Annotated in this window: 56 protein-coding genes (2 of these 56 cut by a window edge); 32 read left to right on the top strand and 24 right to left on the bottom strand. The window is 44.1% G+C overall.

All coding sequences use genetic code 11. The annotated features are described in order from the left end of the window. The 9 genes from D104_RS34860 to D104_RS34820 form a co-directional block, all read left to right on the top strand. Nucleotides 1-136: the end of a bifunctional diguanylate cyclase/phosphodiesterase gene (locus tag D104_RS34860; RefSeq protein WP_024025310.1), read on the top strand. It extends 2279 nt beyond the left edge of the window; 136 of the gene's 2415 nt are visible here — the last part of the coding sequence; its start codon lies off the left edge, out of view; the stop codon is at nucleotides 134-136. A gap of 46 nt (nucleotides 137-182) precedes the next feature. After that, complete coding sequence (locus tag D104_RS34855; protein ID WP_024025309.1) at nucleotides 183-1745, top strand: FMN-binding glutamate synthase family protein; 1563 nt, start codon at nucleotides 183-185, stop codon at nucleotides 1743-1745. Between the two features lie 156 nt (nucleotides 1746-1901). Then, nucleotides 1902-2315 carry a VOC family protein gene (locus tag D104_RS34850; protein WP_024025308.1) on the top strand — a complete coding sequence of 138 codons (414 nt, stop codon included), beginning with the start codon at nucleotides 1902-1904 and terminating at the stop codon, nucleotides 2313-2315. After that, the gene (locus D104_RS34845; RefSeq protein ID WP_024025307.1) at nucleotides 2312-3247 is read left to right on the top strand and encodes a 2-hydroxyacid dehydrogenase; all 936 of its coding nucleotides are present in this window, start codon (nucleotides 2312-2314) and stop codon (nucleotides 3245-3247) included. The genes D104_RS34850 and D104_RS34845 overlap by 4 nt, the downstream gene beginning before the upstream one ends. Nucleotides 3248-3306: 59 nt before the next feature. Next, nucleotides 3307-3657 carry a 5-carboxymethyl-2-hydroxymuconate Delta-isomerase gene (locus tag D104_RS34840; RefSeq protein ID WP_024025306.1) on the top strand — a complete coding sequence of 117 codons (351 nt, stop codon included), beginning with the start codon at nucleotides 3307-3309 and terminating at the stop codon, nucleotides 3655-3657. A gap of 33 nt (nucleotides 3658-3690) precedes the next feature. Then, complete coding sequence (locus tag D104_RS34835; RefSeq protein WP_235075961.1) at nucleotides 3691-4716, top strand: phospholipase A; 1026 nt, start codon at nucleotides 3691-3693, stop codon at nucleotides 4714-4716. A gap of 108 nt (nucleotides 4717-4824) precedes the next feature. Continuing rightward, nucleotides 4825-5397: a hypothetical protein gene (locus D104_RS34830; protein WP_024025304.1), complete on the top strand. Its 573-nt coding sequence runs from the start codon at nucleotides 4825-4827 to the stop codon at nucleotides 5395-5397. A gap of 163 nt (nucleotides 5398-5560) precedes the next feature. Continuing rightward, the gene (locus D104_RS34825; RefSeq protein ID WP_024025303.1) at nucleotides 5561-6076 is read left to right on the top strand and encodes a phosphatase PAP2 family protein; all 516 of its coding nucleotides are present in this window, start codon (nucleotides 5561-5563) and stop codon (nucleotides 6074-6076) included. Further along, nucleotides 6073-7164, top strand: a complete 1092-nt coding sequence (locus D104_RS34820; RefSeq protein ID WP_024025302.1) for an MJ1255/VC2487 family glycosyltransferase — start codon at nucleotides 6073-6075, stop codon at nucleotides 7162-7164. The genes D104_RS34825 and D104_RS34820 overlap by 4 nt, the downstream gene beginning before the upstream one ends. A 38-nt stretch (nucleotides 7165-7202) precedes the next feature. Here D104_RS34820 and D104_RS34815 read toward each other — a convergent pair whose 3' ends face one another. Continuing rightward, a complete protein-coding gene (locus D104_RS34815) occupies nucleotides 7203-8126 on the bottom strand; it encodes a dienelactone hydrolase family protein (protein WP_024025301.1) in 924 nt (307 codons plus the stop codon). Between the two features lie 228 nt (nucleotides 8127-8354). On the opposite strand from D104_RS34815, the gene folM reads away from it, so the two are divergent. The 4 genes from folM to D104_RS34795 all read left to right on the top strand — a co-directional run bounded on the left by folM (nucleotide 8355) and on the right by D104_RS34795 (nucleotide 11471). Then, nucleotides 8355-9077 carry a dihydromonapterin reductase gene (gene folM / locus D104_RS34810; RefSeq protein ID WP_024025300.1) on the top strand — a complete coding sequence of 241 codons (723 nt, stop codon included), beginning with the start codon at nucleotides 8355-8357 and terminating at the stop codon, nucleotides 9075-9077. Nucleotides 9078-9104: 27 nt separating this feature from the next. Further along, the gene (gene folE / locus D104_RS34805) at nucleotides 9105-9788 is read left to right on the top strand and encodes a GTP cyclohydrolase I FolE (protein ID WP_024025299.1); all 684 of its coding nucleotides are present in this window, start codon (nucleotides 9105-9107) and stop codon (nucleotides 9786-9788) included. Nucleotides 9789-9932: 144 nt separating this feature from the next. Then, the gene (locus D104_RS34800) at nucleotides 9933-10208 is read left to right on the top strand and encodes a hypothetical protein (RefSeq protein WP_024025298.1); all 276 of its coding nucleotides are present in this window, start codon (nucleotides 9933-9935) and stop codon (nucleotides 10206-10208) included. Nucleotides 10209-10295: 87 nt separating this feature from the next. Next, complete coding sequence (locus tag D104_RS34795) at nucleotides 10296-11471, top strand: MFS transporter (RefSeq protein ID WP_051997777.1); 1176 nt, start codon at nucleotides 10296-10298, stop codon at nucleotides 11469-11471. Nucleotides 11472-11504: 33 nt separating this feature from the next. On the opposite strand, the gene D104_RS34790 is transcribed toward D104_RS34795, so the two are convergent. Beyond that, nucleotides 11505-12716, bottom strand: coding sequence for an MFS transporter (locus D104_RS34790; protein WP_024025296.1), 1212 nt, complete (start codon nucleotides 12714-12716; stop codon nucleotides 11505-11507). A 335-nt stretch (nucleotides 12717-13051) separates the two neighbouring features. Between D104_RS34790 and D104_RS34785 the strand changes: the two genes are divergently transcribed. Beyond that, entirely contained in the window at nucleotides 13052-14269 is a 1218-nt protein-coding gene (locus D104_RS34785; protein WP_024025295.1) for an MFS transporter, read from the top strand. Nucleotides 14270-14280: 11 nt separating this feature from the next. Here D104_RS34785 and D104_RS34780 read toward each other — a convergent pair whose 3' ends face one another. Beyond that, on the bottom strand, nucleotides 14281-15204 hold the full coding sequence (locus tag D104_RS34780; protein WP_024025294.1) for a helix-turn-helix domain-containing protein: 924 nt from the start codon (nucleotides 15202-15204) through the stop codon (nucleotides 14281-14283). A 241-nt stretch (nucleotides 15205-15445) separates the two neighbouring features. Here D104_RS34780 and exaC point away from each other — a divergent pair, with 241 nt between their 5' ends. Beyond that, complete coding sequence (exaC, locus tag D104_RS34775; RefSeq protein ID WP_024025293.1) at nucleotides 15446-16963, top strand: acetaldehyde dehydrogenase ExaC; 1518 nt, start codon at nucleotides 15446-15448, stop codon at nucleotides 16961-16963. A 140-nt stretch (nucleotides 16964-17103) separates the two neighbouring features. Here exaC and D104_RS34770 read toward each other — a convergent pair whose 3' ends face one another. Beyond that, a complete protein-coding gene (locus D104_RS34770; protein ID WP_024025292.1) occupies nucleotides 17104-18660 on the bottom strand; it encodes an alanine/glycine:cation symporter family protein in 1557 nt (518 codons plus the stop codon). Between the two features lie 11 nt (nucleotides 18661-18671). Beyond that, nucleotides 18672-19112, bottom strand: a complete 441-nt coding sequence (locus D104_RS34765) for a universal stress protein (RefSeq protein ID WP_024025291.1) — start codon at nucleotides 19110-19112, stop codon at nucleotides 18672-18674. A 306-nt stretch (nucleotides 19113-19418) separates the two neighbouring features. Here D104_RS34765 and D104_RS34760 point away from each other — a divergent pair, with 306 nt between their 5' ends. The 5 genes from D104_RS34760 to D104_RS34740 all read left to right on the top strand — a co-directional run bounded on the left by D104_RS34760 (nucleotide 19419) and on the right by D104_RS34740 (nucleotide 25177). Further along, nucleotides 19419-20801, top strand: coding sequence for an L-serine ammonia-lyase (locus tag D104_RS34760; protein WP_024025290.1), 1383 nt, complete (start codon nucleotides 19419-19421; stop codon nucleotides 20799-20801). 360 nt (nucleotides 20802-21161) lie between these two features. Then, a complete protein-coding gene (locus D104_RS34755; protein WP_024025289.1) occupies nucleotides 21162-22736 on the top strand; it encodes an inorganic phosphate transporter in 1575 nt (524 codons plus the stop codon). A 241-nt stretch (nucleotides 22737-22977) separates the two neighbouring features. Further along, nucleotides 22978-23568 (top strand): hypothetical protein, encoded by a 591-nt coding sequence (locus tag D104_RS34750; RefSeq protein ID WP_152531176.1) that lies wholly within the window; start codon nucleotides 22978-22980, stop codon nucleotides 23566-23568. An 84-nt stretch (nucleotides 23569-23652) separates the two neighbouring features. Next, on the top strand, nucleotides 23653-24435 hold the full coding sequence (locus tag D104_RS34745) for a hypothetical protein (RefSeq protein ID WP_024025287.1): 783 nt from the start codon (nucleotides 23653-23655) through the stop codon (nucleotides 24433-24435). Between the two features lie 121 nt (nucleotides 24436-24556). Further along, on the top strand, nucleotides 24557-25177 hold the full coding sequence (locus D104_RS34740; protein ID WP_024025286.1) for a LysE family translocator: 621 nt from the start codon (nucleotides 24557-24559) through the stop codon (nucleotides 25175-25177). A 40-nt stretch (nucleotides 25178-25217) separates the two neighbouring features. On the opposite strand, the gene D104_RS34735 is transcribed toward D104_RS34740, so the two are convergent. Both D104_RS34735 and D104_RS34730 read right to left on the bottom strand, forming a co-directional pair. Next, a complete protein-coding gene (locus D104_RS34735) occupies nucleotides 25218-27212 on the bottom strand; it encodes a DNA topoisomerase III (RefSeq protein WP_024025285.1) in 1995 nt (664 codons plus the stop codon). Nucleotides 27213-27280: 68 nt separating this feature from the next. Further along, a complete protein-coding gene (locus D104_RS34730) occupies nucleotides 27281-27763 on the bottom strand; it encodes a universal stress protein (RefSeq protein ID WP_024025284.1) in 483 nt (160 codons plus the stop codon). Between the two features lie 439 nt (nucleotides 27764-28202). Here D104_RS34730 and D104_RS34720 point away from each other — a divergent pair, with 439 nt between their 5' ends. Continuing rightward, nucleotides 28203-28823, top strand: coding sequence for an FKBP-type peptidyl-prolyl cis-trans isomerase (locus D104_RS34720; protein WP_024025282.1), 621 nt, complete (start codon nucleotides 28203-28205; stop codon nucleotides 28821-28823). Between the two features lie 135 nt (nucleotides 28824-28958). Here D104_RS34720 and D104_RS34715 read toward each other — a convergent pair whose 3' ends face one another. Continuing rightward, the gene (locus D104_RS34715) at nucleotides 28959-30377 is read right to left on the bottom strand and encodes a coniferyl aldehyde dehydrogenase (protein WP_024025281.1); all 1419 of its coding nucleotides are present in this window, start codon (nucleotides 30375-30377) and stop codon (nucleotides 28959-28961) included. 166 nt (nucleotides 30378-30543) lie between these two features. Between D104_RS34715 and D104_RS34710 the strand changes: the two genes are divergently transcribed. Then, nucleotides 30544-31443: a LysR family transcriptional regulator gene (locus tag D104_RS34710; protein ID WP_024025280.1), complete on the top strand. Its 900-nt coding sequence runs from the start codon at nucleotides 30544-30546 to the stop codon at nucleotides 31441-31443. A 29-nt stretch (nucleotides 31444-31472) separates the two neighbouring features. Here D104_RS34710 and D104_RS34705 read toward each other — a convergent pair whose 3' ends face one another. The 3 genes from D104_RS34705 to purB all read right to left on the bottom strand — a co-directional run bounded on the left by D104_RS34705 (nucleotide 31473) and on the right by purB (nucleotide 34604). Then, on the bottom strand, nucleotides 31473-31889 hold the full coding sequence (locus D104_RS34705) for a GNAT family N-acetyltransferase (protein WP_024025279.1): 417 nt from the start codon (nucleotides 31887-31889) through the stop codon (nucleotides 31473-31475). A 9-nt stretch (nucleotides 31890-31898) separates the two neighbouring features. Further along, nucleotides 31899-33092 (bottom strand): cupin domain-containing protein, encoded by a 1194-nt coding sequence (locus tag D104_RS34700; protein WP_024025278.1) that lies wholly within the window; start codon nucleotides 33090-33092, stop codon nucleotides 31899-31901. 138 nt (nucleotides 33093-33230) lie between these two features. Beyond that, on the bottom strand, nucleotides 33231-34604 hold the full coding sequence (gene purB / locus D104_RS34695; RefSeq protein ID WP_024025277.1) for an adenylosuccinate lyase: 1374 nt from the start codon (nucleotides 34602-34604) through the stop codon (nucleotides 33231-33233). 272 nt (nucleotides 34605-34876) lie between these two features. Between purB and D104_RS0119120 the strand changes: the two genes are divergently transcribed. Further along, nucleotides 34877-36478, top strand: a complete 1602-nt coding sequence (locus tag D104_RS0119120; protein ID WP_024025276.1) for a methyl-accepting chemotaxis protein — start codon at nucleotides 34877-34879, stop codon at nucleotides 36476-36478. A gap of 155 nt (nucleotides 36479-36633) precedes the next feature. On the opposite strand, the gene D104_RS34690 is transcribed toward D104_RS0119120, so the two are convergent. The 6 genes from D104_RS34690 to D104_RS34670 all read right to left on the bottom strand — a co-directional run bounded on the left by D104_RS34690 (nucleotide 36634) and on the right by D104_RS34670 (nucleotide 42441). Continuing rightward, nucleotides 36634-38853: an NADP-dependent isocitrate dehydrogenase gene (locus D104_RS34690; protein ID WP_024025275.1), complete on the bottom strand. Its 2220-nt coding sequence runs from the start codon at nucleotides 38851-38853 to the stop codon at nucleotides 36634-36636. A gap of 279 nt (nucleotides 38854-39132) precedes the next feature. Continuing rightward, entirely contained in the window at nucleotides 39133-39762 is a 630-nt protein-coding gene (hflD, locus tag D104_RS34685; RefSeq protein ID WP_024025274.1) for a high frequency lysogenization protein HflD, read from the bottom strand. A gap of 45 nt (nucleotides 39763-39807) precedes the next feature. Next, nucleotides 39808-40929 (bottom strand): tRNA 2-thiouridine(34) synthase MnmA, encoded by a 1122-nt coding sequence (gene mnmA / locus D104_RS34680; protein ID WP_036201431.1) that lies wholly within the window; start codon nucleotides 40927-40929, stop codon nucleotides 39808-39810. Between the two features lie 69 nt (nucleotides 40930-40998). Further along, on the bottom strand, nucleotides 40999-41409 hold the full coding sequence (locus D104_RS0119115) for an NUDIX domain-containing protein (protein ID WP_031215312.1): 411 nt from the start codon (nucleotides 41407-41409) through the stop codon (nucleotides 40999-41001). After that, on the bottom strand, nucleotides 41345-42055 hold the full coding sequence (locus D104_RS34675; protein ID WP_024025271.1) for a pseudouridine synthase: 711 nt from the start codon (nucleotides 42053-42055) through the stop codon (nucleotides 41345-41347). Before D104_RS34675 ends, D104_RS0119115 begins: the two co-directional genes overlap by 65 nt. A gap of 128 nt (nucleotides 42056-42183) precedes the next feature. Next, complete coding sequence (locus D104_RS34670; RefSeq protein ID WP_024025270.1) at nucleotides 42184-42441, bottom strand: cold-shock protein; 258 nt, start codon at nucleotides 42439-42441, stop codon at nucleotides 42184-42186. A 316-nt stretch (nucleotides 42442-42757) separates the two neighbouring features. Between D104_RS34670 and clpS the strand changes: the two genes are divergently transcribed. Next, nucleotides 42758-43108 (top strand): ATP-dependent Clp protease adapter ClpS, encoded by a 351-nt coding sequence (gene clpS / locus D104_RS34665; RefSeq protein WP_024025269.1) that lies wholly within the window; start codon nucleotides 42758-42760, stop codon nucleotides 43106-43108. A gap of 20 nt (nucleotides 43109-43128) precedes the next feature. Then, nucleotides 43129-45384, top strand: coding sequence for an ATP-dependent Clp protease ATP-binding subunit ClpA (gene clpA, locus D104_RS34660; protein WP_024025268.1), 2256 nt, complete (start codon nucleotides 43129-43131; stop codon nucleotides 45382-45384). An 86-nt stretch (nucleotides 45385-45470) separates the two neighbouring features. Here the strand turns inward: clpA and infA are convergent, their stop codons facing one another. Together infA and aat are read right to left on the bottom strand one after the other, a co-directional pair. Continuing rightward, nucleotides 45471-45689: a translation initiation factor IF-1 gene (gene infA / locus D104_RS34655; RefSeq protein WP_012070936.1), complete on the bottom strand. Its 219-nt coding sequence runs from the start codon at nucleotides 45687-45689 to the stop codon at nucleotides 45471-45473. A 224-nt stretch (nucleotides 45690-45913) separates the two neighbouring features. After that, complete coding sequence (aat, locus tag D104_RS34650) at nucleotides 45914-46657, bottom strand: leucyl/phenylalanyl-tRNA--protein transferase (protein ID WP_024025267.1); 744 nt, start codon at nucleotides 46655-46657, stop codon at nucleotides 45914-45916. A 543-nt stretch (nucleotides 46658-47200) separates the two neighbouring features. On the opposite strand from aat, the gene D104_RS34645 reads away from it, so the two are divergent. The 7 genes from D104_RS34645 (at nucleotide 47201) to cobA (ending at nucleotide 55599) form a co-directional block, all read left to right on the top strand. Then, entirely contained in the window at nucleotides 47201-48085 is an 885-nt protein-coding gene (locus D104_RS34645; RefSeq protein WP_024025266.1) for a hypothetical protein, read from the top strand. 148 nt (nucleotides 48086-48233) lie between these two features. Further along, nucleotides 48234-50966, top strand: coding sequence for a DNA translocase FtsK (locus tag D104_RS34640; protein WP_024025265.1), 2733 nt, complete (start codon nucleotides 48234-48236; stop codon nucleotides 50964-50966). 51 nt (nucleotides 50967-51017) lie between these two features. Next, nucleotides 51018-51650: an outer membrane lipoprotein chaperone LolA gene (gene lolA, locus D104_RS34635; RefSeq protein ID WP_024025264.1), complete on the top strand. Its 633-nt coding sequence runs from the start codon at nucleotides 51018-51020 to the stop codon at nucleotides 51648-51650. Next, a complete protein-coding gene (locus D104_RS34630) occupies nucleotides 51650-52999 on the top strand; it encodes a replication-associated recombination protein A (RefSeq protein WP_024025263.1) in 1350 nt (449 codons plus the stop codon). Before lolA ends, D104_RS34630 begins: the two co-directional genes overlap by 1 nt. Before the next feature lie 50 nt (nucleotides 53000-53049). Then, nucleotides 53050-53421, top strand: a complete 372-nt coding sequence (gene crcB / locus D104_RS34625) for a fluoride efflux transporter CrcB (protein ID WP_024025262.1) — start codon at nucleotides 53050-53052, stop codon at nucleotides 53419-53421. Between the two features lie 67 nt (nucleotides 53422-53488). Next, entirely contained in the window at nucleotides 53489-54790 is a 1302-nt protein-coding gene (gene serS, locus D104_RS34620) for a serine--tRNA ligase (protein WP_024025261.1), read from the top strand. A 65-nt stretch (nucleotides 54791-54855) separates the two neighbouring features. After that, nucleotides 54856-55599: a uroporphyrinogen-III C-methyltransferase gene (gene cobA / locus D104_RS34615; RefSeq protein WP_031215311.1), complete on the top strand. Its 744-nt coding sequence runs from the start codon at nucleotides 54856-54858 to the stop codon at nucleotides 55597-55599. 88 nt (nucleotides 55600-55687) lie between these two features. Here the strand turns inward: cobA and D104_RS34610 are convergent, their stop codons facing one another. From D104_RS34610 to D104_RS34590, 5 genes are all read right to left on the bottom strand, one after another. Further along, nucleotides 55688-56008, bottom strand: coding sequence for a TusE/DsrC/DsvC family sulfur relay protein (locus D104_RS34610; RefSeq protein WP_024025259.1), 321 nt, complete (start codon nucleotides 56006-56008; stop codon nucleotides 55688-55690). Nucleotides 56009-56013: 5 nt separating this feature from the next. Continuing rightward, nucleotides 56014-56301 (bottom strand): DsrH/TusB family sulfur metabolism protein, encoded by a 288-nt coding sequence (locus D104_RS34605; protein WP_024025258.1) that lies wholly within the window; start codon nucleotides 56299-56301, stop codon nucleotides 56014-56016. Between the two features lie 2 nt (nucleotides 56302-56303). Continuing rightward, entirely contained in the window at nucleotides 56304-56651 is a 348-nt protein-coding gene (locus tag D104_RS34600) for a DsrE family protein (RefSeq protein ID WP_024025257.1), read from the bottom strand. Between the two features lie 4 nt (nucleotides 56652-56655). Continuing rightward, entirely contained in the window at nucleotides 56656-57048 is a 393-nt protein-coding gene (gene tusD, locus D104_RS34595; protein ID WP_024025256.1) for a sulfurtransferase complex subunit TusD, read from the bottom strand. 101 nt (nucleotides 57049-57149) lie between these two features. Further along, nucleotides 57150-57671, bottom strand: partial view of a Bax inhibitor-1/YccA family protein gene (locus D104_RS34590; protein WP_024025255.1) — the 3' portion only. 138 nt of this gene lie beyond the right edge of the window; 522 of the gene's 660 nt are visible here — the last part of the coding sequence; the start codon falls outside the window, past its right edge; its stop codon occupies nucleotides 57150-57152.

Here is a 57671-nt window from a genome sequence, read left to right as displayed (position 1 = left end):
GTTACTGCATTACGACCGGCTGCGTGAGATAAATTGTTTTTATTATCAGGGCTACTATTTTGGACATCCTTTGCCGCCCAATGAATTTATTGCTGCATTTGTCCATGGTTCCGCCACGTTGAAACCTTCTTTGTAGCGTAGTATTAAAGTTACAACTTTCATTTTTATTGTAAGGGCACAGGATGGATTTTCTATCTTCATTGGCAACACTGACTATTCATTGGGCGGCGTTGCTGTTCGTATTTATACTGTTTGTTGCTTTAATTTCGGTTGTCGTCATGTACTGGGTCGATACACACCAGACGACGCACACCATAAGACGAAACTACCCAGTCGTTGGGCGCTTTCGCTATCTTTTCGAACACCTAGGCGAGTTTTTCCGCCAGTACTTTTTTGCCATGGATCGAGAAGAGCTACCATTCAATCGAGCGGAGCGTTCATGGGCTTATCGTGCCGCCAAAAAAGTGGACACGACCATTGCTTTTGGCTCGACACGGTCCCTTGAAACACCGGGCGATATCTTCTTTTTAAACTGCGCATTTCCAACCTTAGACGAAGACGCGGCTCAGCCGAAAGAAGTGTGCATTGGCGAATACACAGCCAAAATTCCTTATCGAACGCAGTCTGTTGTGAATATTTCGGGCATGAGTTTTGGTGCATTGTCTAAACCTGCGGTTCAAGCCTTATCTAAAGGCGCGCGCAAAGCGGGTATTTGGATGAACACTGGCGAGGGCGGATTGTCGCCTTACCATCTTGAAGGTGGTTGTGATCTTGTGTTTCAGATCGGCACAGCAAAATATGGTGTGCGTAATCATGAAGGGCATTTGGACGATGCAAAATTAGTTAGCCTTGCTGAACATCAAAATGTGCGCATGTTTGAAATCAAAATGAGCCAAGGTGCGAAACCTGGAAAAGGCGGCATGCTACCAGGTGCAAAAGTCACCGAAGAGATCGCTCATACTCGAGGCATCCCTGTAGGCCAAGACTCTAATAGTCCCAATGGGCATACTGATATTAAATCCATCGATGATCTATTAAACATGGTTCACCATGTTCGTAAGGTCACGTCGAAGCCTGTTGGCTTTAAAATGGTGGTGGGTGACTTGATGTTTTTCGAAAAAATGTGTGAATTAATACACAAAAAAGGCATCGATTATTGCCCTGACTTTATTACCATTGACAGTTCAGATGGCGGAACCGGTGCAGCACCGCAGCCTTTGATGGATTACGTCGGTATGCATTTACGGGAAAGTTTACCCGCTGTCGTGAATGTTGTGACGGCTTATGGGCTACGTCGCTATATTAAAATTATTGCCTCAGGAAAATTGATTGTACCGGGTAAAGCTGCGTGGGCATTGAGTGCCGGTGCTGACTTTGTTGTTTCCGCGCGAGGCTTTCTGTTTTCCCTTGGCTGCATCCAAGCGTTGCAATGCAATAAAAACACTTGTCCTACCGGGATTACAACGCACAACCCTGATTTACAAAGAGGTTTGGTCGCGGCTGAGAAATCTGAGCGAGTGGCCAATTACGCAGAAGAACTGCTGCACGGGATTGGCATGATTGCACACTCTTGTGGTGTGAAAGAACCCAGAGAGTTAAACCGATCACACGTGCGTATTATTGAAAATCAAAGCCGCTCTCAACTGTTTTCTGATGTGAATCCAATGCCAAACATACGTCCAGAATACATAGACACGGTTGCTTTCCAAGACAGCGCCGTGTCTTTGGAAGATCGCATACAGTAAGCCGTCAATACGATAACAATAGAAATGGCTAGCGTGTATTTTCTATTGTTATTCTTTTTCCTAATACTAAGTATATTCGTCATCCGAATGACGAAGTATTTACTTTTTGGCGGTGTACTGTATTTTCTAGCCTCATAATCCTTGCTAGGAGTCTTTATGTCTGCTCTATTTCATTACGCCTTTCATGTGACCTCGTTAGAAGAAACTCGTGCTTTTTATACAAATATTTTGGGTTGTATTGAGGGGAGGAGTACGGAAACTTGGGTTGATTTTGACTTTTATGGGCATCAGTTGTCATTGCATTTGGGTGTGCCGAGTCCAACAACCAAAACCGGTAAAGTGGGAGACCATCTGGTTTCTATGCCGCATTTCGGGTTGATTTTGCCGCTGAACGAGTGGAATAAAGTAGCTCAACGTCTTACTGAGGCCAATGTTGTTTTTGAATTGCCGCCCAGCGTGCGCTTTGAAGACGAGCCAGGCGAACAATGGACCATGTTTTTTAAAGACCCAAGTGGCAATGCGATTGAATTAAAAGGGTTCAACAGTTTGTCTCAGGTGTATGAAAAATGATTCCTTTTGTGAGCCGAAGCGGTTCGTTTGAACAGGACGTTTGGATTAAAACGCTTTCCGATGTCATGCCGGGTGAAGACATTGTTCCGTTTGCTACGCTAACACAAGAACAGAAGCAGCAATGCGATGTCGCCATTGTTGCGAACCCGAACCCTCAGGATTTATTGGCGTTGCCTTCTTTAAAATGGGTTCACAGTCTTTGGGCGGGTGTTGAACGTATGATGAACGAGTTGTCTTCGCCGCCTTTTTCTATTGTAAGGTTAGTGGATCCTGATTTGGCCAGTACCATGTCAGAAGCGGTGTTATCGTGGACGCTGTTTTTGCATCGAGATATGCCAGTGTATGCGCAGCAACAAGCTCAACAAATATGGTCTCAGCGCCCAATGGTACGTGCTCAGGATCGCCGAATCGGTATTCTAGGCCTAGGTGCGTTAGGGCGTGTCAGTGCTCAGCGTTTGGCAAACAATGGTTTTTGTGTGGCGGGTTGGAGCCGCAATGCCAAAGAAATACAAGGCATTGAATGCTTTCATGGTGAGGATGGACTGACTTCATTGCTCATGCAAAGTGATATACTGGTTTGTTTATTGCCCTTAACGAAAGAGACAACAGGGTTACTTAATGCTCAAGCTTTGTCGCTTTTACCCGTTGGTGCCAGTCTGATCAACTTTGCTCGTGGCGCCGTTATTGATGAAGACGCCTTGCTTGAAAAGCTCGAACAAGAACACATTTCTCATGCCGTATTGGATGTTTTCACGCAGGAGCCATTGCCCATTCATCATGCGTTTTGGAAGCATGAATCCATTACGGTGTTACCGCATATATCAGCGCCCACTCATCCGATTAGTGCAAGTAAAATAGTGGCAGAAAATATTAAAATATTTCGATTAACAGGGACTATACCGCCATCCGTTGACCCAATTCGGGGTTATTGATTCAAAGAATAGATCCACTGTAATTTGTGTCTCATAAATCTAAAAAAAAGGAGCCCGCGATGCCTCATTGCATTCTTGAATACAGTCAAAATTTAGAACAAGAAGTGCCGCCAGCCGATCTATTGGAAGCCATAAAAAGCGCGTGTGTCGCGTCGGCTATTTTTTCACTGGACGATATTAAACTTCGTAGTTTTCCGTACAAAAGTTTTTTAACTGGCGGGCAAGAAGATGCGTTTATGCATGTGACCATCAGAATGCTGTCCGGCCGTACACAGGAGCAAAAAAAGCAATTATCTCATTTGATCTTGGAGGCATTAACACAATTTTCATTAACGGATGTTAGTCTCTCGGTTGAAATGTGCGATATGGACCGTGAGACCTACGCGAAAAAAGTGGTTCTTTCTCAATAATAATGACGATGTGTATCGTCAAAAAGGTTTTAAATGATGAAAGCCATTGCGTGCTTAATGTTACTGCTTCCGAGTTTGCTTTGGGCGCAGGACGAATCGGTTGAATTGAAAAATACCCCAGCAACCGATTCTGAAACAGTCCCCGTTGTTGACAGTAAGATTGAGGGGCAAGCTGATGGCACGGTTGAGGAAGTGAGTGAACCTTATTCTCCTGAAGAGCCAGAGGTACCGGAATCCATTGCTAAGCGCGCCAAAGAAGCAAATGGCTTGTTTCAACAAAGAGAAGACCGAGAAAAAGCGACGGCAAATAATCCATTTGTGATGACGCCACACAGACCCAATTATTTTTTGCCCATTGCTTATACGTCAAATCCGAATGATCGTGCTTTTTTAGGCGATGACAGTGATTCAGAAAGTTTGCAAAGTGTCGAATTCAAATTCCAGCTGAGCGTCAAATTCCCCGTTGCCTATGAGATTGTTGGGCGAAACAGCAGTTTATGGTTTGCCTATACTCAGCAGGCCTTCTGGCAAGCTTATAATAGCAATATCTCGGCGCCGTTTCGCGATACCAATCATGAACCGGAAGCGTTTATTGTGACCAAGCCCAAACACGGCTTTTTGGGCATAAAACCGAAATACGTGTCCTACGGATTTAATCATCAATCCAATGGTCAATCCGGGGATTTATCGCGTTCGTGGAATCGTTTTTACATGGATTTCATGTTTGAAGCCGGTGACACCGCTTTTTCTATTAAGCCGTGGTACCGAATTCATGAAAGCTCAAAAGTTGATGACAACCCGAATATTGAAGATTATTTTGGCTACGGTGAAGTGAATATCATCCATGTTATTGACGATTACAGCATCGATATTATGTTTCGAAATAATCTTAAATCGTCTGGTAATAGAGGTGCGATACAAGTGGGTTTCAATTTCCCTCTGTGGGGAAAAACACGGGGCTACGTTCAATATTTTAATGGTTACGGGCAATCGTTATTGGACTATAACCATCAGACTCAATCGCTTGGTATTGGTATAATGTTAACCAACTGGCTGTAGTCATAATCACTCATAATGGTGGATTGAAATCATACCGTCATTAAAGTGTCATGGTTTCGTCATTTTTTGCTTCTAAGGTGGGTATAAATCAAACCTAGGAGCTAAACCATGAAGTTGAAATTTTTACCTGTTGCAACAAGCTTAGTCGCGCTGACATTATTAACGGCCTGTGGCGGTGAAATGGTTAAAAAAGAGGGCGCGAAGCCGATGGCTGAAGCGGTATCTTTAAACAACGAAGATTTGTATGAAGTGCATCAAGAAGGCCGAATCTATATTTTTGATGATCGTGCTGTTTATGAGGACTTCCTACAAGTTGGTGAAACTTCATTTCGTAAAGTTCGTATTGGTGCTGGTCCAAAAGGAGAAACCATCGTCTTTGGCTTAACCAATGCGGATAAAAAGAAAATGTCTGGCGTGGCATCGGTTGATATGTACGATGGCACATTAGAAGCAGCTGATCCGTTTTACGGCGAAATGCGCATTGAAGGCCGCATTTATGTGTTTGGGTCTTTGGCCGAAATGAACGGTGCGCGTGTTGTGGGTGAAGTACCATTGCGTTATACCGACATTGGTTCTGGTCCAAAAGGCGAAACGGTTGTGTATGCTTTAAACAGCAGCAACAAAAAAGTGAAGCCTGAAGCCATGATCGAACGGTTCCACAAAATGAATGGCATGAAGTAATTACGCTTACTGATTTTTTGTTAAAAAAAACCTCACTTTTGTGAGGTTTTTTTTCGCCTAAATATTATCGAAGTGGCTGTCATTAAGTTGTCACCTAAGTGTCGCGGAACTGACATTTTACTGGTCTATGTTGAAAGTAAGACAAAACCAATGAGGTGATAGAATGAACATACTTCAAAATATCCATGCATTTGATGTACAAACTTTTTATTGGTGTATGGCGCGTAAACACAGAGTCAGTTTAACCAAGATAGGGCGTGCTATTTCGTTTTCAGCCGATGGTCCTTTGTATGCAGCCATTGCGGCTGTTGCTTGGTTTTCTGGCTTAGAAACATTGGTGTGGGTGTTGGCATTCGGTTTTTTGCTAGAACGTGCTGTGTACTTTGTTTTGAAGCGAGGCTTTAAGCGAAATCGCCCCGCGGAGGCCTTGGATGACTTTAGCAGTTTTATTATTCCATCCGATCAATTTTCATTTCCCTCTGGCCATACCTCTGGGGCTTTTTTTATTGCCTTTTGTTTGAGTGAATGGTTTCCCGCTTTCAACATGGTCTTGTACTTTTGGGCAGCCAATGTCGGTTTATCACGTATTTTTCTTGGTGTGCATTTTCCGACAGACACTGTGATTGGCGCTCTGTTAGGCAGTGCTTGTGCGGCCTTCGCAATCGGAGTGTTAATATGAAAATCCTTTATGGTGTTCAAGGCACGGGCAATGGCCACATTACACGAGCCAGAGCCATGGCAGCGGAGATGCATGCAGCCGGATTTGAGGTGGATTTTGTTTTTTCTGGCCGTCCACCAGAAGACTATTTCGATATGGCAGTGTTTGGTGAATATCGCACGTTTCAAGGCTTGAGCTTCGTGGCGCGAAACGGTCAGTTAGATTTGTATGCGACTTGTAAAAACGCCAATTTATTTACGCTCTATCGAGACATCCGAGCACTGGACACGCGTGGATACGACTTGGTCATCACCGACTTTGAGCCGATAGTTGCGTGGGCGGCAAAGCGTCAAGGTGTGCCTTGCATCGGTTTTGGCCATCAATACGCCTTTAAACATGATATTCCACGTTATAAAAAAAACGTCATTGCGCAATGGATTATGTCGAATTTTGCCCCCGCAGCAACACAGCTAGGAGCTCATTGGCATCACTTCGGTTACCCTATTTTGCCGCCACTGATTCATGCTCAGGAATTGAATAACGTGTCTGATTCTGAGCAGGTGTTGGTGTATTTGCCGTTTGAAAACAGTGAGGCGGTATTGGATTGGCTGGATGGCGTGCCTAATTATCGATTTCGCATGCATTGCAAAGACATTGAGCCGGGCGTGTATGGCAATGTGGAAGTTTTCCCATTTGGTCGGGAATTGTTCCAACAGAATTTAAGTGAATGTGAATCTGTTTTATGTAACGCTGGATTTGAATTGAATTCTGAAGCGCTGCAATTAGGGCGTCGTATATTGGCTAAACCGTTAAAAGGGCAAATAGAGCAGCATTCCAATGCCATTGCGCTGGATTTGTTGGGTATTGCAACAACGAGTGATGTTTTGAATTCGACGATTATTCAAGAGTGGTTGGAAACGAGCCGAGTGGTACAGATTTCTTATCCTAATGTAGCGCGTGCTGTGGTGGCTTGGTTGCAGTCCAGTAACGACACCAGTGTGACGGATTTGTGTGAGTCGTTGTGGCAGCAAACCCCCAATGTTCGTGGTATCGATTTTCAATACAATAAACCGTCAACGTCTGACAATGCGAAAAGCGTTACGGCCTAATCTTGGCCGTAACGCTGGTCATATCGTAGCGTGCCTGATTAGGCGTTTAAGGTCTTATTAAAGAATTGAATTGTACGCTCCCAAGCCAGCTCCGCGTTTTTTTCTTGGTAACGCGCGGTTGAATCATTATGGAAACCATGATTGGCGGTAGGGTAAACATAGGCGGTGTAATCGACCTTGTTTGCCTTGAGCACTTTTTCATACTCCGGCCAAGAATCGTTCACGCGTTTGTCTAGCTCCGCAAAATGCAATTGCAGCGGTGAGGTTATCTTATCAATGTTGGATTTGGCTGGCGTGCCATAATAAGGCGCACCGGCTTGAATCGTGTCTGGCATGTTTGCCACCAACGCATTCGTTAAATAGCCGCCGAAGCAGAACCCCACCATGCCGACTTTTCCTGTGCTAAAGGAATGATTTTTTAGCAAGATTGCCGCGTCCATGAAGTCGCCTTCAATTTTACTGCCGTCTAACGTTTTTTGCATGGCACGACCTTCGTCATCGTTGCCAGGATAACCGCCCAATGGGAAAAGCGCGTCGGGTGCGAAAGCGATAAATCCTGCTTTGGCCAAGCGTCGGGCCACATCTTCAATATACGGGTTAAGGCCACGGTTTTCGTGAGCGACAAGCACGGCTGGTGCTTTATTATTCATGTCGACACCTTTTGGTACGACCAAATAACCACGACCTTTACCATGGCCGTTTGGAGTATCAAATTCGACATAGCTGGCCATAATCTCAGGGTCATTAAAAGAAACTTGTTCTGCCAGCGCATAGTTTGGCGTTAATGCCCCGGCGATCACGGAAAGAGTCAAACCTGTAATGCTGAGCGTACCAAGGCGAGATAAAAACGTGCGGCGATCGATGTCGCCATGCGCGTATTCGTCATACCAGTCGAAGGCTTCTTGAGGGATGCTGTCGGCTGAAAATGATTTAGTGGTCGATTTTTCGGTTAATAAAGTCATTACAATTCCTTTTACATATCTAGCTGGTTTGAGTGAGTAGCGCATTGTTTAGAACTCAACAATGAAAGGTGGTTCAATAGAAGTGTATAAAAAATGCACTGGAGAACGATAATTGATCTTTTTTATCAGAAGGTGCGTATTAACGTTAGCAGAAAAGCAAGATACGTCTTGATAGAATGGTGTATTTTTATCTGCGTGAAGACGATAACTCAGTAGGAACGGATATGAATGATGCGTAAAATGCCGATTATTATTACGGGCGGAGCTCAACGCCTTGGACTTGCTTGTGCAAAGTCGTTGGTCGCGCAAGGGTACCGCGTGATAATTACTTATCGGCGTGAACGAAAAGACCTCGCCGAGTTGGAAGCACAGGGTATTACTTGTGTACAAGCTGACTTTTCAACGTCATCGGGTGTGGATGCGTTTATCGATAAGATACGGACAGAATATTCCGCACTAGGAGGCATTATCCATAATGCGTCGGAATGGGAGTCTGAAGAAAGTAGCGCGGATACCGCGATATTAATGGAAAAAATGTGGCAAGTGCATGTATTTGCACCCTATCGTATAAATCTCGCCTTCGAAGGATTATTATGTGCAGGATCTGAGCGAGATGGGCAGTCAGATATCATTCACATGACGGATTACGTGGTTGAAAAGGGCAGTGATAAACACATCGCCTATGCTTCTAGTAAAGCGGGCTTGGCTAATTTAACGTGCTCGTTTGCCAAACGATTTGCGCCTAAAATTAAAGTCAATGCGATCGCGCCATCACTGTTGATGTTTAACGACAGTGACGACGAAGAATACCGCGCTAATGCCCTGAATAAGTCTTTGCTGCACAAGGTGCCAGGAGAGCAAGAAGGTGTGCTAGCGGTAAAGTACATATTAGACAGTCAATATATGACAGGTCGAACCTTATCACTGGATGGCGGCCGACATTTGGTTTGATAAGGTCAAGCAACTTAGGATGAAAATATGAAAGCTAATGCAGCTGAACTAAATAGTGTAAATCGTTTTGAGATGTCTGAAGAAGCGATCAAGGTACGTCAGGCTCTAATCGACAGCGGCTTAGAAACCCCTATGATTGATAATGGTCTGACCAGCGAAGAAAAATACCAGCGTATTAAGAGTGCATTTACAGAGGTGGTTTCGACGCTGGGGTTAGATTTAACCGATGACAGTCTGGCAGAAACGCCTCATCGTATTGCTAAAATGTACGTGAAAGAAATTTTCTCTGGTTTGGATTACGGGCAGTTTCCAAAAATTACCGTTATTGAAAACAAAATGAAAGTCGATGAAATGGTGAAAGTGAGCGACATTAGCTTTACCAGTACATGTGAGCATCATTTTGTCACCATCGATGGATTGGCAAAAGTCGCTTATTTGCCAAAAACAAAAATTATCGGCTTGTCGAAAATTAATCGTATCGTGCGATTTTTCGCCCAACGTCCTCAAGTGCAAGAACGTCTGACTCAGCAAATACTCGTGACGTTACAAGCCTTGCTGGAAACCGACAATGTGGCGGTGAGCATCAGTGCCGTGCATTATTGTGTGAAAGCGCGAGGCGTTATGGACGCGAGCTCTTCAACACAAACTACCGCGTTGGGTGGGTTGTTTAAGCGCAGTGACAAAACTCGCAGCGAATTCCTAGCAAGATAACGCTTTGTTATAAAAGTAGCATGACAATGTTTGATGAAAAAGAGCCTACTGTTGAAGGCTCTTTTTTTATGCAATGAATTCAGGCAAAGTGACGCAGCGTATTCGATGATCCGGTTTTGAGGTTTTACAGAGGTTGTATAAGAAATGACAGACAAAAAAACAGTGTGGTTCCCCGCCAAAAAGAATGGTTGGGGATGGGGAAAACCAACGGCTTGGCAAGGTTGGTTTGTGCAAATGCTTTATTTGCTGGCAATTGGATGCATCAGCTTTTTGGTGGATCCAAAAGTTGAGTTGTTAACATGGATTCTACTGGTGTCTATTAGCACGCTCATTTTGTTGGCGATCTATTACGTGAAAGGCGACGCGCCTAGCTGGAAATGGAAACCGATTGAAAAAGAAAAGCGTCGATTGTTTAAGTGAAATGAAGAGACGTTAAGTCGATTTAAAGATTTTATTCACGGACTGAATGCGCTCAAATAATAAAAAAACATGAATAAGGATATGAGAGTGCGTACATCAGGCGTGTTGCTATTTATTGCCTATTTAGGGTTCATTAGTTTGGGCTTGCCCGATGCCGCTCATGGTATTAATTGGCCGTTTGTTCGTACAGAGTTTGCTGTTCCAACTGGCTGGTTAGGCTTGGTTATCGCGGGCGGCGGAATCGGTTATTTGATGTCGAGCTTTTCGGTCGGTTATCTGTTATCTCGTTTTGGTGTTGGTTGGCTTTTGGTGGTCAGTAGCCTTTTAGTCAGCCTCGGTCTATTCGGCTTTTATTTCAGCGCCAGCTTTATTGTGTTTGTTTTGTTTGCCATCGTCATTGGTATGGGATCTGGTGCGATAGACGCTGGATTGAATGCGTACGCTGCTGAACACTTTTCGACGAAACATATGAATTGGCTGCACGCGGCGTTTGGTGTTGGTGCGACCGCGGGCCCCATTATTGTCACCACCGTATTGGTAAGCTTCTCCCAAAACTGGCGTTTAGGTTATGTGGTTCTCGCCGTCATCCTGTTTGTGATGGCAATGGTGTTTTTGTTTAGCCGACACTTATGGGAAAGCGATAAACACGCACCGAAAAAACCAGCAGAGCATCTCGAAGACACGACAATCGTTTCTCAACGTCAAGCCCTCAAACATCCTGTTATTCGATTTCAAATATTGTTCTTTTTCTTATATTCAGGCGTGGAAGTTGGGGTCGGACAATGGGCGTTTACGGTGATGACAGAATCTCGCGGTATCTCATTGGCCAGTGCGGGAACGTGGGTCGCTGTGTATTGGGGAATGTTGGCGTTCGGTCGTGCGGTGTTTGGGTTCTTGGTTGAGCGCTTTTCTGTTGATCAATTATTGCGTCTTTGCTTGGCGGGTGTTGTTCTCGGCGCGCTGTTCTTTACGACCAGTGTAACGCCTTATGCCAGTTATTTTGGTTTGGCACTCATGGGCTTTTGTTCTGCGCCCATTTTTCCTTGTATGATTTCTCAAACGGCGACGCGTGTTGGTAAAAAATACTCGGCGCACGCGGTGGGTTTTCAAATGAGTGCGGCGGTGACAGGCGCCATGACGTTACCATTTTTAAGTGGTTTGGTCGGTGGACATTATGGTTTGACCTCATTGAGTCTCACCTTTTTATTGTACGCGATTTTGTTATTTGGTCTTTTTCAACTTATTTTAACGCGAGCAAAATAGATCGAGTGTTTCGATCTATTTTTAATTCACGAGTTAATCGTGTTCTTTATCCAATGTTTGTTTGTGCAATAGTGTCGGAAATAAATACATCCAAATACCCACCACGGCAATGGTTCCAACTCCGCCAATGACAATCGCTGGAACCACGCCAAACCAAGCGGCGGTCACGCCAGATTCAAACTCCCCCAATTGATTCGAGCTGCCAATAAAGACGGAATTGGCGGCACTGACGCGTCCGCGCATTTCGTCGGGTGTTTCCAATTGCACAAGCGTAGAGCGAATCACGACGCTGATCATGTCTGATGACCCGAGTAAAATTAGCGCGAACATGGATAAAATAAGGCTGTCGGATAAACCGAATAGAATGGTCGCTACACCAAATACAGCGACCGCCATAAACATGATTTTGCCAACACTGTGGGTTAAAGGGTGACGGGCTAAATAGATGGACATTAGCAAGGCGCCGAGCGCAGGCGCACAACGTAATAATCCTAATCCCCAGGGTCCGGTTTGAAGAATGTCTTTTGCCACAATCGGTAATAGTGCGGTGGCGCCGCCCAATAAAACCGCAAACATGTCCAATGAAACTGAACCGAGTATGACTTTGTTGCCTCGAATAAAGGTTAATCCGCCGAATAAATGCTCGATGCTAATCGGCGATTTTGTCTTAACGGTAAAGTTATAACGTAAAAACAGCAGAATGCCACAGGACACTAAGAAGCAACTCATACTGGATAGATACAATATTGAGGGGCCTAAAAGATAAATTAAGCCGCCAAGAGCAGGGCCGGCGATAACCGAAATTTCTCGTGCTGAGGCAATCGCGCTGACGGCGCGAGACAATAGTTCGCTGGGAATAAGGTTGGGCAATATGGCTTGGTTGGCTGGCATTTCAAATGCCCTCGCGGTGCCTAACAAGGCCGCACAGAGGTAAATCATATTGGCGGAAATGCTCGCCGTCATATTGCCATAAGCGAGAATACCAACGGTCGCCGCCATGGTGAAGCGAGTGCAGATGCAAATGAGACGGCGATTGTAGCGATCTGCAACATGCCCTACGACTAAGGTTAATAACAATTGCGGTAAAAATTGACACAAACCGACCAAACCTAATGCCATCGGGCTGTTGGTTAAATCGTACATTTGCCAGCCAATGCCGACACTCAACATTTGAAATGCAAACGATGACGCTATTTGCCCAATCCAGAAGTGAACGAAATTAGGGTGTTTGAAAAGTGGCTGCATGGCTTCCTGCGATACGGTTGTTTTTATTTCAAAAAGGATAGGCGCAAAATACTAATGTATTTTCAGTGCGTTGTGTCGTTATTCAACGCATTAGAATATAGCCAAATGTTTAAAAATTGTGGATGTTTTCTGTGACGATGGGTTTTGGCTTTGAATGGGCGAATTTGAATCACACAGAATCAGAAAGCATGCAAAGATTGTGTTAGTTTATCCTCATCATTTATCAGGACGATAAATAGCCCTCTTTTCATTGGTGAATCTGTATCGCAGGTTTGCTTGAAAGGTTCTGCTATGTGGCAGACAGAACTGCATATTGAAGGTCAAGGATCTACACATTGATAAACTCAGATACTTATTCATCATTCCATGAACGCTTGTCTCGCTGGTTGCTGCTGTTTTGCTTAGTTGCCGTGGGTATAGGCCAATCTTTTATTTTTACGTCTTTGCCGCCGATTGGTCGTGAGATTGGTTTGGCGGACGTACGCATCAGTACACTTATTACTGTGGGCGCTGCCACGTTTGTTGTTGCCGCTTTTCTTTGGGGCGGTATTATCAATCGTATTGGTCGCGTGCGTTCTGTGATTATTGGTATGAGCTGCTACGCGGTGACAATCGCCATGACGGGGTTTGTTCTACAGGAAGCCTTGGCAAAGCACTTGTCCGCTGAGCAAACCTATTATCTGGTGTTTGCGTTGCGTATTGTCTTCTCGCTTGGTCTAGCGGGTGTGTTGCCTTCTATTCAGACGTATTTGATTGCGCATACGGATATAAAACATCGCAGTTCAACCATAGCGATGATTGGCGCTTCTTTTAGTATTGGTATGATTTTAGGGCCAGCGTTTGCGTCGTTATTGAGCAGTTTAGGGCTCACCGCGCCGTTTTATATTATTGCTTTTTTAGCAGGCTGTGCGGCGTTGCTTGTTGTGTTGTTTGTTAAAGACAAAAAACACGTTCGTCAATTCGAGAAGCCTCCTGCAATCAATTGGCTGAAAGAACCGGTGATGCCATTTTTGGGCATGTCGACGTTGGCGATCTTATCGGTCACGGGTGTTCAACAAATTATGGGCTTTTTAATTCAAGATAGATTCCAGCTGGATGTAGCGCAAACAACCCATCAGCTGGGGTTTGCCATGATGACGATGTCTTGCTTCAGTATTTTGGTGCAAATGATCCTTGTGCCTAGATTTCAATTGGGTGTGGTTACCTTGATTTTCTCGGGTGTTGGCATGGGCGTGCTGGCTCAACTCGCTTTTATCTTCTTGGATTCTTATGTGGGCGTTTTGTTCGCCATGGGGTTGTTTGGGGCGGGTTTTGGGTTCTTATTTCCTGGTATCGTCACGGCGCAAACGTTGTTGGTAAAAGACGATCAGCAAAGTCGTTTGGCCAGTATGAATGCGTCTATGCAAGGACTTGGCGCTGCATTAGGTCCGGTGACGCTGGCTTCTTTGTATCAGCTCGGGCAATTGGTGCCTTTCCTAGGGTTAACGTTAGCCCTTGTCTTTATGTTGGGTGTTTTTGTTTACTGTAAATCGAAATTAACGCACGTCTTCTAACGTTTCTTCTCTTAAGAATTGAGTTTAGCTTGAGTCACTTGTCGCGGCGAAATACCAAAATGCTGGTGGAAGCGTCGACTGAAGTGACTCAGGCTCAGATAGCCTAATTCATAACTCACTTCGGTGACCGAGCACTTTTCTTGCAAACGCTGATAAGCTCGGCTCATCCTGCGTTGATGTTGATATTCCACTGGCGTACAGCCTAATTGGCGCTTAAAGCTCTCATAAAAACGACTGCGACTCATGCACGCCGTTTTTGCCAGAAGGTTAATGTCCAATGGCAGAGCCAGATGCTGTTCAATCCAATGAATGACAGACGTTAAACCACTTGCATCCGGTGTGTCTTGGCTGAATCGCAACAGTGCGTCTCGGCCATGGTGTCTGAGTATTCGTGTGACCAATTCACTGACGCCAAAATCGACCAATAAATCTCGATCAGGATCATTTTGTACAAATTCGCTGGTCAGTCGGTCAAGCAATTGTTGAGTGGCTTGTGTGTGCAAAGTATGAAGGTGTTGGCTTGGATCCAGGGTCACGTTTGAAGGCAACGCTTTGATCATGATGTCATTCATGCGGTCACAAATTTGTGCGACCCTTTCTTTTGAGATAGCGATGGTTAAACACGTGGTCGGGCGGTTGTGCTGGGCTTCGGGGAAATCGATAAATACTTCTTCATCCGGCGCGAGAATAAACGACTCGTGAGGCAGGAATGGAATGTTGTTGTGTTCTTTGGTGTGCATGACTTTGGCGCCCGTCACCATACCGCAATACAGCAGAGAGTCGGCTTTTAAGCTGACTTTTTTGGCCTGTTCATAGGTATCGTAAATACTGAGTTCCGAGTGCGGACCCGCAAAGCAGACACGGTTTTCCACCAGTTGGGTAGGCGAGCGTTTTTGCTCAAGCAATGTTTTTTCAGTGGAGGCAGAGCGGTTCATTTACACACCTCTTTTATCTTGATTTTTTATTTTAATTGTACAGCGTGGTGCATTGTCCTGACCCTCATCATCACTCTTGAACCTTTTTGGGTCAATACCCCGCTGAGAATAGAAATGGATCACCGGACAAGTTTCATGGACTGACAGGCAAGTTTTCTTCTCACATTGTTTCTACTCTTAGGTTCGAGGTTAGAACTAAGGTTAAGACCTGACATAAAAACAACAATAATGGAGACAATTTATGATCTACGCCCAACCTGGTACGAATGGTAGCCTTGTTACATTTGACGCTGAGTACGGTAACTTTATCGGTGGCGAATGGGTGGCACCGGTTAAAGGTCAATACTTTGATAATATTAGTCCTGTCAATGGCAAAGTATTTTGCCGCATTCCTCGTTCAACAGAAGAAGACATTAATTTAGCGCTGGATGCCGCGCATGCCGCTCGTGTGGCATGGGGCAAAACATCCGTGACCAACCGTTCCAATATCCTGTTAAAAATTGCCGATAGAATCGAGCAAAATTTAGAAGCCCTAGCGGTGGCAGAAACATGGGACAACGGCAAAGCGGTGCGAGAAACCTTAAATGCCGACATTCCTTTGGCGGCAGATCACTTTCGATATTTTGCTGGTTGCTTACGAGCGCAAGAAGGCAGCACGGCTGAGCTGGACGAACACACGGTCGCGTACCATTTTCATGAGCCACTGGGGGTGGTTGGTCAAATCATTCCTTGGAACTTTCCAATCTTAATGGCGGCATGGAAACTGGCGCCAGCGTTAGCGGCAGGTAACTGTGTAGTATTAAAACCCGCTGAGCAAACGCCTGCCTCCATTCTGGAATTGATTAAAGTCATCCAAGATTTATTGCCACCTGGTGTGCTGAATATTGTGAATGGTTATGGTAAAGAAGCCGGAGAAGCATTGGCAACCAGTAAGCGTATTGCAAAAATTGCTTTTACCGGTTCAACGCCGGTTGGCTCACACATTCTAAAATGCGCGGCGGAAAATATTATTCCGTCTACGGTTGAGTTGGGCGGTAAATCGCCAAACATCTATTTTGCCGATGTCATGAAGCACGAAAAAGAATTTGTCAGTAAGTGCGTAGAAGGCTTGGTGCTGGCGTTCTTTAATCAAGGGGAAGTCTGTACTTGTCCTTCACGAGCCTTGGTTCATGAATCCATCTATGACGAATTCATGGCGTTGGTGATTGAGCGAACCAAAATGATTAAGCGTGGTAACCCACTGGATACTGACGTGCAAGTTGGTGCTCAGGCATCGAAACAGCAATATGAAAAAATACTAAGCTACATCGATATCGGCAAAAACGAAGGCGCCGAATTGCTCATTGGTGGTGGCATTGAATCGATTGATGGTTTGGATGAAGGTTTTTATGTTCAACCGACCTTGTTCAAAGGGTCGAATGAGATGCGTATTTTCCAAGAAGAAATATTTGGTCCTGTCGTCAGTGTGACCACGTTCAAAGACGAAGCTGAAGCGTTGGCGATTGCCAATGACAGCGAGTTTGGCCTTGGTGCGGGTGTGTGGACTCGAGACACAAACCTTGCTTATCGCATGGGGCGTAACCTAGAAGCGGGTCGCGTATGGATGAACTGTTATCACCAGTATCCTGCTCATTCTGCGTTTGGCGGTTATAAAAAATCGGGTGTTGGTCGTGAGACGCATAAAATAGCGTTAGAGCATTATCAACAAACGAAGAACATGTTGGTCAGCTACGATGTGAATCCGCTCGGCTTCTTCTAATCTGTTTTACCCAATACTAAATAGAGTATTGGGTAGCAGAATGAAAGATCACTGATGGAAAAATAAAAAATCCCCATCGACACAACTGTCGGTGGGGATTTTTTAGTCTAAAGCTTTACTAATGTAATGGATCGAGTGAATTAATGACGATCTTTGAACTTAATGATTTCACCCGATTTTAGACGTTTTTGATAAGACAATAGTTCTTTTTTGACAATAGGCATTAAGAAATACAAACCAATGATGTTCGCAACCGCCATGGCAAAAATCGCCGCGTCAGAGAAGTCGATAACAGGGCCAAGGTTCGCGGCGGCACCAATGACGACAAAGACACAAAATATAATTTTAAACGTCAATTCTGCTTTCTCACTTTCGCCAAACAAATACGTCCATGCCTTTAAACCATAATAAGACCAACTGATCATGGTGGAAAAGGCAAACATGATCACCGCAACGGCAAGCAAAATAGGGAACCAACTAAACGCCGATCCAAATGCTGCAGACGTTAGTGCTACGCCAGAAGAACCATCTGCCGTCATAATTGAGCCGGATTCGTTCAAAATATACAGTCCCGTTGCGGGGTCTTGCATAAGTTGCCCTGTAATGATGATTACCAACGCGGTCATGGTACAAATCACCACGGTATCGATAAAAGGTTCCAGTAGTGAGACATAACCTTCGGTGATGGGTTCATTGGTTTGTACTGCAGAGTGAGCAATGGCCGCCGAACCGACACCGGCTTCGTTGGAGAATGCGGCGCGTTTGAAACCCTGAATCAGCGCACCGACTAAACCACCAGCCACACCAAGCCCTGTAAAAGCACCTTCAAAAATTTGACCAAATGCCCAGCCAATCTTGTCTGCATTAACCAGTAAGATAACCACCGCCGCGCCAACGTATAAAATCCCCATAAGAGGAACAATTTTATCGGTCACTCGAGCAATGGATTTGATGCCGCCAACAATCACAACAAACACCAAGGCAGCAAAAATGATACCGGTAATCCAACCTGGATAATTACCCACTACTTGAGTGATTTGAGCGTGGGCTTGGTTTGCTTGGAACATATTGCCGCCACCAAGCGCACCTAAAATACAAAACACAGCGAATAGACCCGCCAGAAGTTTACCGCCAGGAATGCCGCGTTCAGCAAAACCTTTCGAAATGTAATACATCGGGCCGCCTGACACGCTGCCATCTTTGTATTCATTGCGGTATTTAACCCCTAAGGTACATTCGGTGAATTTCGATGCCATGCCCATTAAACCAGCCAAGATCATCCAGAATGTGGCGCCAGGACCACCAATGGAAACGGCGACAGCAACACCTGCGATGTTACCAAGGCCAACAGTACCGGAGAGTGCGGTAGCCAGCGCTTGGAAATGACTCACTTCCCCCGCGTCGTTTGGGTCTGAGTAATCCCCTTTGACCAACGCAATGGAATGACCAATGCTGCGAAATTGAATAAAGCCAAAATACAAGGTAAACACAGAGGCACCAGTTACCAACCAGAGAACGATCCATGGAAAGTTCGTACCGGGAAGTGGAGCGAAGATGAGACTCACAAACCAGCCAGTTGCATTACCAAAAATTTCATTTACCACCGCGTCAATGCCTTCTGCAGCTTGAGCAGAGGTGCTCAAGCTGAACAAAGCAAGCGCGGTAATAGCGCTAAATAGATAAGTAAATCGTTTCATGATGACGCTCCTCAGCTGACGACGGTAACAGGGACATTAGCACTCATAACCAAACTGGCGGTCACGCTACCAAAGACTCTTGCGCTTAAACCTTGTTCCGTAGAGCGAGCAACGACGATTTGTTCAGCATTACTTTCGACGGCGATGTTATTAAGAATGGTGGCGGCTTTGCCAAACTTGACGGTGCCTGAGGCTTTAATGCCTTCTTCCTTAAGGGAATCGAGTGCGGGGTTAATGACTCTCTCTTGGGCATTTTGGGTTTCAATGTGTTTTTGTTTTTTGCGGAGGGCGTTTTCTTCGGTTGTTTGAAATGTGTAGGGTGACCATTCCACCACACAAATAAGTTGGAGCTCGCATTCACTTCCTATCAGTGTTGCGAGCCGCTTTGCATAAGATAAGGCTCGATTACCTGCCTCACTTCCATCGACACCGACAATAATTGTAGCTGACATATAAAAAATCCTCTTTTATTTGATGGGCTAATCTTTAAAGGTAGGTCTTATTTATAGATGTGCCATTTTTATTCATAAGAAGCGGACGTAAAACGGATGGTTGGGTGTTTTTGGGGTGATTTGTTTGAAAAATAGCCTTATAGCGTCAAAAAAAGACCTGAATCCGAGCAAACATTAAAATAAGCGCAAAAAACGTTGTTTCCAATTGGAAACTTTATCTCTTAAGTGATAATTTCACTTGTTATTGTGTTCGTATTTTGTATTTTAGCGTTGTCCGGACGATGATCTGGCGGCAGAGGAAAGGTTATGGCAATCAGTTTATTTGATCTTTTTAAAGTGGGGATTGGGCCGTCCAGCTCTCACACTGTTGGCCCTATGGTGGCAGCGAATCAGTTTGCTCATCAATTACAAGATCGAGATTTATTACCAAAAGTGACGCGTTTGAAAGTGGACTTGTACGGCTCACTGGGTGCGACAGGGAAAGGGCATGGTACTGGTACTGCTGTGTTAATGGGGTTGGAAGGTGAATTACCAGACATCATTGACCCTAGCCTTGTTAATGAACGAGTTGAGCAGATTGAAGCGTCGTCGCAGATAAACGTACTTTGTTTACAGCGTATCTCGATGGATATGACGGCAGATCTTATTTATCACCGTATCGATCGTCTTGATTTTCATGCAAATGGCATGGTGCTGGTGGCGTTTGATGCGGATGGACACATTCTTCATCAAGCCACGTTTTATTCGGTCGGCGGTGGTTTTATTGTCGAGGAAGATGAACACGGACAGGTGGCTTTAGTCGAAGATACGACAGTGCTTCCTTATGTGTTTCACAGTGCAGAAACGCTTGTTAAATTGTGTCGTGATGCCAATATGTCCATTGCACAAATCATGATGGAAAATGAAAAAACGTGGCGTTCAGAAGACGAGATAAGACTAGGCATTTTGTCTATCTGGTCTGTGATGAAAGCGTGTGTGAAACAAGGAATACAGAACGAAGGTATTTTACCCGGTGGTTTGAAAGTAAAACGAAGAGCAGCCAGTTTGCATCGTGATTTAACCAGTAAAACGCGTATGGATATGATCACGCCATCATTAGGCGCAATGGATTGGGTGAACCTTTATGCGTTGGCGGTAAATGAAGAAAATGCCGCGGGTGGCCGCGTCGTGACCGCTCCGACTAACGGTGCGGCAGGCATTATTCCTGCGGTACTTCATTATTACTGGGATTTCTGTCCTCGCTCCAGCGAAGACGGCATTGTTGATTTTTTCCTTACTGCCGCTGCGATTGGTTTACTGTTCAAAGAAAATGCGTCTATTTCTGGTGCTGAAGTGGGTTGTCAGGGAGAAGTCGGTTCTGCTTGTGCAATGGCCGCTGCCGGTTTGGCTGCTGCAACAGGCGGTACGCCAGAGCAGATAGAAAACGCCGCAGAAATTGGTATGGAGCACAATTTAGGCTTAACGTGTGACCCGATTGGGGGCTTGGTTCAAGTCCCTTGTATTGAACGAAATGCCATGGCGTCTATGAAAGCGATTAACTCAGCAAGCATGGCGCTTCGGGGTGATGGAACGCATTATGTCTCGTTGGATAAGGTAATCCGCACGATGCATGATACTGGCAGAGACATGAATGATAAGTACAAAGAGACGTCTCGAGGTGGTTTGGCAGTCAATGTGATTGAATGTTAAGTGAGGTATTTTGCTTCATTCAATTCATTTCATAGTTTAGTTCTTTCTATTAAGCGTTATCTACAAATATTACAAACGTAACAAAACTGTCATATTTCTGTAGTATATTTTCAATCAGTGCCTTTTAGGGCACTTTTTTTTGTCCTTTATTTAGGTTGCGAGCATCCATAAGCATAGGGGTTTTTATCTGTAGATTCCCAGTGTAGAATGACGCGAAATTTACATTTCATAAAAATGTAACGGGATGAATTGAGAGCCAAATTGATTTGAGATGCTAGGATCGGCATGGCGTTGTTGGGGTTGCATTTCGCAAATTAACAACGGTTTGGTATAGATTAATAATAGTAAAGAAGAGCCCGTATGGATCTTACAAATAACCCGAAAGAAGAATCCACTTTATTTAGTGGTCACGAGTTTGTTCGTGTATTAATCGCATTAGCCTTTGTTTTAGCAGCTGGTTTTTATGCTTCACAAAATGGCATGGGGGTTTCTAACCTCTCCATTTTAGCCATTGCTGCGGCAATTGGTGCTTACATGGCCGTTAATATTGGTGCCAATGATGTGGCCAATAACGTAGGTCCAGCGGTAGGATCAAAAGCACTGTCTATGACGGGCGCGATTTTGATCGCAGCGATATTTGAAGCAGCAGGTGCTTTAATCGCTGGTGGTACTGTTGTTGGTACAATCAAAAAAGGCATTATCAATCCAAACGCGATTGCGGATGCAGAGACATTTATTTGGGTCATGATGGCTGCTTTGCTGGCTGGCGCTATTTGGCTTAATTTAGCGACTTATTTAGGCGCACCGGTTTCAACGACGCACTCGATTGTTGGTGGTGTGTTGGGCGCAGGTATTGCGGCTGGTGGTTGGGATATCGCTAATTGGGATAAACTGACTGCGATCGTGGCAAGCTGGGTGATTTCTCCTGTGTTAGGTGGCGTAATCGCCGCATTGTTCCTTATTTATATTAAGCGAGCTGTAACCTATAAAAACGATATGATTGAGGCCGCTAAAAAAGCCGTGCCACTTTTGGTTGGTTTGATGGTATGGGCGTTTTCGACCTACCTTATCCTGAAAGGCCTTAAGCAGCTTTGGAAGTTGGATATTGTGACAGCGGGTATGATCGGTTTTGCAATTGCGTTGACCGTGTACTTTATAGTTCGCCCGATTGTTGATAAAGCGGCCGCGACGTTGAAAAATGATAAGGATGCCGTAAACAGCTTGTTTACTATTCCTTTGATCGTTTCTGCTGCCTTATTGAGTTTTGCTCATGGTGCAAACGATGTCGCCAATGCGATTGGGCCTTTAGCGGCAATTAACGATGCCTTAATGACTGGCGCAGTGTCTAGTAAAGCCGCTATTCCGCTTTGGATCATGATTATTGGTGGTGTTGGTATTGCGGTTGGTCTTGCTTTGTTTGGTCCAAAATTGATTAAAACGGTTGGCTCTGAAATTACTGAGCTGGATAAAACCAGAGCATTTTGTGTTGCTATGGCCGCGGCGATTACCGTTATCATTGCATCGCAACTTGGTTTGCCTGTTAGTTCAACGCATATTGCGGTGGGCGGTATCTTTGGGGTGGGTTTCTTGCGTGAGTATTTGAAACAGTCTTATGAGAAGAAACTAGCGTCGATCATCTCGCATTCTGAATCAGCAGGTCATAATGGTCAGCAAACTCAAGAGTTTGTGAAACGTTTCAAGTTGGCTGGTGTAGAAGAAAAACGCGCAATTTTGAAAGAACTGAAAGCCGCACAAGCGTCTTCCCCTATTTCATCAGCAGAGCGTAAAGGCCTGAAAAAAGCGACGAAGAAAGAACTTGTGAAACGTTCTGCTTTATTACGAATTGCCGCAGCATGGATCATTACAGTGCCTGCATCAGCATTACTTTCTGCCATGTTATTTTATATGTTGCTTGGCTTTTCCATGACTCACTAAACGCCATTCTCAAAATAAAACAAAAAAGATCAGATTTTCTGGTCTTTTTTTGTTTTCATAGACTCGTCAGTGTTATATAAAAGTAGATGGCTTATTTTTAAGCAAGTCATTGTTAGATAACTGTTTAGAAGTAGTAAATATAAACATGTTGGTCTTAGTCGCGGTTGTTTTATTCATTTGTTGTCTGCTTCCTGCTTTTTTGCGATGGAGAAAGCAACAAAGAATACTAAAAGAGAAGCTGTTGTCACGTTTGTCGAAGCGTAGCGAGCGGTTGCTGTATTCATTAGAAATGGTTTCTGACCGTTATTTAACAGTAGAGACAAAAGTATTTTTCTTCGAATATCTACTGGATGTTGTTGGTCAGCTTACCAATGCTAATTATCAATCGTCATTTGTCTTAAAAAAAGCCTATCTTGACCATACGCTATCTGACTTAAAATCCAAACAGCATATACTTTCTAAAGGTCGTGTGGGGAACCAAGAACAGCTTGATCAAATTCATGGCGCGCTTCAATGCATACTAAGAGAAGTGCGAAATATTCCAGAGAATTACGGCGCAAGCCGAGCGATAATAAGACATCATATTGCATTGGCGCGATATGCTCATGCTTTGGCGTATCGTGATTTGCTTGTTAAACAAGCGGGCATGGATATGGACAACAACAAGAAAGGTCAGGCATTAGAAAAGTATCGTATTGCATTATCTATTATGGAAAAAAATGCCTCCGTGACTCAGTCTAAAAGAGAAATGACACGGCTAAAAAACAAAATACAGGATGTTGAAAACGTATTATTTGCAAAAAAAGAGAAGCCAGAATCCGAATTGAAGTAAGTTGTTCGTTTTATTACATTGTCCTTTGGAAGCAGAATACACGTTACTCTGATTTCAACCTTATTTAGGTAAACTACGTATCTTATGACAGCCGTTACCATCACTGTACTTTTGCTCGTTATCGGCGGATTTATTGCCTTTGCAATATTTCTGCAGCTAAAAGAGCAGGCACGATTGGAGAAATTGCGAAAAGTAGCAATGCTCAATAACCAATTACGTCAAGTGCGTCGATACCTTGATGAGATACCACCACAATATCAGCCTAAAGATATGCGCCTTTGGTTGTTTGCGCGCTTGATTACCATATACGATCAGTTAATCGCGCTTCAACCGGATGCGACACAGGCTCGTCGTCGCGGTCATTTGGCGGAAGAGATGTCAGAATTTCAAACGAGTAAACAGAAAAGACGCGCTAAGCCGATGAATGACGAATTGCTCATCGTCGAAGTAAAGCGTTTATTTGAATCCTTTAAGTCGTTTTTAATCACGGCTCAAAAAGAAAAATCCATCGATTCTGATGTCGTTCATCGATACAGTAAATTAATGAATTTTTATCACTATAAAGTCAGTTCTGATTATCATGCTAATCTAGCTCGAAAAGCCTTTTTGAGCGGACAGATGGAAACCGCTGTCGATATGTACAAAGAGGCCTTGTCTCAGCTTACGCCAATCAAAGACTTGCCTGAGGCTCAAACATCCATTCAAAAACTGAAAGACCTGCTGAAAGAAATTGAAGACGACCTTGCCTTGCAGAAAGCAGAAGAAGAAATTAGCAAGAGTATGGAAAACGAAGGTGAAGGTGAGTTGGATGATGAGTGGAGCAAATTCATCGAAGATTCGACGTTCCAAGGTAAAAAACGCTTTTAATACTCTTAGTTTGTTTCAAAGTTGGCACTTTCAATTTTAGTGTGTATCTTCTGCTTGCTACTTCCCACCAGTCGTGAGATTTTCACATCTAATCTAACTTCATTTTGATAAGGATCTCTTTGTGAACCTAGCATTGCTTTCTGCTTTCATACCAACCTTCTTTTTTGTGTCCATTACGCCAGGTATGTGCATGACACTGGCCATGACATTAGGCATGACGATTGGTGTCAAGCGTGCACTATGGATGATGTTGGGTGAGCTAGTTGGTGTGGCAAGTGTGGCTATCTTGTCTGCTATCGGCGTTGCGGCTTTGTTATTAAATTATCCTAGTGTGTTTATGGTTTTGAAATACGTCGGTGGGGCTTATCTGGCTTTTATTGGTCTGCAGATGTGGCTTTCAAAAGGCAAAATGGCGATTAAAATGGACACGGATAATACCAAGCCAGCGTCACGAATAGATTTGATATCACAAGGGTTTGTGACCGCGATTGCGAACCCAAAAGGTTGGGCGTTCTTTGTTGCATTATTGCCGCCTTTTTTGGACGCGAGCCGCCCTTTAGCGAGCCAGCTAATTGTTCTTATTGCGATTATTCTGACGCTTGAACTGACTTGCTTGATTATTTATGCCGCTGGTGGAAGAACCCTTAAATCCATTTTAATGAAAAGTGGTAATGTACGAATCATGAACCGTATTGCGGGGACATTAATGATAGGTGTTGGTGCTTGGCTTGCTCTTGGTTAGGTAAAAGGCATCAGTGAATTAGTTCGTGAAAATGGATTTATTAAGAAGACGCTTTTGTGCGTCTTTTTGTTTTTGGGGCGGCTTTTAGTCCAGTGCTTTTTCGAGCGCCAGTCGATTTTCTATTGGCGGTGCTTTTTCGTTTGGCGAAAGGGCTTTTTGTTGGCGCTGGTAAATTCTGTAAAGCGGAGGTAGGCATCTCGCGCGAGGCGCTCAATAGCTGATTTAGGTTTTCTTCTAAGTTGATCATGAAATCTTGGTAGCTGGCTTCGCCAAGGCTAATCCCGTTGAGTGCTGATTCCCATTGTGCGGTCATATCCGGTGTCACCAGCTGTAAAGGCAGGCAATCAATAAATGCACGTCCTGTCTGGCTAGCGTGAATTTGTTTCCCTTGTCGAACTAAAAAATTCCTCTTAAAGAGAAGCTCTATAATACTGGCGCGCGTGGCTTCGGTTCCTAAACCATCGGTTTCTTTTAAAATGGCTCGAATGTCTTTATTTGTCACAAATCGGCTAATGCCCGTCATGGCGGCAAGTAAGGTGGCGTCGGTGAATGCCGCGGGTGGTGTGGTGATTTTTTCTTGGACCTGTCCTTTTGTGCACCATAAGTTTTCCCCTTTGGTTAACTTTGGCAGCGTGTTTTGGCTTTCTTCATCCGGCTCGGCGTTTTTTGCTTTTGCGGGTAAAAGCGCTTTCCAACCCAGTGAAATAGGGGTGTTACCCTTTGCTTCAAAGTGGCCGCCTTCAATTTCTAACCTAATGTACGATGAAAGGTAGTCGTATTCTGGGTAAAACTGCATCAGATATTGTCGAGCAATAAGGTGAAACACTAAGGCTTCGGTTTTATTTAGAGCGGTTACTTTGTGTGCTTGTGTCGTGGGAATGATGGCATGGTGAGCTGAAACTTGTTTGTCATTCCACGCTTTGCTTTTGCGTGTTGCGTCTGCGTTTTCTGCACCTTGCTGAATTTCTCCGCCTGAACGCGTTAACGCGGTAATAATAGTAGGTGCATCTTTGTGTTGTTGAGTGGGTAAATATCGACAATCAGACCTTGGGTAGGTGATCATCTGATGTCGCTCATACAGGGTTTGGCAAATATCTAAAACTTGCTGAGCAGAGAGAGAGAAGGCCTTTGCCGCATCAATTTGAAGTGCAGATAAGCTGTAAGGTAAAGGCGCAGTTTGTTTCTTTTGTTTGTAATCGGCGTTCATTACAACCGCTGGTTTATTCGTGATGCGTTTGGCTACATTTTGCGCGAGAGGCAAACTTAGTACGCGATTTTCTTCATCCATATAAGGTTGGCATGATTCGCTTGGCAACCATTTGGCTTGAAATTCGATATCTTGCTCGGTCTTAACGGTTGCCCATACCTGATAAAAATCTTTCGCAATGAAAGCTTCTCTTTCTTTGTCTCTAGCGGCAATCAGACCTAATACTGGGGTTTGAACTCGGCCTATCGATAACACGCCTTGATAGCCTGCTTGTCGGCCTTTAATAGTATAGGCTCGGGTTAAATTTAAACCAAATAACCAATCGGCACGCGCTCGACCAAGTGCAGAACGGGATAGGGCAGAAAACTCACTGTTCGCTCGTAAATTATTGAGTGCTTTTTTGATAGCAGAAGGGGTTAAATCATTCACTAACAGACGTTGGGTGGTTTTGAGCTTTTGTGCCGGTACTTTTGTGTAATGAAGTACCTCATCGACCAATAGTTGTCCTTCACGATCTGGATCACCCGCATGGACTAAGTGAGTGGCTTTTTTAATGAGTTTTTTCAGAACGCCCAGTTGCTTTTTTGTGTTGGCTTTTTCTTGCCATTGCCAGTCTGTTGGAATAATGGGTAAGTGATCTAGGTTCCAAGCTTTAAAAGCAGGATTGTATTGATGCGGTTCTGCTTGCTCTAGTAAATGGCCGATACACCAACTGATGCAATCGCCATTCGGAAGCCAAATGCAGCCTTCTTCTTTTTTCTGAGGTGTAGGAAGTGCGCTTGCAATGGCACGGGCAAGGCTGGGTTTCTCTGCAATATAAAGAATCATAAATACACTTACTGGTTATATATACAGTAAGTGTATCTAACAGAGGGTAGTGTGGCTAGAGCAATGCGCTATTTTATTGGTACGACGAGCACAGGAATGGCGCTGCTGTGTATGACCTTGTTTGCTGTAGAGCCTAAGATCATTTGGCCTAATCGACTGTGTGTTCTGCTGTTCATAACAATCAGGTCAGCATTATGTTCTTTTGCTGTATCTTGAATACAGTCTGAAGGGACACCGCTTACGCTTAATGTTTCCGGCGGGAACTCAAGAGCAGAGAGCTCATCTTCATATTTTGTCATGTAGTCTGACAGCATGGTTTTCATTCGGGTATGGATGTCTTCTTGTGCGTCTTTACGCATAGAAGCCACGACTTCTGCTGAAATGTAATTATTAATCATGTTGGACGCTTGGGTGTTTAGCGGCTCCATGACATGCATCAAAATTATCTTAGCTTGGTTTGTCTTGGCCAAACTTAAGACGAGCTCCATGGCAGATTGTGTTTGATTTTCTAAATCGCAAGCGTAAACAATAGTCTTTATTTTAGGTAGCATGACAAGATCCTCTTTTTATGTACCTACAGCTTATTCCTTTTAGCTTTTACTTTTCTGATCTAGGTCAACCATCGGGTTGCTTATGACTTTCTCTGAGTCGGATACGCTGCGAGATGGTTGCCGATCGATATTGTTAGCGAATAAAAAGCAGCTTATTGAAGACAAAAAGATAAAGCTAACAAATAGCATTCCCCAGTAGTCTGTCGATTTTTTGCCGTTGTTGTCTCTTTGGGGTTGTGGAATATAGTTCTTGGTTTTCATGGTGCGCTCCAAAATGAATAACGAACACTTAGATGATAATGAATATCATTTAATAAATCTATGGCGTTCATAGATAAATTTTGATTCGTAAGATTTTGGGTGCGGAATATCTTCTGAGATTCTGGCTATGTTATGATGTGCATTCAATTTTTTAGGCAATGAATAAGAGAGTGTAATCATGTCAGAACTGTCTTTCGACACGAATGAAGCAAAAATCGCATACGGCATTGGTCGTCAAATTGGTGATCAACTTCGTGGTAGCGACCTTGGTGAATTATCCCTAACGCATCTTTTTGCTGCGATTGAAGACGCTTTAAACGGTGTAGAAATGCGCGTTCCTGGTGAAGAGCTAGAAACCGCTTTTGCTGAATTACAGCAAAAAATGGAAGAAAAAAGCCGCGCCGCTTCAGAAGAAACAGTGCAAGCGGGCGAAGCATTCCTTGCTGAAAACAAAGCTAAAGATGGCGTTCAGTCAACAGAAAGTGGTTTGCAGTTTGAAGTTCTTGAAGAAGGTACTGGTGCAACACCAAGCCGTGAAGCAACCGTTCGAGTCCATTACGAAGGTCGTTTAACAGACGGACAAGTATTTGATAGCTCTATTGCTCGTGGCGAGCCAATTGAATTCCCACTGACTGGCGTTATTGCTGGTTGGACAGAAGGTCTTCAGTTGATGAAAGAAGGCGCGAAATACCGTCTAACGATTCCTGCTGAATTAGCGTACGGTGCTCAAGGCGCTGGTGCAATGATCCAACCTCATTCTGTTCTTCAGTTTGATGTTGAATTAATCGCTGTTGTTTAATTCACCGCTGTCGTTTACGAAGCAGTGCATTAAAAAATAGCGTTTGAAAGAAAGCATGAAAAAGCGAGTCATTCCAGATGGGGTGGCTCGCTTTTTTTATGTCGATTTTTTGTTGCTGCTTAAAAGTGAGAAGAATTAGCTATTTAGAAATGCTTCAATCGCGGGTTGCATCGCGTGATAGGGTGCCCGCAGTCTTAGGTTTGAAGCGCCATCTTCACTTTGTAAAACCACGGCTTTCGCATGAGTGAAGCGTCTAAACCCATGAACGCCGTGATAAGCCCCCATTCCTGCAGGGCCAACGCCACCGAAGGGGAGGCTTTCAATGGAAACGTGAGTCATTACATCGTTAATCACTAAACCGCCCGATGTTGTGCTGTGTGCAAACGCGTGCTGATGTTGTGAGTTGTTCCCAAAATAATAGGCCGCTAATGGGCGTGGATTGGCATTAATGTAGTTTATCGCCTCCTCTGGTTGAGAGTAGGTTTTAATTGGCAGCAACGGGCCAAAGATTTCTTCCTGCATTATTGCCATGTCGTCGGTGACATTTAATACCAAATGCGGGGCGATTTTGCGGTTCGTTTTGTCGTAGGGCACCTCTCCTTGTGGAGCAAGACTGATGACGGTTGCGCCTTTGTTCGTGGCATCTTCAAGCAAACCAATTAGGCGTTGGTAGTGACGCTCATTAATGATTGCGGTGTAATCGGCGTTGTTTTGCATGCAAGGAAAACCGTTTTGAACAACACTTTTTGCCGCTTCAACAAAGGTGTCGACTTTTGCCTGTGGCATTAGCATGTAATCTGGTGCAAGGCAGATTTGACCAACATTAAAGGTTTTTATCGTGAGTGTTCGCTCTGCCGCCTGAACGATGTCGGCATCTTCATCGACCATTACAGGGGATTTTCCACCTAGCTCAAGCGTTACAGGAACAAGGTTTTCTGCCGCGGCGCGCATAACATGTTTACCAACGGCAGTGCTGCCAGTAAAGACTAAGTGATCGAAAGGAAGTGAGCTAAAAGCCTGTCCAACCTCGGCATCACCGAGTATCACCGTAAGCTCTTCTGGCGCAAAGTAATGGCTGACTAACTTTGCCAATAGTGCCGAGGTTTTTGGTGTCAATTCAGAAGGTTTTAACATTGCAGTATTGCCTGCGGCAAAAACGCCTGATAAAGGGCCGAACGCAAGGTTTATTGGAAAATTCCAAGGGCTAATAATACCGATTACCCCAAGAGGTTGTTGCTGGATCCAAGCTTGTACACCAGGTGCTGGCTCTTCAATGCGCTCGTCTTTCATCCAATTTGACAGGTTATCAATAGAGTACTGCAGCATTTTTATTGTGGTGGCGAGGTCGGCAACAGAAGACTGATAAATACTTCGGTGACCAAAGTCCGCGTTCATTGCCTCGCTCAGTGCTTGATGGTTTTCTTTAATCAATAAGATACTGCGTTGTAAGCGGTCTTTGCGTAAATTGGCGTCAGCCGGGCCTGTTGTGAGCTGACATTGCTTCATGCTATTTAGCGTCGTCAACAGGTTAGATTTCGTGTTTGATAAAGTCATTCTCCATTCCTCTTTTATTTCGGATGATCTTTGAAAGCGTCAGTGTGACACGATTGATGTGCTCTTAATGCGTTCTTATTTGCTATGTGTTTATAGTAATCGCCTATAGTGGTGGGGCGCTAACAATGCTATTTTGCTAGGGGTATAAATATATTTATGGGGTTTTATGTCGCTTTCTCGTTTACGTACTTTTGTTGAGGTGTATCGGCAGCGTTCGATCAGTGGTGCCGCGCGTTCATTGAACCTCACTCAGCCTGCGGTTTCTCAACATATTGCAGGACTTGAAGTGGCTGTTGGCCGGCCTTTGTTTGAGCGTCAATCAATTGGGGTTATTCCTACCTCTGCGGCGGATGAATTGGCCGCGGATGTTGGAGATAAGCTCGATGCTGCTGAAGCGGCCTTGTCTTCAGCGAGGTTTCGCTCTGTGGGCGTTGCGGGGGCTTTGCAAATTATTGGGCATGCTGACTTTATGGCTGAAGTATTAGCAGGCGAATTATTGCCTCTGATTGAGGCTGGAATTCGAGTGAGAATGCATGCTGGCGATGGGCCAATGATCACGAGTATGCTGCTTGAAGGGCATTGTGATCTTGGTATTTCAGCACACGCTGTGACGGATAGCCGATTGCAAAGTGAGACTCTTTTGACGTGTAAAGTGCTGGCCGTTGCCGCTCCATCTGTTGTGCAGCAGCTAATAACCGCAGACAATTTAACTCATGCGATCTGCCATACTCCGCTGCTCGCGTATAACCTTGAGTTGTCATTGATTGATAAATGGTTATTAAAAAATCATATCAAAACAGAGCAAATTATTCCGACGGTTGTCAGTCAAGATTTGCGAGCCTTGCGTAATCTACTCATTAAAGGCGTCGGTTGGACCGTCATGCCAGAGTTTTTATGTAAAGAGCAAATAGCAAAAGGAGATTTGATGGAGATTCCTGCACCCATCGGAACAAATACGGTGCAGTATTATTTGATCTGGGCGTCGAGTGCGTTACGGCAAGCAAGGGTTGCTCATGCGAAAGAGGTTTTATTGAAACAATTTACCACAGCCTTTGATGAAGAATAATGCCGTTATTTTATCATCAAAGGCTTTGATTAAATTTCTCTGGCCATGCGGATGTGTATTTTTCCCGCTTCCAAGAAGACTTTTCCATCGGTATGAAAGTTCTGTTTTTCATAGAAGGTTTGTACATCAACCTGTGCGTGTAAAAATACGGTTCTAATCCCCATTTCTCTGGCCACTTTAACGGCTTTCTTGAGTAGCATTTCTCCGTAACCTTGATGGCGGTACGCAGGCAAAACCGCTAAGCGTGCGATTTGTCCATTCTCCGTTAATCGACAGGTTCCGGTAGGAACAGCGGTTGTGCCAAAAGAAACAAAGTGAACCGCGTCTTCATCGTGCTCATCCCATTCGTCTTTTGGGTCGATGCCTTGCTCTATAATAAAGACTTGTTTACGAACGAATGTGAGCTGGTCTTTACTGCTGTTCCAGTCGGATGTTAATACTTTCATGTTGTCCTCTTATTCTTCTGGCGCGACAAGTTCGATGATGCCTTGTTGGCGAATGAGAAAGCGTACGAGGGGTTCTAGGTCCTCATTTTGACTCAAATCTAGACCTGAGAAGTCAAATTCAATCTGGTCTGTGATGGCTTGTACGAATGACGCGAGTTCCGCGTTAATCGCCATGCTTTCACCATTACAAAACACGGAGATTGTTTTGGTATCTTCGGATTGATAATAGCAAATGCGCGCGTCGCCGGGACGAATAAATGTTTGCCCTTGCTTGGCGCTCTGAAATGCATCAGTTAGCTCTTGATTGTTCAAAGGTGCTAAAAACTCAGGGTATTTACTTTCGCTCATGGTTTCACCGAGCCAGTTTGCTAAGGCGTCAGGCTGACTAATTAAGCGAGCGAGTTCTGTTTGTAGGTAGGCAATGTCATCGGCATGGATTTGTGCGCTGTGTTCGCGTTTGCCCGTTTCTGGCGGTGCAAAGCGATCTTTCGCGTTGATTGTTTCGCATAACTTATCGCGCATGCCGGTTAATGCGTCTTGTAAGCTTGGTGCGCGGAACCCGACGGAGTAAGTCATACAGTCATCGTCTAGCGAACGGCCATTGTGTGCAAAGTTGGGCGGTAAATACAAAATGTCACCAGCCTCTAATTCCCAATCCATTTCCGTATTGGCGTTGAAGTTATCCAATATGTGCAAGGCAATATCGGGAATGGCGGAATCTTGATAGTTGCCGGGAGCCAACACTTGCCAACGACGCTTACCGGCGACTTGAATAAGAAAGACATCGTATTGGTCGTAATGAGGGCCAACGCTACCGCCTTCGGTTGCGTAGCTGATCATCACGTCGTCTAATCGCCAGCTTGGTAAAAATTGAAATTGTTCTTTTAGGTTTTGTACTTCCGGTACCCAGTGGTCGACAGCTTGTATTAACAACGTCCACTCTTTTTCTGGCAAGGCTGAAAAGGTGTTTTCGTCAAATGGGCCTTGTTGTGTTTCCCAAGGCGTTTTGCCATTTTCAATCACAATACGAGACTCGACTTCTTCTTCCATGGCCATGCCCGCCAATTCATCGGCGTCCAAAGGCACGTCAAAATCGGTTAATCCAGCACGTATTAAAAGCGGTTTTTTCTGCCAGTATTCATCAAGAAACGTTTGTGCTGTCATGCCACCAAGAAGGGTTAAAGGCGTGTTCAAATCTGTCATATGTGGCTCGTAAAAATGAAAGAAAATAGGAATAGTTTTATGTTTTTTCTGATCAATTAAGCACGTTTGAAAGACAAAAAGAGCCGATAAATCGGCTCTTTTATATCTCTTTATTCGTCCCTTTCTTTTATAAAAAGATTAGTTACGAATGGCTTGTGCTTGAGCAACGGCGTTACCAATGTAAGTTGCCGGTGTCAGTTTTTTAAGTTCTGCTTTTGCTTGTTCTGGCATTTCTAACGTATCAACAAAGGCTTCAATTGTCGCTTGGTCAATCGTGCGACCACGCGTCAGCTCTTTTAGCTTTTCGTACGGAGATTCAATGCCAAAACGACGCATAACCGTTTGAATTGGTTCAGCCAAGACTTCCCATGCGTTGTCTAAATCTGCATTTAGGCGAGGCGCGTTGATCTCCAATTTGCTGATGCCTTTCAATGTTGCTTGATAAGCAATTAAGCTGTGTGCCAAACCAACACCAAGGTTACGAAGAACTGTAGAGTCTGTTAGGTCGCGCTGCCAGCGAGAGATCGGAAGTTTCGCGCTTAAGTGGCCCATGATGGCGTTTGCAATGCCCAAGTTGCCTTCGGAGTTTTCGAAGTCAATTGGGTTTACTTTATGTGGCATAGTAGAAGAACCGATTTCGCCAGCAATGGTTTTTTGCTTGAAGAACCCCATGGAAATGTAGCCCCACACATCACGGTCGAAATCGATCAAGATAGTGTTGAAGCGACAGATTGCATCGTACAATTCCGCGATGTAATCATGCGGTTCGATTTGAGTTGTGTAAGGGTTCCAAGACAAACCTAAAGAGGTAACAAACGCTTCTGCATGCGCTTGCCAATCCACGTCTGGGTAAGCAGAAAGGTGTGCGTTGTAGTTGCCCACTGCGCCATTGATTTTGCCTAAAAATTCAACGTTTTCAATTTGCTTTAGCTGACGGCTAAGGCGAGCGGCTACGTTGGCCATTTCTTTACCAACAGTAGATGGCGATGCTGTTTGACCGTGTGTACGCGACAACATAGGCTGCTCTGCGTGCTCAATAGCTAAGTCTTGAATTGCCGTGATGACGTTTTTAAGCTCTGGAGTAATGCCTTCCTCAAGCGCTTCACGAAGCATCAGAGCGTGAGACAAGTTGTTGATGTCTTCTGATGTACAAGCAAAGTGAACAAATTCAGAAATGGCTGCTAATTCTGCATTGTCCGCCATTTTGTTTTTGATGAAATATTCAACCGCTTTGACATCGTGGTTCGTTGTTTTCTCAATGTCTTTAATCGCTTGAGCATCGGCTTCGCTAAAGTTATCTGCAAGTTGGTCTAAAACGGCGCTTGCTTGAGCGCTAAGAGCAGGAACTTCAATAATTTGTGGGTGTTTGGCAAGAGCCTGTAGCCAGCGAACTTCGACTATGACTCGCATACGTAGCAAACCGTACTCGCTCACAGAGCGACGTAATACGTCCGTTTTCGATCCGTAACGACCGTCGATAGGGGAAATTGCATTTAAGCTAGTTAGTTCCATTGAGATAACGCCTCGAACATGGTTTTCAGGGAGCGGCTATTATAGGCAAAAGAGGTGGTTACTGCTATGAAAGTCTGGGAATTTGAACCTTTACAGCGGTTTTAATACCGTCATTTTTTAGCCTTTTTATTGATATGAATTAATTTTAAAAAAAGCTTGGTATTTTTTTGTAAATATTCACACTTTTTGCCTTACTCGATTGTATGATACGGACAATATTGAATTTTTGAATAACCCCTCCTTATTGTTGTTTTATCAGGAAAGAATCTCATATGAAAATTAGTCGCATTATAAACTTGGCCATAATCATCGTGCTTATCGCTTTGTCTACTCTTTACTATATTACGCAGAGTAGTTTAAAGCATAATGAAGAATTGATTCGTCATGAAGTTGTTTTAGCCGATGCCGTTTCGGCAATAAAAGACGCACGTTATTATGTGGTTCAAGTGCAGCAATTTTTGACTGATATGGGAGCAACACGAGGCGATGATGCTTTGCCAGAAGCGGATGAAAGTTTAGACGGTGCTATGAATAGCCTTAACGAATTGGCGCAAATTCTCCCAGAATACAATAAAGAAGTTGATGGTTTAAAACAGCAGCTTCAAAAGGTATATGATGCAGGCCGAGTGATGGCTACTGCATATATCAACGAAGGCACAGAAGCGGGTAATGACCTAATGAAAGGTCCTGGCGGTTTAGATGATGAGTCGACACTGTTGGCTGATTCACTGGAAAAAATTGCTAATGAATTATCTGAAAGTCTTAATAGCAGTGCAGATGTTTCTATTGAAGCGATTCAAGATGCTGAGTTTTTATCTTTGATCAGTAGTTTGATCTCTGGTGTCGTTATTGTGGGTGTTATTGTTATTTTGCGCCGTCGTATTTTACCTGACTTACACACTCTTGAAGCTTCTCTTCATAATATTTCTGTAGGTGAACGTGACTTGACCGTTCGTCTTGATGAAAAAGGTAAAGATGAACTTTCCTCTGTTGCTTCTAGCTTTAATATTTTTATTAAGGGTATTCAAGAGCTTATGATTAGTCAGAAAGGGCAATCAATACAGTTGTCTGTTGCTGGTGAACAGATGATTGTAGCGTCACATAAAACGCGAACTGGTATGGCCAGCTTACAGCAGGAAACTTCTGGTATTGCCGATGTTGTGGCGGAGATGCAAACCACAGTTCGCCATGTTGCCGATAGTGCCGATGCAGCAGCAAAAGCGGCAAAAGAATCTGATGATTTTGCAAAAGATGTTGAGGCTGTTGTACAAACGAGTGTGACTTCTATTGAAGAGTTAGCAAAAGGTGTTGAAAAGGCATCTAGTGTTCTATTGGCTCTCGAAAAAGATACGTCAGACGTAGGAAGTATTCTTGATGTAATACGTGGTATTGCCGATCAAACTAACTTACTTGCTTTGAACGCAGCAATTGAAGCAGCAAGAGCGGGTGAGCAAGGTCGTGGTTTTGCGGTCGTTGCAGATGAAGTAAGAACGCTGGCACAGAGAACACAAGAATCTACAGAACAGATTCAACAAATGATCACTCAGCTACAAACAGGCTCTCGTGATGCAGTGCAAGTAATGGAAGTGAGTAAACAGCAAGCAGAGCAGAGTGTGACGCAGTCTAAGCAAGCAAGTGAAGCACTGCATAAAATCACATCGTCTATGAGTAATATTTCCGCGATGGCTATTGAAATTGCTTCGGCGATGGAGAAGCAGTCTGCGGCATCAGAAAATATTGATGCACGTATTCGCTCTATCCGAGATGAAGCGGAATTAACAAGCAATAATGCCGAGCAATCAAATTTAGCAGCCGAACAAGTACTGACTCAATCAAATGCTTTGTCTGGTTTAATATCTAGTTTTAAAGTTTAGCAAACAAGGCGAAGCGTCGAGTATGCTTCGCCATTTTTTTACCCATGATTATTGAAATTAAGAGATAAGAAGTAAACGACTTTTATAAAACGAAAAAGCCCGAGCAACAAGATTGTTGCTCGGGCTTTTTATTTGTTTTTTTATGCTTTAGTAAATTAAAGCGTAGCCAAAGCTTGGTTGAAAGTCGCGCTTGGACGCATTACTTTTTCTACCGCATCAAGGTCAACATTGTAGTAACCAGATAGGCCGGCAGGCTTGCCTTGTACTGCAGCAAGTTCAGCAACGATGGCGTCTTCATTCGCCGTTAATACTGTCGCCAACGGTGCAAACTTAGCCGCTAATTCCGCGTTTTCAGTTTGAGCGGCCAATTCTTGAGACCAGTACATAGCTAGGTAGAAATGGCTACCACGGTTGTCTAGTTCACCTGCTTTACGAGAAGGAGACTTGTTGGTGTCTAGCAATTTACCGGTTGCTTTGTCTAGGCACTTAGCAAGGATTTTTGCTTTCTCGTTGTTGTTCTTGATACCAAGCTCTTCAAACGAAACGGCCACCGCTAAGAACTCACCAAGAGAATCCCAACGAAGGTGGTTTTCTTCCATAAGCTGTTGAACGTGCTTAGGAGCAGAGCCACCCGCGCCTGTTTCATACATGCCGCCGCCTTCTAGCATTGGAACGATAGACAGCATTTTCGCAGAAGTACCCAATTCCAAGATTGGGAACAAGTCTGTTAGGTAATCACGAAGAATGTTACCGGTTACAGAGATGGTATCGAGACCACGAATGATGCGTTCCATAGAGAAACGGATCGCTTCGTTGTACGTCATGATGCGAATGTCTAGACCATTTGTGTCGTGATCTTTTAGGTAAGTTTGCACTTTTTTACGAAGTTCGTTGTCGTGTGGACGTTCTTCTTCTAACCAGAAAACAGCAGGTGTGTCAGATTGACGAGCACGAGTAACGCCCAGTTTAACCCAGTCGCGGATTGGTGCGTCTTTGGTTTGACATGCACGCCAGATATCGCCTTTCTCTACTGCGTGCTGCATTAGAACGTTGCCTTGAGCATCAACAATACGCATGGTGCCAGCGGCTGCGATTTCGAATGTCTTATCGTGAGAACCGTATTCTTCTGCTTTTTGCGCCATCAAACCAACGTTTGGAACCGTACCCATTGTTACTGGATCAAATGCGCCATTGGTTTTACAGAAGTTGATGGTTTCTTGGTAAATACGAGCGTAAGTGCTGTCTGGGATAACGGCTTTAGCGTCATGTGCTTTTCCGTCACGACCCCACATTTTACCAGAGTTACGAATCATCGCTGGCATAGATGCATCAACGATAACATCACTTGGTACGTGTAGGTTGGTGATGCCTTTGTCTGAATCAACCATCGCCAATTCTGGACGTGTGTTGTAAACGTCTTCAATGGCTTGTTTGATTTCTGCTTGTTTCGCTTCTGGAAGTGTTTTGATTTTATCGTATACGCTGCCTAAACCGTTGTTTGGGTTTACGCCGATTTCTTTAAACAATTCGCTGTATTTTTCGAAAACGTCTTTATAGAAAACCGTTACCGCGTGACCAAATACGATTGGGTGCGATACTTTCATCATGGTGGCTTTTAAGTGTACAGACCACATGATGTTGTCCGCTTTTGCTTCTTGAAGAGACGCTTCAAAGAAGGCACGAAGTTTCGTGCAGCTGATGTTCATGCTGTCTAGGATTTCACCAGCAATTAACGGCAATGATTTTTTCACTTCAACTGAACCGTCTTTACCGACAAATTCGATGTTAACCGTTTGAGCGGAGTCCATAGTGACGGACTGCTCGGAAGAGTAGAAGTCGCCATCGCGCATGTAATCTGCGTGTGAGACAGACGTTTTGCTCCATTTACCCATTGAATGTGGATTTTTACGAGCGAAGCCTTTTACGGCTGCTGGCGCGCGACGATCAGAGTTGCCTTGACGTAAAACAGGGTTTACAGCAGAGCCAAGTACTTTTGAATAACGCGCTAGAACGTCTTTTTCTTCGTCTGTTTTTGGGTTTTCTGGGTATTCAGGAAGTCCGTAGCCTTGCGCGTTAAGTTCTTTAATTGCGGCGTTAAGCTGTGGTAAAGAGGCGCTGATGTTAGGCAGTTTTACGATGTTGGCTTCTGGTGAAGCGGTTAGGTCACCTAAAAACTTAAGGCCATCTTCCACTTGCTTGTCAGCAGGGAGAAGGTCAGAGAAAGACGCAAGGATACGGCTTGCCAAAGAAATATCAGTCAGTTCAAGTTCGATATCGGCTTCTTTTGCGAAAGCGCTAAAGATAGGAAGCAAAGACGATGTAGCGAGTGCTGGTGCTTCATCCGTCAACGTGTAATAAATGGTTTGTTTCGACATGTAATTCCCCTAACATTTCAGGCTGTTTGCCCATTGGATCGAAGATGACTTTATAGCCGTCATTCCCTATTAAATTTACGCAACAAAAATTCGTTCGCAGGATAAAATTTTGGTCGATATATTACCTAAAAAACCAAGGTAGAGATATCGGCTCTAAAATATACTCAAAATTGATGTCAGTTATTCTCGTATTATCTATTTTTTTCTATTGCTGATTTTGGCTCACGTGAATGTTCAATACCAAACAATAAAAAAGGCCATAAGGCCTTTTTTATATTATTAATTACGTGATTCTAGTGCATTTAGTAATGCTTTTCTTTTAAAGATCAAATGCCAGCGCTTACCACCAAGTTGTCGCCATAACATCGCGGCACGAATACCCGCCATTAGTATGGCTCGAACTTGATTGGAAATGTGTGGTTGTTGTAAAAATCGGCTGTCGCCGTGTACTTGAATACGGAAGGACAGTTTGCTTAACGTATCCTGATACATGCCAGAAATCGACGCGATCATGTTTTCGTGTAATACGCTGTCGTAATGCGCTTTTTTTTGTTCAATTTGAGATATTTTTTGGCCAATGGTTGATAGCATGTCGGGTGCTTTAGACAATTTATTTTCAAGATGTATTAAGCTAAGTGCGTATCTCAATGTATCAGGATTGACGCTACTGCGTTCTTTTCCTAGAGCTTGTCGGGCTATTTTTCTGCCGAGTGCTAAGTTACTCGGACAATCCCATTGGCCACCATATATGTCTTCAGTTGTGTTCGCGTTTAACATTAAAATGCTGTCTAGCATAGGCTGTAAGCTGGCGTTATCCACTTGACCAGTTTTGGCTAGAATAGACACCAATTCTGCGGCTTGAAATACAGCGGATAGGGCGATCGTTTGCTCTTTTTCTCGACTACTCACGTTTCTTTTCTCTCAACCACGTTTAAATTATGGGCTTTCAATGAATTATTTGTTGAAAGCGGCATTAATAATACCGCCACCTAAACATAGATCGTCTAGGTAGAAAACAACAGATTGACCAGGTGTTATCGCGCGTTGTGGTTCTGTAAAAGAGACTTCAATACGACCGTCCGCTAATTCGTAAATGGTGCAGTCTTGGTCTGGTTGACGGTAACGGCACTTCGCTTTACAGGTTAATGGTAGTGTTGGTTTCGTCCGTGCAACCCAGTCGAAGTTGTCGGCAATGAGATGCGTTTTAAATAAGGACTCATGTTGTCCTCCTTGAGTAACCACGAGCACGTTGCGCTCAAGGTCTTTTTCAACCACATACCATGGATCGTCTGAATATTTGGCTAAACCGCCAATGCCTAAGCCTTGTCGCTGGCCAATTGTGTGATACATCAAACCATGGTGACGTGCGATTTTGTCGCCATCCAATGTTTCAATATCACCAGGTTGTGCGGGCAAATATTGCTCTAAGAAGTCTTTGAAGCGGCGTTCGCCGATAAAGCATATTCCTGTGCTGTCTTTTTTATTGTGCGTGATAAGCCCAAACTCTTCGGCTAAGCGTCGTACTTCTGTTTTTTCCAGTTCGCCAACAGGGAAGAGGGTTTTGGCTATTTCATCTTTGCCTACGGCGTACAAAAAGTAACTCTGATCTTTGTTGCCGTCTAAGCCTTTAAGTAATAACGGTTCTCCGTCCTTTTCACCGCGACGGACGTAATGCCCCGTTGCAATGTAGTCTGCATTGAGTGCTAAGGCGTATTCAAGAAAGGCTTTAAACTTGATTTCTTTGTTGCATAGAATGTCAGGGTTTGGTGTTCTGCCTGCTTTGTATTCTTCTAGGAAGTGCTCGAACACATTGTCCCAATATTCCGACGCAAAGTTAGCGGTATGGAGTTTGATGCCTAGTTTATCCGATACCGCTTGGGCGTCGGCTAAGTCGTCTATGGCTGTGCAGTATTCTGTTCCATCGTCTTCGTCCCAGTTCTTCATGAAAAGGCCTTCAACCTGATAACCCTGCTGCATCAGAATGAGTGCAGATACAGAGGAATCAACACCGCCAGACATGCCGACAATGACTTTTTTTGAGCTGTTTGCGTTGTTCGCAATAGGACTTTCTTTCATGTGCTGCTGTTTCTCGACTGTTATTTTCGCAAAGCGAAGAGGCATGGCCTCAGATGAATTTAATTGCTGTTATTGTATCACTTTCTCTTTATCGATAGGGTGAAGAAACTGATCAGAAATAAAGGATAACGGTATAATGGGGTTGCGAAGCGAATCTTCAATGCAGGTTTTTATTAATGGGCTGCGATGAGGGAGTGTAAGTATTTCTTCATGGCTAAGCCAATGGCTCGATACAATATCTGGATCAAGCTCAAGAGTGGCCTGTTTTATTGGTTCGCATAAAAAACACAGACGGTGATACGTGTCAGCACCTTCAAAAGGCGTGAATGCGTACATGCCAAGTAAGCCAACTGGTTTAACAAGCCAGCCTGATTCTTCCAGTGTTTCTCGAATCACCGCATCGACTGCGCTTTCGTTATTTTCGATGTGTCCGGCTGGTTGATTTAGGACGAGTTGGTCGTCTTGCCATTCCTTTATCATTAGAAACCGGCTGCCCTGTTTTACCAGCGCTGCGACGGTGAGGTGAGGAAGTCTTTCTCTTTCGTTGTTCTTCAAATTGAGTAACCTCGTGTAATAGCGGTTCGGTTGGCTCAATATGCACCCATTGACCGACAGGTGTGTCGTCGAGTGTGTATGGGCCAATGGCGTAGCGAATTAATCTCAGGGTTGGAAAGCCAACGGCGGCGGTCATTCGACGCACTTGTCGATTTTTGCCTTCGCGAATTTGTAAGGATAACCAACTGGTTGGAATGTTCTCTCTGTGCCGAACAGCAGGTGTTCGCTCCCAGACATCAGGCGTGCTGATTCTCTCCGCGTGTGCTGGCTTTGTTAGCCCATCTTTTAATTCTATGCCTTGCCTAAGTTGTTCTAGCGCTGCGTCTGATATTTCCCCTTCTACTTGAACCCAATAGGTTTTGGGGAGTTTAAAATCAGGTGAGGCAATGACGTGTTGTAAGGCGCCTTTATTTGTGAGCAACAATAACCCTTCTGAATCGAAGTCTAGTCGCCCAGCGGGGTAAAAATTGGGTGAATCAATGTACTCTGCGAGCGTTGATTTATCACCTTCAGCAGAAAATTGGCTAAGTACACGGAATGGTTTATTAAATAAAATTAAGTTGGAGGTCATGCGTCTAATGTATGGTCTGATTGTGTCGTTATAGGGTGAAAAAAACGACGCTAAGCGATTGCATCTTACCCCTCATTTAAGAGGCGTAAGATAACAAATTCAAGCTTGGATAGCGATGCAACTTATTATTAGGCGGGTTGAGTGTTTTGGTTTTCTTCTTGAATCTCTTCCTTTTCTTGGCTGATGATCGGGTTTATGTCGATGGCGTGCAGACCTCTTTCGCCAGGTTCCGTTTCAAACGTGACCGCTTGGCCCGCTTTCAGCGTTTTGTATCCTTCAACATTGATGGCAGAATAATGAATGAATAAATCTTCATTAAAATCTTCTGATACAATGAACCCATAGCCTTTCGCGTTATTAAACCACTTCACTGATCCGTGATGCATGAGTTACTCCTTATCCACTCAGTCGGTGTTTGCCTGTGTCATCTAAAATGAGTAATGATTATCTCAGGCACCTTATAAACATAGCCCGGATATCGTAGATTGCTAAATAGGTCCAAATTGTTTATGACCAATCAATGATAGAATTTTATGACATAAACATTGATTGCACATTTGATTGCCCCAATAAAAGCGTAGAAGGCGTTTTGGTATTTGTAAAATTCAAGTGGTAATCTGTAACGTATTAGATGTTGTATATGAGTAGTAATGAGTCAGAATTGGCAAGTTATGTGAAAAAATGTAGCCTCAGAGGCATGGGATGATTGTAGATCAGCAAATTAGACTAGTATCAGAAGATGATGAGCAGCACGGGCATTCGAATATTGCGATTGCACCTGAAGAAACGGAATTGAAGCCGCCATCCATGTATCAAGTTGTTTTATTCAATGATGATTATACGCCAATGGATTTTGTCGTATTTATTTTACAGCGTTTTTTTTCTATGGAAGGGGAAAAGGCCAATCAGGTCATGTTAGAAGTACATACAAAGGGGAAAGGTGTTTGCGGAATTTACCCTTTTGATATTGCTGAAACGAAAGTGGCAATGGTACAACAGTTCGTGGAACAAAATGAGCACCCCTTAATGTGCGACCTACAAAAGGTTGACTGATTCAGAGTGAGGGAATAGCAATGTTAGATAAAGAACTAGAGCAAACCCTAAATACAGCGTTCAAAGCGGCGCGCGACAAACGCCATGAATTCATGACAGTAGAGCATTTGTTATTAGCTCTTATCGAAAATGACGCTGCCTCAAGCGTTCTAAAAGCATGTGGTGTAAGTTTAGATATATTGAGCAAGGAGTTAGAAGAGTTTGTTGATAGTACAACGCCACTGATTCCTGAAGACGATGATGAGCGTGAAGTTCAGCCCACATTAGGCTTTCAGCGCGTATTACAGCGTGCTGTTTTTCATGTTCAATCTTCTGGTAAGCGTGAAGTTACCGGCGCTAATGTTCTGGTGGCTATTTTCAGTGAGCAAGAAAGCCAGACCGTCTACCTGCTAAAACGGCATGGCGTGGCGCGTATTGATGTTGTCAATTTTGTTGCGCATGGTATTTCAAAAACAGGTGAAGCATCTTCTCAGGATATGGATCAAGAAGATGAAGCGGAAGACACAACAACAGCGCCGCTGCAAAAATTCGCGACAAACCTAAATGAAGAAGCCAAAGCCGGTAAAATCGACAAATTAATCGGTCGTGAATACGAAGTCGAGCGTGTTATACAAACGTTGTCTCGTCGTCGTAAAAACAACCCTTTGCTTGTTGGTGAATCGGGCGTAGGTAAAACCGCCATTGCTGAAGGTTTAGCGAAGCGTATTGTCGATGGGCAGGTACCAGATGTTATTGCGGATGGCATTGTTTACTCATTGGATCTGGGGGCGTTGCTGGCCGGAACGAAATACCGTGGTGATTTTGAAAAACGGCTAAAACAGCTTTTGGGTGAGTTGAAGAAGCTTCCTAACGCTATTTTGTTTATCGATGAAATTCACACCATCATTGGTGCTGGTGCGGCATCGGGCGGCGTAATGGATGCCTCTAATCTGCTTAAACCTGTGTTGAGTTCTGGCGGGTTACGCTGTATTGGCTCGACAACATTCCAAGAGTTTCGTGGCGTGTTCGAAAAAGATCATGCACTTGCGCGTCGTTTTCAAAAAATCGATGTGAACGAACCAAGTGTGGATGACACCTACCAGATCTTGAAAGGCATCATTGGCGCGTTTGAAGAGCACCATAAAGTTAAATATGAAGAGCCTGCATTATTAGCGGCAGCGGAGCTTGCTCAGCGCTATGTGACAGATCGTCATATGCCTGACAAAGCGATCGATGTGATTGATGAAGCAGGCGCTTATCAGCGCCTACAGCCTGAAGGCAAACGTAAATCAGTGATCACGGTTGCGGATATCGAAGATATTGTTTCTAAGATTGCGAGAGTGCCTGTTAGGGCGGTTAATTCTGATGATAGACAAGTGTTATCAAACCTAGAGCGCAACCTGAAAATGGTGGTCTTCGGGCAGGATAATGCCATTAATTCACTCTCTGCGGCGATTAAACTCTCTCGTGCTGGCCTGAAAGCAGAAGAAAAGCCAATAGGCTCCTTCTTGATGGCAGGGCCAACAGGTGTAGGTAAAACCGAAGTGACAAAGCAGCTGGCCAAGCAATTGGGGCTTGAGTTGATTCGTTTTGACATGTCTGAATACATGGAGCGTCATGCGGTTTCTCGCTTGATTGGTGCGCCACCAGGTTATGTAGGTTTTGATCAAGGTGGTTTGTTAACAGAAGCGGTCACTAAGAACCCTCATAGTGTTGTATTGCTTGATGAAATAGAAAAGGCGCATCCAGAAGTCTTTAATTTGCTTTTGCAGGTGATGGATCACGGTACCTTGACCGACAACAATGGTCGCAAAGCGGACTTCCGTAATGTGATTTTGGTTATGACGTCAAATGCAGGCGCAGAAGAATTGGCTCGTCGATCTATTGGTTTCTCCAGTCAGGACAATTCGACAGACGGTATGGAGGTGATAAATCGAACCTTTACGCCAGAATTTAGAAACCGTCTTGATGCAGTGATTCAGTTTCAGCAATTGGATGAGCGCATTATCTTTAATGTGGTTGATAAGTTTTTGGTGGAGTTACAAGCTCAGTTGGATCCGAAAGGCGTCCTTCTTGAGGTCTCAGACACAGCACGAGGCTGGTTGGCGAATAAAGGCTACGATCGTCAAATGGGTGCCCGTCCGATGGCTCGCGTCATTCAGGAGCACCTGAAGAAGCCATTGGCAGATCAGATACTCTTTGGGGATCTGAACGATGGTGGTCATGTAAAAGTGTCTTTAGATGAAAAAAGTGACGAACTGAAGTTTGAAGTAATAAAAGAAGCGGTTGTCCATTAAGCTTAATGCAATTGCTAGACATAAAAAAACCGGACAGTGTCCGGTTTTTTTATGTCTTCATTTAAGCCATTAATAAAACGCTTAAATTAGCGAGCACGATAAACGATACGGCCTTTTGAAAGGTCATATGGTGTTAGCTCTACTTTTACTTTATCGCCTGTCAAAATGCGAATGTAGTTTTTACGCATTTTTCCGGAGATATGTGCAATTACAACGTGTCCGTTTTCTAATTCGACACGGAACATGGTATTAGGCAACGTATCAATGATAGTGCCCTCCATTTCTAAGCCTTCTTCTTTTGCCACAATATGTGTCCTATGGTGTTAACGTATAGTTAGTAGACGCCGACCATGCCTTATTCGGAGGTCTACAGACAAAGAAAAAAATCGTTTTTCTTTAGTCAATTGAGCGCTAAATTCTTAAATCATGATGTTTATTTAGCGACGTCTGAATTTTGATCGAGCGTATTTTGCCTAAAAATGCAGCGTAAGGCAAACTTAGTTACGCTTTTGATGTGCCTATTTTAACGCTAAATGGGTTGTTTATGAGGATTTTTTCCAATTTCTATTAAGTTTATATTCTTTTTTGTGCGTGTGATTAGCGCTTCTAATTGAGTGGAAAAAAATGACCTTGGTACCAATTCGGCGCCAAGCGAAAGCAAATGGTCGGATTCTACTTGGCAATCAATGAGTTCAATCTGACAGCTTTTAGCAAGATCGCAGAATGTTTTTAATGCAATTTTCGAGGCGTTAGGTTGCAGTGAAAACATAGACTCTCCAAAAAAAACATTTCCCATCGCGACGCCGTAAAACCCACCAACCAGTTTTTCATCCAACCAAACTTCAATAGAGTGTGCATAACCTAATTCATTCAGTTTGATATAAGCAGTTTTTATATCATTGGAGATCCAGGTGCCTTCTTTGTCGATCCTTAGGGCGGAGCAGTGGCCAATTACCGATGCAAACTCTTGGTTGACGGTAAATGTCCATTGGCCTTTTTTTAATGCTTTTTTAAGTGATTTTGACGTGTGAAAACGCTCAGGTTGAAGGATGCATCGTTGTTCAGGGTGCCACCATAAAATAGGGTCAGGATCACTGTACCAAGGAAAAAAACCTTTGCTGTATAGGTGTATTAAGCGTGTAGAAGATAAATCACCACCGATAGCGGCTAACCCCTCAGGGTCTTGTAGTGCTTTGCTTGGATCAGGGGTGTCGTAGGGGGATTCTGACAGTAATATCAGTTCGTGTTTTTCATCGCTGGCAGACGCTTGCATTGGGCGCGTATCTTCCTAATTTAGACATTGGCATATTCTATTTTTAGATTATCGTTTTTTCAGTGTAAAAACTATCTCTTCGAAAAAAGCGAAAAAAATCTAAAGAACTCAAATGGCTTACCGATAATCAAACTAAGGAAGAAAATACGTTCCGCTTGCGACTTGTTGACACAATGTTATGCTTAATTCAGTAGAATGTGCATGAAAAGGCGAAACAAATAGTTCCTTTTTATCCTTGTTGGGTGTTTTTTATCCAAAAAAGGGTGCAAAATGAAAAAAAAGAGAAAAAAAGTGCAAGGAATGCTTGACCAGTAATGGAAAACTTGGTTTTAATCGATGCAGTCCTAAACGGTAATTCGAAAACATAATTGAATGCGGTGTTAGGAACTACAAGATAATCTGCTTTTTTGGCAATTGTCACAAAAGTGAAACTGATCGGTTTTAAGATACACGAGTCGTTGATTTAACAACGTTTCTTGGATAGACGAAAATCAGTCAATAGGTCTACAAGGCCACATAATATAATATAAAGGGGAATCTTGAATGAAAGCGATTAAACTTGCTTCTGTGTTTGCGGTATCTGCTGTTGCAGCTGCCGTTTCTACTGCTACTTTTGCTGCTGAGGCAGTATTCACTGGTAATGCTGGTGTAGAGTATGTAACTCAGAATGAATCCAAAAAAACCACTACTGCTAACGAGCTAAGTGGCACTAAAGAGTTTGAAGTTGAAGTATCTGTTGATACAGGTATTGTTTATGCTGAAATCGAAATCGCTACTGATGGTGCTGATGAAGGCACTAAAATTGGCATGGAAAAGCTTTATGTTAAACAAGGTGCTGTCAAGTTTGGTCGTTTCGACGGTACTGTAGCAACTGGCTCTTTCTTTGGTATGGATGAGTACTTCGGTGGTGTTGATCTTAAAAATGCTACTGATTCTGATGGCGATCTAACTGGTGATACAGATAACACTGGTATCCGTTACATGGTTTCTCCTGAGCTGACTGTTGCTATTGAAGCGACTAATGCAGTTGGTGATGTAGACGGTGAAATTGGTTTTGCTGCTTCTTACGTTATGGACTTCGGTGGATTCAAAGCTGGTATCTCTGGTGGTGCTGTAGGTGATGCGAATGCTGTGAACGTTGGTGTTCAAACTGTTGCAGGTCCAGCGACTGTATCTTTGAACTACGGCTCTGGCGCTGGTGGTACTGATGGCGATACTGATATTGAACTGATGACTGCATCTGTTGCGTTTGCAGCGTCTGAAGCGTTGACCTTGACTCTTGAATTCTCCAGCGATCTAGAAGCTGAAACTGACGGTACTTACTTCGTTGGTGAATACGCTGCTGGTGATTTGACTTACTACGTTAAAAACTACGCTGGTGACCTAGGTTCTGAACTTACTAAAGTTGGTGTGAAAGCTTCTTTCTAAGACTGCTTTTTTATAAGAGTGTCTTGACTTAGTAAAAGCGAAAGCCAGCCCTTTGGGCTGGCTTTTTTTATGGTAAGCTTAGCGAACTGGTGACTCCGCGGAACGGAGCATGTTTTGTTTTGTTTAGCATAAAATAGGAAGATACGTTTTGTCAGAAGATGTGCGTGAGTCGGTACGATCACCAATTTGGGAGTTGTTTGCCAAGCAAGCGGCGTTTATTGCGGCTTTATTGATTTTGTTTTTTTTCGGGTTGGCGACCTATAGTTACAATCCTAACGACGCGGGTTGGTTCTATTCAGGTAATGGTGCCGCTATTCAAAATTCCATGGGGCCAATTGGTGCGACCATAGCGGATTTGACATCGGGCTTTTTCGGTTCTTTATTTTATTCTCTCCCTCCTCTTTTTTTCTGGGTTGCTATTATTATATGGCGCAATCCACATTCTCTACTGCCTTTGAATAATGCCTTACTGTGCACGCTTGGCAGTATTTTGTACTTGTCCTTTGCTTCTGTTTTATGTTTCTTGCATACCGTTGGTGAACCTTCGTTGCAATATGGCACTGGTGGTATATTGGGTCATGGTTTAGGGACATTACTTTACAGTTTTATTGGTTACGATGGCGCGACATTAGTCAGCTTAGCCTTAGTTATTCTGTCCTTTACGTTATTGGCTCAACTGCATTGGTTGAGCCTAATGGATAGCTTGGGTGAAAAGACGTTTCGCTTTATGGTGTTTGTTCGCCATAAATGGACGAGCAGTCGCGAAGTGAGATCCAAACAAAAAGCCGCTTTGAAACTTGAGATTGACGATGATGCAGAAGAGCCTGCTATTGTCAGGAAAAGAAGAAAGGCAGAAAGTGAGCCTGTGGAAAATGAGCAGACTAAAGGTAATGCTCAGTCTGACGAAGGGAATACAGAAAACCCTATTGCTGATCATGCTTCTCTTGAAAACGACGAAGATAAGAAGTCCAAGTTTTCGCTATCATCATTATTTTCTAAGTCTAAGAAAGTACATGCAGAAGTTGAATTGCCTCAATCTCATGAAGAGCCTGAGTTTGGTGGTCTGGATACGCTATCATTTGACGAGAGTGATGTTGATTTTGGCGACACACTTTATATTGAAGAAAGCTGGTCTAAGCCGACGGATAAGCCGCCCATTAATGCACCATTAGAAAAGCAACTGCCGAACGCTCAATCCCTCGATCAGGACGACAGTGGTGCTCCTTTGCCTACAGGAATATCAAAGGAACAGGCCGATGCGATGTTGTTCAACGACGAACCGCCTTCGGTTATTCCTCCCGCACACAAACCTGCGTTTCGAACCTTGTCAGAAGCGAAGCAATTGGATTCGCTTGGTGGGCCTTCTTCCGGTGATGATGACACTCGCCAGACTGTGAAAGGCTACTCTTTACCGGATCGTGGCGTATTGACCACACCAAAACCAAAGCAGGGCGGTTATTCAGAAGATGAGCTGTTGGCCTTGTCTGAATTATTGGAGCAGCGTTTGCAAGACTTTGGTGTAAAAGCCGAAGTAGTTGAAGTGAATCCTGGCCCTGTTATTACGCGTTTTGAAATTCAGCCTGCGCCAGGCGTAAAGGTTTCTAGAATTACCAATTTAGCAAAAGATCTAGCGCGTTCTTTAAGCGTCATGAGTGTTCGAGTCGTTGAAGTGATTGCAGGCAAGTCGACCATCGGTATTGAAATCCCCAATCAGGTTCGAGATACCGTGTATTTTTCCGAAGTGATTAACTGTGATGCCTACGATCGATCTTCATCGCCGCTTACCTTGTCGCTTGGACATGATATTTCTGGTGAACCCGTTGTGGTTGATTTGGCGAAAATGCCACATGTGCTTGTTGCTGGTACAACAGGGTCTGGTAAGTCGGTGGGTGTGAATGCGATGATTTTAAGTATGCTGCTTAAGTCGACACCAGACGAAGTGCGCATGATAATGGTCGACCCAAAAATGCTTGAGTTGTCGATCTATGAAGGTATTCCGCACCTTTTGACGCCAGTTATTACCGATATGAAAGACGCGGCCAATGGTTTGCGTTGGTCGGTGGATGAAATGGAGCGCCGCTATAAGTTGATGTCGAAACTGGGCGTCCGCAACATTGCGGGTTACAACAAAAAAGTACGTGACGCGATAGATGCGGGTAAGCCGATCGAAGATCCATTATGGCAACCAGAGATGGCGATGTTTTCCGAAGATGGCGTTGCTCGCACGGTACCGCATTTAGAGCCACTGCCTTACATTGTTATTATCGTGGACGAATTTGCCGACATGATGATGATTGTGGGTAAAAAAGTAGAAGAGTTGATCGCTCGTATTGCTCAAAAAGCGCGAGCGGCGGGCATTCACTTAATCCTAGCGACGCAACGACCTTCTGTGGATGTCATCACAGGCTTGATCAAAGCGAACATTCCAACCCGAATGGCGTTTCAGGTGTCATCGAAAATCGACTCGCGAACCATTTTGGATCAAGGTGGCGCAGATCAATTATTGGGTATGGGTGATATGTTGTATCTTCCTGCTGGTTTGCCAACGCCAATCCGAGTTCATGGTGCGTTTGTGTCGGATGAAGAAGTTCATGCGGTTGTCGAGGAGTGGAAACAACGAGGTGAGCCAGACTATATTCAAGACGTGGTGGTGAACCCAGAAGACTTAATGTCCGGTGATGACAGTGAAGATAAAGACGCACTTTATGACGATGCAGTGAAAATTGTCATTGAAACGCGTAAAGCTTCGATATCCTCTATTCAACGCCGACTTAAAATAGGGTACAACAGAGCGGCTAATTTGGTTGAAGCAATGGAAGCGGCTGGCTTGGTTGGTCCGATGGGGACGAATGGGCAGCGCGATATTTTAATTCCAGAATAACGGTTGTTATTTTTTTGAACAGCTCGTATTTAAAATGTTTGTTGGAGAGTTATGTTGATAAATAAATTAGTCGCCATGGCAATATTGAGTGTTGTTATCGCGTTTCAAGCTATCACTGTGCAGGCGGAAGACCAGACTTCAGGCTCCATTGAAAATTTATTGGAAATGAACCGAAATATTGAGGGTGAATTTCGCCAAGTGACCTATGATGAAAAAGGCAAACAGCTTCAGGTGAGTGAAGGTATCTTTTTATTGGCGAAACCCAATCAGTTTGTTTGGGACAGTGTGACGCCGTTTGCACAACGTATTATTTCGGATGGTAAAACCATCACAGTATGGGATGTGGACTTGGAGCAAGCGACTAAAAAACCGTTGTCTGGTACGGTTGGCAACTCGCCAGCTGCGTTACTAGGGCAACCGGCCAGCGAAGTGCTTCCACATTATAATGTGGCGAAATTGGGCGACGAGAAATTTCGTCTAGAGCCAAAAGGCGAGCAAGATTTATTTCAGCACCTTACGTTATCTTTCCGAAAGAAAGTCATCAGTGCCATGAGTATTCTCGATTCACTTGAGCAAACCACCGTGATTGAATTTAAAAATGTCGAGACGCATGACGGTGTTGCCAAAGAAAATTTTGCTTTGGACTTACCTGATAATGTGGATGTGATTGTAGAAGGTCAATAATGAAAGACCTGTTTTCGGATGTACCAGCGGAGGCTTATCAGCCTCTTGCAGCCAGAATGCGACCCGCTAACCTCGATGATTATATCGGGCAATCGCACTTGGTGGGTCCGGGAAAGCCATTGCGACGCATGGTTGAAACTGGCCATTGCCATTCGTTTATTCTTTGGGGGCCGCCAGGCGTCGGTAAAACCACATTTGCTCAGTTGCTTTCCCATGCACTGGACGCGCAATTTATTGAAATCTCAGCGGTCATGTCGGGTGTTAAAGAAATTCGTGCAGCGGTGGATCAAGCCAAGCAGTTGCGCATGATGAATGGCACTCAGACTGTGTTATTTGTGGATGAGGTGCATCGATTTAATAAATCCCAGCAAGACGCATTTTTACCTTTCATTGAAGATGGCACCTTTTTATTTATTGGTGCGACAACCGAAAACCCAGCCTTTGAGTTAAATTCTGCTTTATTGTCTAGAGCGCGTGTTTACCGTTTAAAAACGCCAACCGCCGAAGAGGTTCAGCTTGCGCTCGCCCGTGCCTTGCAGAGTCATGAGAAAGGCATCAGTGGCTTACAGATAGACGATTATTTTTTATCTGTTTTGGCGCAAGCGGCGGATGGTGATATTCGTCGTGGTTTGAATTTTTTAGAGATTTTGTCAGATCTTGTGGAGCCTGAAGCTAAGGTGACACAAGAGCAATTAGAAGATGTATTAGGTGGAAGTGTTCGTCGCTTTGATCGTAAGGGCGATGTCTTTTACGATCAAATTTCTGCGTTTCATAAATCCGTTCGAGGGTCGTCTCCTGATGGCGCTTTGTATTGGATGGCGCGAATGTTGGATGGTGGGTGTGATCCTTTGTACATTGCGCGTCGTTTGCTGGCGATTGCCTCAGAAGACATTGGCAACGCTGATCCTCGGGCGTTGCAAATTGGTCTAAACGCTTGGGATGTATTTGAACGTGTTGGCCCCGGAGAGGGAAATCGAGCGATAGCTCAAGCTGCTGTTTACATGGCGTGTGCCCCGAAAAGCAATGCGGTATATAAAGCATTTGGGCAGGCCATGACGGATGTGACTGCACAGCCAAGTTATGAAGTTCCAGCACATTTGCGCAATGCACCAACATCGCTAGCAAAAAGTATGGGGCACGGTGACGAATACCGTTACGCGCATAATGAAGAGCATGCGTACGCCGCTGGAGAAAGCTATTTGCCTGAAGAGTTGGCAGATATGCGTTATTATCAGCCGACCGATCGGGGTTTAGAGAAAAAAATCAACGATAAGTTGGCTTGGTTGTCAGACTTGGATGATCAGAGTCCACTTCAGCGCTACGCGGATTTAGTAAGAAAAGACGTTTAATCACCAGAATAATCGTTGTGAGAAAAGCATTACCTCAAAGGAATACAATAATGATGTACTTTATGATTGCGGTTGGCGGAGCGTTTGGTGCTTTAAGCCGATATGGCATGACCAAATGGATTAATTCCCATTGGCATCACCATTTTCCCTTCGCTACCATGCTGATTAATGTATTGGGTTGTGTGTTGATGGGGGTCGCCTTTGTGGTGATTAGTGAGCGCATGCCGTCACTTGAACCGTATCGTCCTTTGGTTATGGTGGGTTTTTTAGGTGCTTTTACAACGTTTTCAACTTTTTCTCTGGAAATTGTCTCGCTTATTAACATGCAGGCTTGGCTAAGTGCGGTAAGCTATTTATTATTGAGCTGTGTTTTGGGCGTTGTTGGCCTAGCGGTTGGTATGACGGTAACTCGCTTGTTTTGACCGGTTTTTAATTGTGAAGTTACCCTAATTTATTTTTATACATTGTTTAAAGGATATTGTTGCAGAGATGTTAGACATTAAAGCATTGCGTGCTGACCCAGAAGCCATTGCGGCTCAACTTAAAAAGAAAGGCTACGAGTTGGATGTGGCGACATTTTCTTCCTTAGAAGAGCGTCGTAAGGCCATTCAAGTGGAAACAGAGACGCTGCAACAAGCCCGAAATTCGGTGTCCAAAGAGATTGGTCAGGCGATGAAGTCTGGAGATAAAGACAAGGCGGCTGAACTAAAAGCGCAAACGGCAACATTGGGTGATGATCTTCAGGCGGCAAAAGAGACGTTGGCCGCTGTTCAGCTTGAGATGGATACTCTATTGGAAGGCATTCCAAATCTACCGCACGCGTCTGTACCAGAAGGTAAGACGGAAGATGATAACGTAGAAGTTCGTCGTTGGGGCGTGCCGAAAGCGTTTGAATTTGAGCCAAAAGACCACGTTGATCTTGGTGAAGCCATGGAGATGTTGGATTTTGAAGCGGCGGTAAAAATTACCGGTTCTCGTTTTGCGGTTATGCGTTCTGATTTAGCTCGCCTACACCGTGCTTTGACTCAATTTATGATCAATACGCATGCAGATGAACACGGATATTCTGAAGTCTATGTGCCGTATTTGGTTAACGCACATTCTTTGAAAGGCACTGGTCAGCTTCCTAAGTTCGAAGCAGATTTGTTTAAAGTGCCGGTCGATAAAGACAGTGGTAACAACGATCTTTATTTGATTCCAACCGCGGAAGTGCCTGTAACGAACTTGGTGCGTGATGAAATTCTGAATGACGCAGATTTACATAAAAAGTTTGTGGCGCATACGCCGTGTTTCCGAAGCGAAGCGGGAAGTTATGGTCGTGATACGCGAGGCATGATTCGTCAGCATCAGTTTGAAAAAGTAGAATTGGTGCATGTTTGTCGTCCGGACCGTTCTGAAGCGGTGTTGGAAGAATTGGTTGGCCATGCAGAAACTATTTTGCAAAAACTGGCGTTGCCTTATCGCACCGTGATTCTGTGTGGCGGCGATCTTGGTTTCTCAGCGCATAAAACCTATGACATTGAAGTGTGGTTGCCTGGACAAGGTAAGTACCGTGAAATCTCTTCTTGTTCAAATATGTGCGACTTCCAAGCGCGCCGAATGCAAGCTCGCTGGCGCAATCCTGAAACAGGACGCCCTGAGTTGGCACATACCTTGAATGGTTCAGGTTTGGCAGTTGGTCGAACGCTTGTGGCGGTATTGGAAAACTATCAGAATGCGGATGGCAGTGTACGTGTTCCTGATGTGTTGGTGCCGTATATGGGCGGAAAAACCTTATTGAAAAAAGCGTAAATCGCATTTTCTAATAAAAAAGCCTCTGACTGAGGCTTTTTTTGTATGAGTGGATAGTGGAAATTATGACGGGCAAGGTCTATTTAATTGGTGCGGGTCCAGGGGATCCTGAATTATTAACGCTAAAAGCATATCGTCTGTTAAAAATGGCCGATGTGGTGCTGTACGATCGGTTGGTTGGCAAAGACATTATTGCGCTGATTCCTGAAACAGCTGAAAAAATGTACGTAGGCAAAGCAAAGTCGATGCACAGTCTGCCTCAAGAAGAAATAAACAGCCTTCTTGCGGCTAAAGCCAAAGAAGGTAATATGGTTGTTCGCCTGAAGGGCGGCGACCCTTTTATCTTTGGTCGCGGCGGAGAAGAGCTTGAAGAGCTGATTGAAGAAGAGGTTCCTTTTGAAGTAGTGCCTGGTGTGACGGCCGCTGCAGGTTGTGCTGCGTATGCAGGCATTCCGTTAACACACCGCGACTATGCGCAGTCTGTTCGTTTTTTAACCGGCCACCTTAAAGATGGCACGACAGAGTTACCGTGGGAAGAGTTGGTTCATCCTGCACAAACGTTAGTAATTTACATGGGCTTAACCGGCCTTAAAGACATTAGCGCGTCGTTGATTCGGTTTGGTATGAAGCCTTCAATGCCCGTGGCAATTGTCGAAAAAGGCACGACCAGTGAGCAGCGTGTCTTTACATCTACGATGGAAGATATCTATGATGTTGCGACAAAAAATGAGGCGAAGTCGCCGGCATTATTAATTATTGGTGAAGTGGTTACTTTGCAGAAAAAACTTGAGTGGTACGGTAAGTATTAGCTCAGGGTTGAATTTGAGAGTTTTATTAAAAAACGGAGCTTTTCCTAAATGGAGTTCCGTTTTTTTATGGGCTGTTTTTAATGTGCGGTTATAGGCAATTGGCTGGTTTTGGTAGACCAGCGATTTTCGCAGCAAGCTTTGGAGGGCTACCGGGGAACAGAGTCATTAAATAAATGCTTCTGCCTTTTTCAGCCCCCAACTTTTTTGTGACGGCTTTTACCAGTGGTCGCATAGCAGGCGATACTTCAAACTCATGATAGAAGTCTCTCAATAAGTAGATGATCTCCCAGTGAGCGTTTGTTAGTTCTACGTCGACGTCTTGTGCTAGCTGATTTGCGAGCTCTGGCGTCCAGTCTTGCAGATTTAACAAATAACCTTCTTCGTCCAAAATTAATGTTTTTTCAGTCATTGTGGTTACCAGCTTATGTTTGCTTCGGCAGAAAAGGTGATGTCGACCCATTCTTCGTCCGACAGGGCTGTACCAATCGAGGGCGACAAGCCATACGCCGTTGCATCACTTTGCAAGTAGTAAAGGGTGATCTGCTTTTCGGTGATGAGTGTACTTAGTGAATCAATTTGGTGCGACGCTCTTAAAATGCTCTCTTCAATGAGCAAAATAGAGTCACCCGTTTGCACACTGTTTTGCCATGTGGTTTCTAACGGTTCTGGATAAGTGAGTTGGTTTATTTGGTGAAGTCGCATAATTAAAACCGGAATACTTGTTGGTATTGTGAAAACATGGATTGCCATTGCTCGGTGTCGAGCGATTGAACACCTTGCCAAATGTTATCGGCTTCTTGCCAAGTGTGACGGCGTTCTATAAAAACATTTTCTATGTCGTAAAACTCCAACCCAGCTAACAGTTTGTGAAGATTTTTACCCTGTTCAATGGTTGGGTTTTGATTCAGAGTGAGAAGCGAAAGCGCAGGGCCAGATAAACAAAGATCAACCGGTTGTTCAAATGTTGCGAAAACCAGAGCCAGATCTAACCCTTCTTTGCATGCTAAGCCAGAATAAGGGCTGCTATTTAGGTGGATCAAGGTGTGTTTCATGGTGCTACCTAAACTGAATGATTTTGTTGGTGGAATTCATTAGGTCAACCAGTGTGCCCAAGCCTTCAAGCTGGAAGTGCTCGGCCAAAGAATGTTGCTCTAGTTCGTAGCGACGGCTTTCATCTTCGTTAAGAATGCCGCGTCTAACGGCAGCAGCAATGCACAAATATAAAGGGATATCGTGTTCTATTGCCAGCGCTTGCCACGCTTTTGTTAGGTTTATTTCATCTCTAGGAGGTTGTGTTATTTGGTTGCCGATTAAAACGGCATCTTCGTAAAAAAATACGCCCCTGATACTATTAGGGTGTTTTTTCATGGCCGCCTGAATAAAGCGAAGTGCGGTATGGCATGCCTTGCTTTGATATGGGGAACCTGTGACGAGAAGGGTGTATTGCATTAAAAGGAAGCCTTAATAAAACCAGTCTAGGAAACGATTTTGCAAAGTTTACACATAAAAAAGGCCGCAGTCAGCGGCCTTTTTTGTTTTGTCTCGAACGATTAATCGTCGCGAGCCATGCCGAGAAGAGACAAGATGCTTAGGAACATATTGTATAGAGAAACGTACAAGTTCACTGTTGCAAGTATGTAGTTGGTTTCACCGCCGCGAACGATTTGATTTGTTTGCAACAAAATAACCGCTCCAGAGAACAAAGCAAAACCCGCTGAAATAAAGATTTGCAGTGCTGGCATTTTAATAAAAATACCGGCAATCACAGCGAATAAAAGAACGAAGAAACCAACGGTGATGAAACCATTCAGGAAGCTAAAGTCTCTTTTGGAAATCAAGGCGTAAGCAGATAGGCCCAGAAATGAAAGGCCAGTAATGCCCAATGCCGTCATGATCAAAGATCCGCCGCCAGGTAGGCTCATGTAAGCGCTTAAAATGGGCCCTAATGTTAATCCCATAAAACCTGTCAGAGCAAACACACATAAGATACCAAGTGGGCTATTTTTGAACTTATGCGTTAAAAACAGCAAACCATAAAAGCCAATAAGCAAAACAAAGATATTCATATTAGC

This window comes from Marinomonas profundimaris, assembly GCF_000508165.1.
GTDB lineage: Bacteria > Pseudomonadota > Gammaproteobacteria > Pseudomonadales > Marinomonadaceae > Marinomonas > Marinomonas profundimaris.
Note: the sequence above shows the minus strand (reverse complement) of the source record. Positions and strands in the feature narration are given on the sequence as shown.

What these genes read in the sequence shown, in the direction of transcription:
- D104_RS34605 (WP_024025258.1), bottom strand. Translation starts at nt 56,301, where the DNA reads ATGCGACTTCACCAAATAAACCAACTCACTTATCCAGAACCGTTAGAA.
- D104_RS0119120 (WP_024025276.1), top strand. Translation starts at nt 34,877, where the DNA reads ATGAAAATTAGTCGCATTATAAACTTGGCCATAATCATCGTGCTTATC.
- D104_RS34840 (WP_024025306.1), top strand. Translation starts at nt 3,307, where the DNA reads ATGCCTCATTGCATTCTTGAATACAGTCAAAATTTAGAACAAGAAGTG.
- clpS (WP_024025269.1), top strand. Translation starts at nt 42,758, where the DNA reads ATGATTGTAGATCAGCAAATTAGACTAGTATCAGAAGATGATGAGCAG.
- D104_RS34780 (WP_024025294.1), bottom strand. Translation starts at nt 15,204, where the DNA reads ATGAACCGCTCTGCCTCCACTGAAAAAACATTGCTTGAGCAAAAACGC.
- D104_RS34825 (WP_024025303.1), top strand. Translation starts at nt 5,561, where the DNA reads ATGAACATACTTCAAAATATCCATGCATTTGATGTACAAACTTTTTAT.
- folM (WP_024025300.1), top strand. Translation starts at nt 8,355, where the DNA reads ATGATGCGTAAAATGCCGATTATTATTACGGGCGGAGCTCAACGCCTT.
- D104_RS34720 (WP_024025282.1), top strand. Translation starts at nt 28,203, where the DNA reads ATGTCAGAACTGTCTTTCGACACGAATGAAGCAAAAATCGCATACGGC.
- folE (WP_024025299.1), top strand. Translation starts at nt 9,105, where the DNA reads ATGAAAGCTAATGCAGCTGAACTAAATAGTGTAAATCGTTTTGAGATG.
- lolA (WP_024025264.1), top strand. Translation starts at nt 51,018, where the DNA reads ATGTTGATAAATAAATTAGTCGCCATGGCAATATTGAGTGTTGTTATC.
- D104_RS34800 (WP_024025298.1), top strand. Translation starts at nt 9,933, where the DNA reads ATGACAGACAAAAAAACAGTGTGGTTCCCCGCCAAAAAGAATGGTTGG.
- D104_RS34710 (WP_024025280.1), top strand. Translation starts at nt 30,544, where the DNA reads ATGTCGCTTTCTCGTTTACGTACTTTTGTTGAGGTGTATCGGCAGCGT.
- D104_RS34600 (WP_024025257.1), bottom strand. Translation starts at nt 56,651, where the DNA reads ATGAAACACACCTTGATCCACCTAAATAGCAGCCCTTATTCTGGCTTA.
- D104_RS34645 (WP_024025266.1), top strand. Translation starts at nt 47,201, where the DNA reads ATGAAAGCGATTAAACTTGCTTCTGTGTTTGCGGTATCTGCTGTTGCA.
- D104_RS34690 (WP_024025275.1), bottom strand. Translation starts at nt 38,853, where the DNA reads ATGTCGAAACAAACCATTTATTACACGTTGACGGATGAAGCACCAGCA.
- D104_RS34760 (WP_024025290.1), top strand. Translation starts at nt 19,419, where the DNA reads ATGGCAATCAGTTTATTTGATCTTTTTAAAGTGGGGATTGGGCCGTCC.
- D104_RS0119115 (WP_031215312.1), bottom strand. Translation starts at nt 41,409, where the DNA reads ATGATAAAGGAATGGCAAGACGACCAACTCGTCCTAAATCAACCAGCC.
- D104_RS34735 (WP_024025285.1), bottom strand. Translation starts at nt 27,212, where the DNA reads ATGATTCTTTATATTGCAGAGAAACCCAGCCTTGCCCGTGCCATTGCA.
- purB (WP_024025277.1), bottom strand. Translation starts at nt 34,604, where the DNA reads ATGGAACTAACTAGCTTAAATGCAATTTCCCCTATCGACGGTCGTTAC.
- D104_RS34675 (WP_024025271.1), bottom strand. Translation starts at nt 42,055, where the DNA reads ATGACCTCCAACTTAATTTTATTTAATAAACCATTCCGTGTACTTAGC.
- D104_RS34770 (WP_024025292.1), bottom strand. Translation starts at nt 18,660, where the DNA reads ATGAAACGATTTACTTATCTATTTAGCGCTATTACCGCGCTTGCTTTG.
- cobA (WP_031215311.1), top strand. Translation starts at nt 54,856, where the DNA reads ATGACGGGCAAGGTCTATTTAATTGGTGCGGGTCCAGGGGATCCTGAA.
- D104_RS34855 (WP_024025309.1), top strand. Translation starts at nt 183, where the DNA reads ATGGATTTTCTATCTTCATTGGCAACACTGACTATTCATTGGGCGGCG.
- crcB (WP_024025262.1), top strand. Translation starts at nt 53,050, where the DNA reads ATGATGTACTTTATGATTGCGGTTGGCGGAGCGTTTGGTGCTTTAAGC.
- D104_RS34715 (WP_024025281.1), bottom strand. Translation starts at nt 30,377, where the DNA reads ATGACTTTATCAAACACGAAATCTAACCTGTTGACGACGCTAAATAGC.
- D104_RS34670 (WP_024025270.1), bottom strand. Translation starts at nt 42,441, where the DNA reads ATGCATCACGGATCAGTGAAGTGGTTTAATAACGCGAAAGGCTATGGG.
- D104_RS34700 (WP_024025278.1), bottom strand. Translation starts at nt 33,092, where the DNA reads ATGACAGATTTGAACACGCCTTTAACCCTTCTTGGTGGCATGACAGCA.
- D104_RS34790 (WP_024025296.1), bottom strand. Translation starts at nt 12,716, where the DNA reads ATGCAGCCACTTTTCAAACACCCTAATTTCGTTCACTTCTGGATTGGG.
- D104_RS34830 (WP_024025304.1), top strand. Translation starts at nt 4,825, where the DNA reads ATGAAGTTGAAATTTTTACCTGTTGCAACAAGCTTAGTCGCGCTGACA.
- D104_RS34815 (WP_024025301.1), bottom strand. Translation starts at nt 8,126, where the DNA reads ATGACTTTATTAACCGAAAAATCGACCACTAAATCATTTTCAGCCGAC.
- D104_RS34755 (WP_024025289.1), top strand. Translation starts at nt 21,162, where the DNA reads ATGGATCTTACAAATAACCCGAAAGAAGAATCCACTTTATTTAGTGGT.
- clpA (WP_024025268.1), top strand. Translation starts at nt 43,129, where the DNA reads ATGTTAGATAAAGAACTAGAGCAAACCCTAAATACAGCGTTCAAAGCG.
- D104_RS34765 (WP_024025291.1), bottom strand. Translation starts at nt 19,112, where the DNA reads ATGTCAGCTACAATTATTGTCGGTGTCGATGGAAGTGAGGCAGGTAAT.
- mnmA (WP_036201431.1), bottom strand. Translation starts at nt 40,929, where the DNA reads ATGAAAGAAAGTCCTATTGCGAACAACGCAAACAGCTCAAAAAAAGTC.
- D104_RS34705 (WP_024025279.1), bottom strand. Translation starts at nt 31,889, where the DNA reads ATGAAAGTATTAACATCCGACTGGAACAGCAGTAAAGACCAGCTCACA.
- D104_RS34610 (WP_024025259.1), bottom strand. Translation starts at nt 56,008, where the DNA reads ATGACTGAAAAAACATTAATTTTGGACGAAGAAGGTTATTTGTTAAAT.
- tusD (WP_024025256.1), bottom strand. Translation starts at nt 57,048, where the DNA reads ATGCAATACACCCTTCTCGTCACAGGTTCCCCATATCAAAGCAAGGCA.
- exaC (WP_024025293.1), top strand. Translation starts at nt 15,446, where the DNA reads ATGATCTACGCCCAACCTGGTACGAATGGTAGCCTTGTTACATTTGAC.
- D104_RS34630 (WP_024025263.1), top strand. Translation starts at nt 51,650, where the DNA reads ATGAAAGACCTGTTTTCGGATGTACCAGCGGAGGCTTATCAGCCTCTT.
- D104_RS34850 (WP_024025308.1), top strand. Translation starts at nt 1,902, where the DNA reads ATGTCTGCTCTATTTCATTACGCCTTTCATGTGACCTCGTTAGAAGAA.
- serS (WP_024025261.1), top strand. Translation starts at nt 53,489, where the DNA reads ATGTTAGACATTAAAGCATTGCGTGCTGACCCAGAAGCCATTGCGGCT.
- aat (WP_024025267.1), bottom strand. Translation starts at nt 46,657, where the DNA reads ATGCAAGCGTCTGCCAGCGATGAAAAACACGAACTGATATTACTGTCA.
- D104_RS34845 (WP_024025307.1), top strand. Translation starts at nt 2,312, where the DNA reads ATGATTCCTTTTGTGAGCCGAAGCGGTTCGTTTGAACAGGACGTTTGG.
- D104_RS34745 (WP_024025287.1), top strand. Translation starts at nt 23,653, where the DNA reads ATGACAGCCGTTACCATCACTGTACTTTTGCTCGTTATCGGCGGATTT.
- D104_RS34820 (WP_024025302.1), top strand. Translation starts at nt 6,073, where the DNA reads ATGAAAATCCTTTATGGTGTTCAAGGCACGGGCAATGGCCACATTACA.
- D104_RS34730 (WP_024025284.1), bottom strand. Translation starts at nt 27,763, where the DNA reads ATGCTACCTAAAATAAAGACTATTGTTTACGCTTGCGATTTAGAAAAT.
- D104_RS34835 (WP_235075961.1), top strand. Translation starts at nt 3,691, where the DNA reads ATGATGAAAGCCATTGCGTGCTTAATGTTACTGCTTCCGAGTTTGCTT.